Annotated in this window: 48 protein-coding genes and 1 pseudogene (2 of these 49 only partly in view); 37 read left to right on the forward strand and 12 right to left on the reverse strand. The window is 72.5% G+C overall.

From position 1 onward, the window contains the following. A protein-coding gene (locus ACN28G_RS08050; protein WP_421478804.1) for a hypothetical protein crosses the window boundary here: on the reverse strand, positions 1–749 show its 5' portion. The gene continues 502 nt to the left of window position 1, outside the view; 749 of the gene's 1,251 nt are visible here — the first part of the coding sequence; its start codon is at positions 747–749; its stop codon lies beyond the left edge, outside the window. A 309-nt stretch (positions 750–1,058) separates the two neighbouring features. Here ACN28G_RS08050 and ACN28G_RS08055 point away from each other — a divergent pair, with 309 nt between their 5' ends. Continuing rightward, positions 1,059–1,955, forward strand: a complete 897-nt coding sequence (locus ACN28G_RS08055) for a tetratricopeptide repeat protein (RefSeq protein WP_229688662.1) — start codon at positions 1,059–1,061, stop codon at positions 1,953–1,955. After that, a complete protein-coding gene (locus ACN28G_RS08060; RefSeq protein ID WP_421478805.1) occupies positions 1,952–3,025 on the forward strand; it encodes an HAD-IIA family hydrolase in 1,074 nt (357 codons plus the stop codon). The genes ACN28G_RS08055 and ACN28G_RS08060 overlap by 4 nt, the downstream gene beginning before the upstream one ends. A gap of 111 nt (positions 3,026–3,136) precedes the next feature. Here ACN28G_RS08060 and ACN28G_RS08065 read toward each other — a convergent pair whose 3' ends face one another. Beyond that, positions 3,137–3,475 (reverse strand): SCP2 sterol-binding domain-containing protein, encoded by a 339-nt coding sequence (locus ACN28G_RS08065; RefSeq protein WP_091446320.1) that lies wholly within the window; start codon positions 3,473–3,475, stop codon positions 3,137–3,139. Between the two features lie 113 nt (positions 3,476–3,588). On the opposite strand from ACN28G_RS08065, the gene ACN28G_RS08070 reads away from it, so the two are divergent. The 13 genes and pseudogenes from ACN28G_RS08070 (at position 3,589) to ACN28G_RS08130 (ending at position 19,133) form a co-directional block, all read left to right on the forward strand. Further along, positions 3,589–4,215 (forward strand): hypothetical protein, encoded by a 627-nt coding sequence (locus ACN28G_RS08070; protein ID WP_421478806.1) that lies wholly within the window; start codon positions 3,589–3,591, stop codon positions 4,213–4,215. Between the two features lie 28 nt (positions 4,216–4,243). Further along, positions 4,244–4,573, forward strand: a complete 330-nt coding sequence (locus ACN28G_RS08075; RefSeq protein WP_421478807.1) for a hypothetical protein — start codon at positions 4,244–4,246, stop codon at positions 4,571–4,573. Between the two features lie 15 nt (positions 4,574–4,588). After that, on the forward strand, positions 4,589–5,443 hold the full coding sequence (locus ACN28G_RS08080) for a TlyA family RNA methyltransferase (protein ID WP_091436722.1): 855 nt from the start codon (positions 4,589–4,591) through the stop codon (positions 5,441–5,443). Next, on the forward strand, positions 5,440–6,342 hold the full coding sequence (locus ACN28G_RS08085) for an NAD kinase (protein WP_091436725.1): 903 nt from the start codon (positions 5,440–5,442) through the stop codon (positions 6,340–6,342). The genes ACN28G_RS08080 and ACN28G_RS08085 overlap by 4 nt, the downstream gene beginning before the upstream one ends. A 183-nt stretch (positions 6,343–6,525) precedes the next feature. Then, complete coding sequence (recN, locus tag ACN28G_RS08090; RefSeq protein WP_091436728.1) at positions 6,526–8,283, forward strand: DNA repair protein RecN; 1,758 nt, start codon at positions 6,526–6,528, stop codon at positions 8,281–8,283. Positions 8,284–8,399: 116 nt separating this feature from the next. Continuing rightward, positions 8,400–9,578 (forward strand): putative cytokinetic ring protein SteA, encoded by a 1,179-nt coding sequence (gene steA, locus ACN28G_RS08095; RefSeq protein ID WP_091436731.1) that lies wholly within the window; start codon positions 8,400–8,402, stop codon positions 9,576–9,578. Positions 9,579–9,604: 26 nt separating this feature from the next. Beyond that, positions 9,605–10,543: a copper transporter gene (locus tag ACN28G_RS08100; protein WP_091436733.1), complete on the forward strand. Its 939-nt coding sequence runs from the start codon at positions 9,605–9,607 to the stop codon at positions 10,541–10,543. Between the two features lie 55 nt (positions 10,544–10,598). Beyond that, complete coding sequence (locus ACN28G_RS08105; protein WP_091436736.1) at positions 10,599–11,465, forward strand: hypothetical protein; 867 nt, start codon at positions 10,599–10,601, stop codon at positions 11,463–11,465. A gap of 1 nt (position 11,466) precedes the next feature. Further along, positions 11,467–13,180, forward strand: a pseudogene (gene murJ, locus ACN28G_RS08110) (murein biosynthesis integral membrane protein MurJ). Beyond that, a complete protein-coding gene (locus ACN28G_RS08115; RefSeq protein ID WP_091436741.1) occupies positions 13,177–14,334 on the forward strand; it encodes a glycosyltransferase family 4 protein in 1,158 nt (385 codons plus the stop codon). Before murJ ends, ACN28G_RS08115 begins: the two are co-directional and overlap by 4 nt. Further along, positions 14,334–16,604: a hypothetical protein gene (locus ACN28G_RS08120; protein WP_421478808.1), complete on the forward strand. Its 2,271-nt coding sequence runs from the start codon at positions 14,334–14,336 to the stop codon at positions 16,602–16,604. The genes ACN28G_RS08115 and ACN28G_RS08120 overlap by 1 nt, the downstream gene beginning before the upstream one ends. Positions 16,605–16,812: 208 nt before the next feature. Beyond that, positions 16,813–18,531: a CTP synthase gene (locus ACN28G_RS08125; RefSeq protein WP_091436743.1), complete on the forward strand. Its 1,719-nt coding sequence runs from the start codon at positions 16,813–16,815 to the stop codon at positions 18,529–18,531. Next, complete coding sequence (locus ACN28G_RS08130; protein WP_091436745.1) at positions 18,528–19,133, forward strand: NUDIX domain-containing protein; 606 nt, start codon at positions 18,528–18,530, stop codon at positions 19,131–19,133. The genes ACN28G_RS08125 and ACN28G_RS08130 overlap by 4 nt, the downstream gene beginning before the upstream one ends. Positions 19,134–19,408: 275 nt before the next feature. On the opposite strand, the gene ACN28G_RS08135 is transcribed toward ACN28G_RS08130, so the two are convergent. Beyond that, positions 19,409–19,729, reverse strand: a complete 321-nt coding sequence (locus ACN28G_RS08135; RefSeq protein ID WP_308472696.1) for a TM2 domain-containing protein — start codon at positions 19,727–19,729, stop codon at positions 19,409–19,411. A gap of 224 nt (positions 19,730–19,953) precedes the next feature. On the opposite strand from ACN28G_RS08135, the gene ald reads away from it, so the two are divergent. The 9 genes from ald to ACN28G_RS08180 all read left to right on the forward strand — a co-directional run bounded on the left by ald (position 19,954) and on the right by ACN28G_RS08180 (position 29,879). After that, complete coding sequence (ald, locus tag ACN28G_RS08140; RefSeq protein WP_091446322.1) at positions 19,954–21,069, forward strand: alanine dehydrogenase; 1,116 nt, start codon at positions 19,954–19,956, stop codon at positions 21,067–21,069. Positions 21,070–21,088: 19 nt separating this feature from the next. Further along, entirely contained in the window at positions 21,089–22,054 is a 966-nt protein-coding gene (locus ACN28G_RS08145; protein ID WP_091436749.1) for a site-specific tyrosine recombinase XerD, read from the forward strand. 335 nt (positions 22,055–22,389) lie between these two features. After that, positions 22,390–23,313: a ParA family protein gene (locus tag ACN28G_RS08150; RefSeq protein ID WP_091436751.1), complete on the forward strand. Its 924-nt coding sequence runs from the start codon at positions 22,390–22,392 to the stop codon at positions 23,311–23,313. A gap of 65 nt (positions 23,314–23,378) precedes the next feature. Continuing rightward, the gene (locus tag ACN28G_RS08155) at positions 23,379–24,458 is read left to right on the forward strand and encodes a segregation and condensation protein A (protein ID WP_091436753.1); all 1,080 of its coding nucleotides are present in this window, start codon (positions 23,379–23,381) and stop codon (positions 24,456–24,458) included. Positions 24,459–24,464: 6 nt separating this feature from the next. Further along, positions 24,465–25,376 carry an SMC-Scp complex subunit ScpB gene (scpB, locus tag ACN28G_RS08160; RefSeq protein ID WP_421478809.1) on the forward strand — a complete coding sequence of 304 codons (912 nt, stop codon included), beginning with the start codon at positions 24,465–24,467 and terminating at the stop codon, positions 25,374–25,376. Between the two features lie 298 nt (positions 25,377–25,674). Further along, positions 25,675–26,385 carry a pseudouridine synthase gene (locus ACN28G_RS08165; protein WP_229688663.1) on the forward strand — a complete coding sequence of 237 codons (711 nt, stop codon included), beginning with the start codon at positions 25,675–25,677 and terminating at the stop codon, positions 26,383–26,385. A 157-nt stretch (positions 26,386–26,542) separates the two neighbouring features. Next, entirely contained in the window at positions 26,543–27,223 is a 681-nt protein-coding gene (gene cmk / locus ACN28G_RS08170) for a (d)CMP kinase (RefSeq protein WP_091436757.1), read from the forward strand. Beyond that, positions 27,220–28,617: a ribosome biogenesis GTPase Der gene (gene der / locus ACN28G_RS08175; RefSeq protein WP_091436760.1), complete on the forward strand. Its 1,398-nt coding sequence runs from the start codon at positions 27,220–27,222 to the stop codon at positions 28,615–28,617. The genes cmk and der overlap by 4 nt, the downstream gene beginning before the upstream one ends. 89 nt (positions 28,618–28,706) lie before the next feature. After that, positions 28,707–29,879: a GDSL-type esterase/lipase family protein gene (locus ACN28G_RS08180; protein WP_091436762.1), complete on the forward strand. Its 1,173-nt coding sequence runs from the start codon at positions 28,707–28,709 to the stop codon at positions 29,877–29,879. 121 nt (positions 29,880–30,000) lie between these two features. Here the strand turns inward: ACN28G_RS08180 and ACN28G_RS08185 are convergent, their stop codons facing one another. From ACN28G_RS08185 to ACN28G_RS08200, 4 genes are all read right to left on the reverse strand, one after another. Further along, a complete protein-coding gene (locus tag ACN28G_RS08185; protein WP_091436764.1) occupies positions 30,001–30,381 on the reverse strand; it encodes a MerR family transcriptional regulator in 381 nt (126 codons plus the stop codon). A 44-nt stretch (positions 30,382–30,425) separates the two neighbouring features. Continuing rightward, positions 30,426–31,283: an alpha/beta fold hydrolase gene (locus tag ACN28G_RS08190; protein ID WP_421478810.1), complete on the reverse strand. Its 858-nt coding sequence runs from the start codon at positions 31,281–31,283 to the stop codon at positions 30,426–30,428. A 19-nt stretch (positions 31,284–31,302) separates the two neighbouring features. After that, positions 31,303–31,872 (reverse strand): DJ-1/PfpI family protein, encoded by a 570-nt coding sequence (locus tag ACN28G_RS08195; RefSeq protein ID WP_421478811.1) that lies wholly within the window; start codon positions 31,870–31,872, stop codon positions 31,303–31,305. 88 nt (positions 31,873–31,960) lie between these two features. Further along, complete coding sequence (locus ACN28G_RS08200) at positions 31,961–32,704, reverse strand: GntR family transcriptional regulator (RefSeq protein ID WP_229688659.1); 744 nt, start codon at positions 32,702–32,704, stop codon at positions 31,961–31,963. A gap of 170 nt (positions 32,705–32,874) precedes the next feature. Between ACN28G_RS08200 and ACN28G_RS08205 the strand changes: the two genes are divergently transcribed. The 10 genes from ACN28G_RS08205 (at position 32,875) to yicI (ending at position 45,726) form a co-directional block, all read left to right on the forward strand. Beyond that, positions 32,875–34,323 carry an NAD-dependent succinate-semialdehyde dehydrogenase gene (locus ACN28G_RS08205; RefSeq protein ID WP_421478812.1) on the forward strand — a complete coding sequence of 483 codons (1,449 nt, stop codon included), beginning with the start codon at positions 32,875–32,877 and terminating at the stop codon, positions 34,321–34,323. 36 nt (positions 34,324–34,359) lie between these two features. Further along, positions 34,360–35,613, forward strand: coding sequence for an iron-containing alcohol dehydrogenase (locus tag ACN28G_RS08210; RefSeq protein ID WP_421478813.1), 1,254 nt, complete (start codon positions 34,360–34,362; stop codon positions 35,611–35,613). Further along, positions 35,594–35,839, forward strand: a complete 246-nt coding sequence (locus tag ACN28G_RS08215; RefSeq protein ID WP_091436778.1) for a hypothetical protein — start codon at positions 35,594–35,596, stop codon at positions 35,837–35,839. Before ACN28G_RS08210 ends, ACN28G_RS08215 begins: the two co-directional genes overlap by 20 nt. Positions 35,840–35,895: 56 nt before the next feature. Continuing rightward, positions 35,896–36,369, forward strand: coding sequence for an NUDIX hydrolase (locus ACN28G_RS08220; protein WP_175440509.1), 474 nt, complete (start codon positions 35,896–35,898; stop codon positions 36,367–36,369). 455 nt (positions 36,370–36,824) lie between these two features. Beyond that, positions 36,825–37,874, forward strand: a complete 1,050-nt coding sequence (locus ACN28G_RS08225; RefSeq protein ID WP_091436784.1) for a LacI family DNA-binding transcriptional regulator — start codon at positions 36,825–36,827, stop codon at positions 37,872–37,874. Beyond that, complete coding sequence (locus ACN28G_RS08230) at positions 37,871–39,976, forward strand: beta-galactosidase (RefSeq protein WP_421478814.1); 2,106 nt, start codon at positions 37,871–37,873, stop codon at positions 39,974–39,976. The genes ACN28G_RS08225 and ACN28G_RS08230 overlap by 4 nt, the downstream gene beginning before the upstream one ends. Before the next feature lie 112 nt (positions 39,977–40,088). Further along, positions 40,089–41,396 carry an ABC transporter substrate-binding protein gene (locus ACN28G_RS08235; protein ID WP_091436882.1) on the forward strand — a complete coding sequence of 436 codons (1,308 nt, stop codon included), beginning with the start codon at positions 40,089–40,091 and terminating at the stop codon, positions 41,394–41,396. Between the two features lie 20 nt (positions 41,397–41,416). Then, positions 41,417–42,355 carry a carbohydrate ABC transporter permease gene (locus ACN28G_RS08240; protein WP_421478815.1) on the forward strand — a complete coding sequence of 313 codons (939 nt, stop codon included), beginning with the start codon at positions 41,417–41,419 and terminating at the stop codon, positions 42,353–42,355. Further along, the gene (locus ACN28G_RS08245) at positions 42,352–43,332 is read left to right on the forward strand and encodes a carbohydrate ABC transporter permease (RefSeq protein ID WP_421478816.1); all 981 of its coding nucleotides are present in this window, start codon (positions 42,352–42,354) and stop codon (positions 43,330–43,332) included. The genes ACN28G_RS08240 and ACN28G_RS08245 overlap by 4 nt, the downstream gene beginning before the upstream one ends. A 33-nt stretch (positions 43,333–43,365) precedes the next feature. Then, complete coding sequence (gene yicI / locus ACN28G_RS08250; protein WP_421478817.1) at positions 43,366–45,726, forward strand: alpha-xylosidase; 2,361 nt, start codon at positions 43,366–43,368, stop codon at positions 45,724–45,726. A gap of 194 nt (positions 45,727–45,920) precedes the next feature. Here the strand turns inward: yicI and ACN28G_RS08255 are convergent, their stop codons facing one another. Further along, positions 45,921–46,145 (reverse strand): hypothetical protein, encoded by a 225-nt coding sequence (locus ACN28G_RS08255; RefSeq protein WP_421478818.1) that lies wholly within the window; start codon positions 46,143–46,145, stop codon positions 45,921–45,923. 166 nt (positions 46,146–46,311) lie between these two features. On the opposite strand from ACN28G_RS08255, the gene ACN28G_RS08260 reads away from it, so the two are divergent. Beyond that, positions 46,312–49,014 (forward strand): AAA family ATPase, encoded by a 2,703-nt coding sequence (locus ACN28G_RS08260; protein WP_421478819.1) that lies wholly within the window; start codon positions 46,312–46,314, stop codon positions 49,012–49,014. Between the two features lie 81 nt (positions 49,015–49,095). On the opposite strand, the gene ACN28G_RS08265 is transcribed toward ACN28G_RS08260, so the two are convergent. Then, positions 49,096–49,776 (reverse strand): S1 family peptidase, encoded by a 681-nt coding sequence (locus ACN28G_RS08265; protein ID WP_421478820.1) that lies wholly within the window; start codon positions 49,774–49,776, stop codon positions 49,096–49,098. Between the two features lie 218 nt (positions 49,777–49,994). On the opposite strand from ACN28G_RS08265, the gene ACN28G_RS08270 reads away from it, so the two are divergent. Next, positions 49,995–51,089: an alkene reductase gene (locus tag ACN28G_RS08270; protein WP_091436897.1), complete on the forward strand. Its 1,095-nt coding sequence runs from the start codon at positions 49,995–49,997 to the stop codon at positions 51,087–51,089. A gap of 99 nt (positions 51,090–51,188) precedes the next feature. Here ACN28G_RS08270 and ACN28G_RS08275 read toward each other — a convergent pair whose 3' ends face one another. The 3 genes from ACN28G_RS08275 to ACN28G_RS08285 form a co-directional block, all read right to left on the reverse strand. After that, positions 51,189–55,562, reverse strand: coding sequence for a glycoside hydrolase family 9 protein (locus ACN28G_RS08275; RefSeq protein ID WP_421478821.1), 4,374 nt, complete (start codon positions 55,560–55,562; stop codon positions 51,189–51,191). Between the two features lie 162 nt (positions 55,563–55,724). Beyond that, positions 55,725–56,150, reverse strand: a complete 426-nt coding sequence (locus tag ACN28G_RS08280) for a hypothetical protein (protein WP_229688660.1) — start codon at positions 56,148–56,150, stop codon at positions 55,725–55,727. 169 nt (positions 56,151–56,319) lie between these two features. Then, the gene (locus tag ACN28G_RS08285; RefSeq protein ID WP_308472695.1) at positions 56,320–57,312 is read right to left on the reverse strand and encodes a helix-turn-helix transcriptional regulator; all 993 of its coding nucleotides are present in this window, start codon (positions 57,310–57,312) and stop codon (positions 56,320–56,322) included. Here ACN28G_RS08285 and ACN28G_RS08290 point away from each other — a divergent pair. Continuing rightward, positions 57,242–57,671, forward strand: partial view of a VOC family protein gene (locus ACN28G_RS08290; RefSeq protein ID WP_229688664.1) — the 5' portion only. It continues 20 nt past the right edge of the window; 430 of the gene's 450 nt are visible here — the first part of the coding sequence; the start codon lies at positions 57,242–57,244; its stop codon lies beyond the right edge, outside the window. The two genes, ACN28G_RS08285 and ACN28G_RS08290, sit on opposite strands and share 71 nt — an antisense overlap.

A 57,671-nucleotide genomic window follows, 5' to 3' on the forward strand; every position in this document is an offset into this window, starting at 1 on the left:
ACCGCCGTACCGGCGGCGACCGCGAGGGTGGCTACCGAGGTGGCCCACGTCGTGACGCTGGCGCCGGAGGTGACCGCCGTGAGGGTGGTTTCCGTGGCGGTGACCGCCGTGAGGGTGGTTTCCGTAGCGCGGACCGCGATGGCGGTTTCCGTGGCGGTGACCGCCGTGAGGGCGGTGACCGCCGTGAAGGTGGTTTCCGCGGTGCGGACCGCGATGCTGGTTTCCGGGGCGGTGACCGGCGTGAGGGCGGTTTCCGGGGCGGTGACCGGGACGGTGGTTTCCGTGGTCGGGACCGCGACGGTGGTTTCCGTGGTGGTGACCGGCGTGAGGGCGGTTTCCGGCGGGACGACCGGGACGGCGGTGCCCGTGGTGCCGACCGGCGCGACGAAGGCCCCCGGGGCGAGCGGCGTGAGGGCGGCTTCCGCGGCGGGGACCGCCGGGACAGCGGTTTCCGTCCCGACCAGCGTCGGGACGACCGCGACGGTGGCTCCCGGGGCGGCGACCGCCGCGAGGGCGGCTTCCGTGGGGGCGACCGCGACGGTGGTTTCCGTGGTGGGGACCGGGACGGCGGTGCCCGTGGTGGTGACCGCCGCGAGGGTGGTTTCCGTGGTGGTGACCGCCGCGAGGGCGGCTTCCGTGGGGGCGACCGGGACGGTGGTTTCCGTGGTGGGGAACGGCGTGAGGGCGGTTTCCGACGGGACGACCGGGACGGCGGTGCCCGTGGTGGTGAGCGCCGCGACGCCGGGCACTCCGGGCCGCGGCGCGATGGTGGCGAGCGGCGCGGCGGTGGTTACCGGGGTGACCAGGAGCGGCCCCGGTTCGACCGGGCGTCCGACGACCGGGGCGGCTATCGGCCGCGCCGGGACGAGCGACCGACGTCCGACGACCGGCGCCGCGAGGGCGGGGCGGCGACCTACCCGGACCGTCGGGACAACCGACGGGACGACCAGGCCGACCGGGTGCAGTCCCCGGCGCTGCCGGACGACATCGTGGCGAGCGACCTCGACACCGCGGTCCGGGCCGAGTTGCTCTCGCTGGCCAAGCCGGTGGCGGAGACCGTGGCGCGGCACCTGGTCGCGACCGGGCAGCTGATCGACGAGGATCCGGCCGAGGCGTTGGCCCACGCGGTTGCCGCACGCCGGCTGGCCGCGCGGATCTCCGCGGTCCGGGAGGCGGTCGGGTTGGCCGCGTACCACGCTGGCGAGTGGCAGACGGCGATCGCCGATCTGCGTACGTTCCACCGGATGACCGGGTCGCAGAGTCACCTCGCGGTGATCGCCGACTGCGAGCGGGCGCTGGGTCGGCCGGAACGGGCCATCGACCTGTTCCGTGGTGCCGACCGAGACGCGCTCGACCGGGCTGTCGCCGTCGAGCTGCTGATCGTGGCTGCGGGGGCGCGGGGCGACCTGGGCCAGAAGGACGCGGCGGTGGCGATGCTCCAGGTCCGGGAGCTGACCAGTGAGTCCACCGAGGCGTGGACGGCCCGCCTGCGGTACGCCTACGCCGACGCGCTGCTTGCCGTGGACCGTCGGGAAGAGGCCCGGGAGTGGTTCTCGCGGGCGGCCGACGCGGACCTCGACGGGGAGACCGACGCTGCGGAACGGCTGCTCGAACTCGACGGCGTGGTGATCGAGGGTGACGAGGAGGAGGAAGCCGCAGTCGAGCAGGACGTGGCTACCGGTCCGGGTGCCCCGGGCGGTGTGCCGGCCGTGGCCGAGGACCGTACGGTCGACGACGGCGCGGCTGACGCGGACCTCGGGCTTGAGGACGCGGCTGAGGCGGACGCGGCCGCCGTGGCGGACTCGGCGGCAGTGGCGGACTCGGCGGCCGAGGACACGGGTGTCGACGGTGCCACCGGGGCCGACCGCACCACCGGGGCCGACGCCTCGGAGCGGGACGGTGCCGAGCCGGTGCGGCGGGACGGGGCTGCTGGTTCGTCGGCGGACCAGCGGTGAACGCGGCCCCCACCGGCCCGCTGGTGGACGGGTACCAACTGGTCGCCTTCGACCTGGACGGGGTCGTCTACCTCATCGACCGGCCGATTCCCGGCGCGGTGGAGGCGATCGGTCGCCTGCACGCCGGGGGCCGGTCGGTGGCCTACGTGACGAACAACGCCTCGCGGCGTTCCTCGGACGTGGCGCAGCTGCTGACCGGGATGGGCGTACCGGCCCGGCCGGAGGAGGTGCTCACCTCCGCCGGCGCGGCCGCCGAGCTGCTTCGGGACCGGCTGCCCGCCGGTTCCGCCGTGCTGGTCGTCGGGGCCGAGGCGTTGCGCGCCGAGGTCAGCGCGGTCGGGCTCAGGCCGGTCACCACCGCCGACGAGTCGCCGGTGGCGGTGGTGCAGGGGTACGGGCCGCTGGTGGGCTGGGCCGACCTCGCCGAGGCGTCGATCGCGGTCCGTGCCGGTGCGCTCTGGATCGCCACCAACACCGACCGGACCCTGCCCAGCGGTCGTGGACCGTTGCCCGGCAACGGTTCACTGGTGGCTGTCCTGCGTACCGCGTTGGATCGGGAGCCCGACGTGGTGGTGGGCAAGCCGGAACCGGCGCTGTTCGCCACCGCCGCCCGGCGCGCCGACGGCGGTCGTACGCTGGTCGTCGGTGACCGGTTGGACACCGACATCGAGGGCGCCGTGCGAGCCGGACTGGACAGTCTGCTCGTGCTGACCGGTGTCAGTGACGTGCCGGAGCTGCTCACGGCCGGGCCGCAGCGTCGTCCCACGTACGTCTGCTTCGACCTGGCCGGGCTCTCCGACCCGGCGGCCGTGGTCCGGGTCGGCGGCGGGCCCGCCGGTGACCGGTCGGCGGACGCCCCGTCGGTGGGTAGCGGTTGGACGGTGTCGGTCGCCGACGGTGTGCTGGAACTGACCGGTTCGGGACGTCCGCTGGATGCCGTGCCGGCACTCTGCGCGGCGGCCTGGTCCCGCGGGCCGGAGGCGGCCGGGTCCACTCCGACCGCGCCCCGGGTCCGGGCCGGCTCGGCGGAGGCGGAGGCGGCACTACGGGCCCTGGGCCTGTCCGTCTGAGCGTCGGGTCGGGTCCGGTCCCGACAAGGGACGTGTCGGCGGCGGCCACCGGAAGGGCGATCCTCCCGGTGGCCGCCGCCGCTTGTTCGTCCGGCGCGGCCGGTCCCCGCTTCAGAGCAGCTTGCGGAGCTTCATCAGGTCGAACGGGTTGGCCTTGATGGAGATCCGACGCGCGGCCAGCGCCTTCGCGATGTCGAGCTGACCACGCACCAGTGCCACCAGGTCGTCGCTGGTGGCGTTCAGGGCGATCTTCGCCTTCGGGTCGTCGCCGTCGGCCAGGTCGACCAGCTGGCCGCCGGTGAGCCGGCCGTGGAAGGCGGTACCGAGATCGGTGACCCGGCACGCCAACGTCCGGTCCAGGTCGACCCGTTCCCGCACGCTGGCGGCATTGCTCGCCAACCGGGCGGACAACTCCTGCAACGCCTGCCGGCACTCGTCCACGCTGGCCACCATCGTCTCCTCACCGCACGCCACGCCGTTTCCCGGCACCGTACCGCACGGGAGGTCAACCGGTGCCCGGTAGCGTGGCACCTGCACACCCACCCCCGCGGAAGGACTCAGGCATGCAGGACGCGTGGCGCGCCTACCTCGAGTTGGCCATGGGCCTGACGGAGGCGCCGCGGAAGAGGGCCCAGGACGTCGTACGGCGGGTGGTCGGCTCGGGTGGGGCGACCGCCGGTCAGCTGCAGGTACTCGCCGAGGAACTGGTCTCCACCGGGATGGCCAACCGGGAGGCGCTGACCAAACTGGTCCGGTTCGAGGTGGACCGGGCGCTGGGCGCGGTCGGGTTGGCCACCGCCGACGAGGTCGCCGAGTTGACCCGCCGGGTGCACGAGTTGGAGCAGCAGCTTCGCCAGGCCCGGGCCGGATCGCCCCTGCCCGCAACGTCGGCATCGGCTGCCTCCGCGTCCGCTGAGCCGGCTGCCGACGGTGGTGCGGCGATCCGCGCGATGGCCGCGGCACCGGCCGGCCCGCCGATGACGAACCGCGCCGTGGCGAAGAAGACGGTGGCGAAGAAGACGGTGGCGAAGAAGACGGTGGCGAAGAAGGCCGTGGCCCGGAAGGCGACGACGAAGGCCGTGGTCAGGAAGGACCCGGCGGCGTCGACACCGGTGCCGCACCCCGACGACGTGACCGGGCCGGCCCGGCCGACGCCGGGCCGTACCCCGCCGCCCGGCGGTGCGGCATGACGACCACGGATCCCCGTCGGAGCCGGCGGTGAGCGGCCCGCGCCCCGGCCCCCCGCCGGGCCCCCGCCCCGGACCGGGCCCTGCCGGTCGCCCCGGGCCGGTCCCTGGTCCGCCCCGCGGCGGTGGCGTGGGAGAGGGCGCGTCGGGGCCACGTCCCGGCCCGCCGAGCGCTCCCGGTGGCCACCCGGCCGGTCCGGCCGAGGTGGACGGGAGCGACGAGGTCCGGCACCCGGCGGTGGACGCCGCGGTCCGGGCGATGGCGAACGCCGCCGAACTCTCCCCGGCGGACCAGATAGCCCAGTACGAGGCGGCGTACCAGACGCTGCGGGAGACCCTCGCCAGCATCGACCAGGCCTGAGGAGGCCCGACAACCGTGGCACGTCGTAACCGGCTGGACGCCGAACTTGTCCGCCGAGGTCTGGCCCGGTCCCGGGAACAGGCCACCGAACTGGTGGTGGCCGGCCGGGTCCAGGTGCGCGGGGTGGTGGCCCGCAAGGCCGCCGCCCTTGTCGATCCCGCCGACGCGGTGCTGGTCACCGGCGCGGACCCGGGTTCCGAGTACGTCTCCCGGGGCGGTCACAAGCTCGCCGGCGCGCTCGCCGCCTTCGAGGGGCTGCGGGTGTCCGGTCGGCGTTGCCTGGACGCCGGGGCGTCGACCGGCGGCTTCACCGACGTGCTGCTGCGTGCCGGTGCGGCCGAGGTGGTCGCGGTCGACGTGGGTTACGGCCAGTTGGCCTGGTCGTTGCGGACCGACGACCGGGTACGCGTACACGAGCGGACAAACGTCCGGAGCCTGGCCCCGGAGCTGATCGGTGGCCCGGTCGACCTCACCGTGGCGGACCTGTCGTTCATCTCGCTGCGGCTGGTGCTGCCGGCCCTGGCCGGGTGCAGCCGGCCCGACGGTGACCTGGCCCTGATGGTGAAACCCCAGTTCGAGGTGGGCAAGGAGCGGGTCGGCGCGGGTGGGGTGGTCCGTGATCCGCAGCTGCGCGCCGAGGCGGTGCTCGACGTGGCCGCCGCGGCGGCCGGCCTGGGCCTGGGGCTGGCCGGTGTGGCGGCGAGCCCGCTACCGGGCCCCAGCGGCAACGTCGAGTTCTTCGTATGGTTACGCCGGGACGCGCCACCGGCCGATCCGGCACGGGTACGTTCCGTGGTGGCCGCCGGTCCGGCGGGTCCGGTCCGTTCCGGCGCGTTGCCGGACCCGACTGCCGAGGAGGTGGCAGGGTGAACCCGCCGACGCCCGAGGTCCGTACCGCGCTGCTGGTGACCCACACCGGTCGTCGCCGCAGCACCGAGCACGCCCGGGCGGTGGCGGCGGACCTGATCTCGGCCGGCTTCGAGGTGCGGGTGGTGGCCGAGGAGGCCGACGACCTGGACCTGCCCGGTGTGGTGCCGGTGGCCGGGCCGGAGGCCGCCGAGGGCGCCGAGATCGTGTTCGCGCTCGGCGGGGACGGCACCTTCCTGCGCGCCGCCGAGCTGGCCCGGCCGGCAAAGGTTCCGTTGCTCGGCATCAACCTGGGCAAGGTCGGCTTCCTGGCCGAGGCGGAGATCGACGACCTGGACGTCGCGGTACGGGACGTGGTCGGGCGCAACTACACGGTGGACGAGCGGCTCACCCTCGACATCACCGCCGAGTTCGACGGCGGACCGACAATCGAGTCGTGGGCGCTCAACGAGATCAGTGTGGAGAAGGGCGAGCGGGCCCAGATGCTGGAGCTCCTCGTCGACGTCGACGGCCGCCCGTTGTCCCGGTACGGCTGCGACGGGGTGGTCTGCGCGACACCCACCGGTTCCACCGCGTACGCGTTCTCCGGCGGTGGGCCGGTGGTCTGGCCGGAGGTGGAGGCGCTGCTGCTGGTGCCGATCAGCGCGCACGCGTTGTTCAGCCGGCCGTTGGTGACCGCACCCACCTCCACCTTCGTGATCACCGTCGACCCGTTCACCACCCTGGCGGTGCTCTCCTGCGACGGCCGGCGGGTCTACGACCTGCCGCCGGGCGCGCGGGTCACGGTGCGGCGGGGGGCGCTGCCGGTGCGGGTCGTCCGGTTGCGCGACCGCCCGTTCACCGACCGGCTGGTGGCGAAGTTCGGGTTGCCCGTGCACGGGTGGCGCGGCAGCCGCCGCTGAGTCCGGCCGGCGGCGCACCGGTCCGCTGAGTCCGGCCGGCGGCGCACCGGTCCGCGCCGGTCGGGCTGACCGCCCGTCGCCGCGCTGACCAGCGGTGCGGCCCGTCGGCGACCGACGGCGCGCCGGTGGTGTGCGTCGTGCCGGCTGGTCAACTGTCGGGCACCGCGTCTACTGTCGGGTGCTGTGCTGGAAGAGCTGCGGATCACCGGACTGGGCGTCATCGAGGACACCACGCTGCCCCTGGCCGACGGGATGAACGTCATCACCGGTGAGACCGGTGCCGGCAAGACGATGGTGGTGACCGGTCTCGGGCTGCTCTTCGGCGGTCGGGCCGACGCCGGTCGGGTCCGGGCCCAGCCGGGCAAGGCGGTGGTGGAGGGGCGGCTGCGGCTGCGCGGCCGGGTGGCCGACGGGGTGCACGCCCGGATCAGTGACGCCGGTGGTGAACCGGACGACGACGGGGCGCTGCTGCTGAGCCGTACGGTCACCGTGGAGGGTCGGTCCCGGGCGTACCTGGGGGGCCGGAGCATGCCGGTGGCGATGCTCGGTGAGGTGGGCGAGCAGGTGGTGGCCGTGCACGGCCAGTCCGACCAGCTGCGCCTGCTGCGGCCGGCCGAGCAGCGGGCCGCGCTGGACCGGTTCGCCGGTCCGGAGCACGAGAAGCTGCTGGAGGCGCTGCGGGAGGCGTACACCGGGTGGCGGCGGGTGGTCGACGACCTGGCCGACCGGCGGCGTAACGCCCGGGCGCGGCACCAGGAGGCGGACCTGCTGCGGCTCGGGCTGGACGAGATCACCCGGGTCGATCCGCAGCCGGGTGAGGACGACGAGCTGAAGGCGGAGGCGCGGCGGCTGGAGCACGCCGAGGGGCTGCGGACGGCGGCGCAGCTGGCGTACCAGTGTGTCGCCGGGGCGGGGGAGCCGGCCGACGAGACCCCGGACGCCACCGCGTTGCTGGGCACCGCCCGGCGGACGCTGGAGGCGCAGGCCGGCACGGACGCGTCCCTGGGTGACCTGGCGGCGCGGCTGGAGGAGGCGGCGACCCTGGTCGGGGACGTCTCCGCCGAGTTGTCGGCCTATCTGGCGGTGCTGGACGCCGATCCGGCCCGGTTGCAGGTGATCCACGAGCGGCGGGCGGCGCTGCGGGCGTTGACCCGCAAGTACGCCGACGACGTCGACGGGGTGGTGGCGTGGGCCGAACGGGCCCGGGCCCGGCTGTCCGAGCTGGACACCTCCGACGAGCTCTTCGACGAGCTGGAGCGGGAGGCGGCCCGGTCGGCCGCCGAGGTCGCCGAGTTGGCCGGGCGGGCCTCGACGTCGCGTCGGGAGGCCGCGGGTCGGTTCGCCGAGCAGGTCACCGTGGAGCTGGCCGGGCTGGCCATGCCGCACGCCCGGATCGAGGTGGCGGTGCTGCCCCGGCCGGTGGGCCGCAGCGAGCCGACGCTGTCGGTGAACGGCGCCGAGGTGGGGGTGGGTCCGGACGGCGGCGACGAGGTGGAGCTGCGGTTGCTGGCCCACCCGGGGGCGCCGGCGTTGCCCCTGCAGCGGGGTGCCTCCGGTGGTGAGCTGTCCCGGGTGATGCTCGCCATCGAGGTGGTCTTCGCCGGTTCCGGTGGGCCGCCCACGCTGGTCTTCGACGAGGTGGACGCCGGGGTCGGCGGTCAGGCGGCGGTGGAGATCGGCCGTCGGCTGGCCCGGTTGGCCCGTAGTCACCAGGTGCTGGTGGTGACCCACCTGCCGCAGGTGGCCGCCTTCGCCGACCGGCATCTGGTGGTGGCCAAGGACACCGGTGGGGCGGTGACCACCAGCGGGGTGCGGGTGGTGGAGGACACCGCGCGGGCCCGTGAGCTGGCCCGGATGCTCGCCGGCCTGCCGGACTCGGATCTGGGTATCGCCCACGCCGAGGAGTTGCTGGCGGTGGCGACCCGGGAGCGCCGTTCCTGACCGGGTTTGTGAGCGCAAGCACACCGGCGGCGGCCCCGGTGTGCTTCCCTGGGTAGGCGGCCCTGCTAAGGCATGTCGCGTCAGATTTGCCTGCCTCACATGCCAGGATGGTCAGGATGCGTCTTCCCACGTTGCGCCGGACCCGGAATGCGGAACCGGGCCGGGTCATCGGCACCGCCCGCCTGGACCGCCGGACCAAACGACTGGCCGGGCGGTTGCGCCCCGGTGACATCGCGGTCATCGACCACGTCGACCTGGACCGGGTCGCCGCCGACTCGCTGGTGGCCGTCGGTGTCGGTGCGGTGCTCAACGCCAAGCCGTCGGTCTCCGGCCGCTATCCCAACCTCGGCCCGCAGGTGCTGGTCGCGGCCGGCATCCCGCTCCTGGACGACCTGGGTGAGGGGGTCTTCGAACGGATCCACGAGGGCGACCTGGTCCGGATCGAGGGCAACACGGTCTTCATCGGTGACGAGCCGGTCGCGCACGGCAGTCTGCAGGACGCCGAGTCGGTGGCCAAGGCGATGGCCGACGCCCGGGAGGGACTGTCGGTCCAGTTGGAGGCCTTCGCCGCCAACACCATGGACTACCTGCGGCAGGAGCGTGACCTGCTGCTCGACGGGGTCGGGGTGCCGGAGATCCAGACCCAGGTCCAGGGTCGGCACTGTCTGATCGTGGTGCGCGGGTACGACTACAAGGCCGACCTGGACGTGCTGCGCCCGTACATCCGGGAGTACAAGCCGGTGCTGATCGGCGTCGACGGTGGGGCGGACGCGCTGGTCGAGGCGGGTTACACCCCGGACATGATCATCGGGGACATGGACTCGGTCACCGACGACGTGTTGCGCTGCGGCGCCGAGGTGATCGTGCACGCGTACCCGGATGGCCGGGCGCCCGGGTTGGCCCGGGTGAACAGCCTCGGTGTGTCGGCGATCACCTTCCCGGCCGCGGCGACCAGCGAGGACCTGGCGATGCTGCTGGCCGACGAGAAGGGCGCGTCGTTGCTGGTGGCCGTCGGCACCCACGCCACCCTGGTCGAGTTCCTGGACAAGGGGCGCGGCGGAATGGCCTCGACGTTCCTGACCCGGCTGAAGGTCGGCGGCAAGCTGGTCGACGCCAAGGGGGTCAGCCGGCTCTACCGGCAGAGCATCTCCGGCTCCTCGCTGCTTCTGCTGGTCCTCGCGGCGTTGGCCGCGATGGCCTCCGCGGTGGCGGTCTCCACCGTCGGTCAGGCGTATTTGGGCGTGGCCTCCGAATGGTGGGACAATTTCGTGTTCCAGCTCGGCCAGCTCTTCTAGCTCCCGACCCGATAGAGGCTGCAAGCGTGATCAACTTTCGTTACCACGTGGTGTCCCTGACCGCGGTGTTCCTGGCGCTGGCGATCGGCCTGGTGGTGGGCACGGCCGCCCTCAACGGCCCGGTGGTCGACTCGATCAAGGAGCGGGTCAACGCGCTGAGCAAGGACAACCAGCAGCTGCGCCAGTCGGTGCAGAACATGCAGAAGGAACTGGAGCAGGAGGAGGAGTTCGCCACCGACATGGCCCAGGTCTTCCTGCCGGGGCAGCTCGCCGACCGGCGGGTGGTGGTGCTCAGCCTGCCCTCCGGGCGGGACCACACCGACGGGGTGCTGCAGAGTCTGCGGCTGGCCGGGGCCAACCTGACCGGCCGGGTCGACCTGCAGGACAAGCTCATCGAGCCGGAGAACAACAGCAACCTGATGGAGCTGGCGAACACCGCCGCCCGGCCCACCGCCCCCGCCACCGGCCTGCCCGGCAACGGGCACGGGGTGGAGACCTCCAGCGCGATGCTGGCCAGTGTCCTGCTGGACCGCCCCGAGGGCACCCCGCCGGTCACCGACGCCGACCGGCGGGCGGTGCTGGCCGCGTACGTCAACGCCGGGTACGTCGCCACCGAGCAGGACGTGACCGGGCCGGCCGAGGCGGTCGTGGTGGTCAGCGGGCAGCCGTACGTGGACAAGGACTTCGGCAAGAAGGACGAGTCGGTGGTGAAGATCGTCGAGCAGTTCGACCGGACCGGCGCCATCGTCGTCGGCGGCAACGGGTCGGCCGGCGGCAACGTGGTCTCCATCGTCCGGGGCGATCCGGTGCTGTCGCAGACCATCTCCACCGTCGACAACGCCAACACGCCGCAGGGGCAGCTGGTCACCGCCCTGGCATTGGTGCAGCAGTTGACCGAGAAGAAGGCCGGGCAGTACGGCGTGGGCGACAACGCCGCCGCCAGGATGCCTAAACTGCCCCAGTGAGCCAACGCCGCGCCGTCCGGTCCGCAGTCCGCCGCCTCGTGACGGGAGTGACCCCGTGAGCCTGCTGGGACGTCTGCTGGTCGCCGGCGCCGGTGCCGCCGCCGCCCGGTACCTGCTGCGGGAGGTCCGTACCGCACCGGTCGGGCCGGCGCTGGAGCGGACCAACTTCCGCGGCCGGACGGTGACCCTGGCCGCCGGGCCGGCGCTCGCGGTCGGTGCCGCCGGTGCCGGGGCGCTCGGCGCGCCCAGCGCCGCCGCCGGCTCGGCCGCCCTGCTGGCCGGGGTGGGCGCCGGCGCGGTCGGGCTCTACGACGACGTGGTGGGCGCCCGCCCGGAGCAGAAGTCCGCCAAGGGATTCGCCGGGCACCTGGCCGCGCTGCGGCAGGGACGGGTCACCGCCGGCCTGGTCAAGATCATCGGAGTGGGGGCGGCCGGGCTCGGCGCCGCCGCCCTGCTCGCCGCCGACCCGCAGGTGCGGGCGCACCGGCGCCGGCAGCGGCAGGGGCCGCTCGGGCACGCCGCCGACGTGCTGCTCGGCGCCGGCGTGGTCGCCGGCACCGCGAACCTGGTAAACCTGCTCGACCTGCGACCCGGCCGGGCGATCAAGTCCGGCCTGCTGATCGGTACGCCGCTGACCGGTGGCCGCCACGGCGGGATCGCCGCCGGCGCCGTCGGTGCCGCGGCCGGGCTGCTCGCCGCCGACCTCGACGAGGAGGTGATGCTCGGCGACAGCGGTGCCAACGCCCTCGGCGCGCTGCTCGGGGTCGGGTTGGCCGCCCGGACCGGACCGCTCGGCCGGGCGGTCGCGCTCACCGTGCTCGCCGGCCTCACCGCCGCCAGTGAGAAGGTCAGCTTCACCAAGGTCATCCAGGGCACGCCCGTCCTGCGCGAGCTGGACGAGCTGGGCCGCCGATCCGACTGACGTGACGACACCGGCCCCGCTGGCCGGCGCCGGCCGGCTGGCCGGGGCCGCCGCCCTCATCGCCGTGCTCACCGTGGCCGCCCGGCTGGCCGGTTTCGGCCGTACCGCCGTCTTCACCTGGGTGGTGCAGAAGAGCGACCTCGGCGGCATGTACGTGATCGCCAACACGGTGCCGAACATCATCTTCGAGATCGTCGCCGGTGGGGCGTTGGCGAGCCTGGTGGTGCCGCTGCTGGCCGGTGCGGTGGCCAACGGCGACCGGCGGGCGGTGGCGGCCACCACCGGCGCCCTGCTCACCTGGACGGTCACCCTGCTGGTGCCGCTGGCGGTGCTGGTGGCGCTTCTCGCCGACCCGATCATCGCGCTGATCGGTGCCGACCCGTCCGCCGCCGAACGTGCCGCCGGGGCCCGGATGCTGCGGGTGTTCGCCCCGCAGCTGCCGCTCTACGGCATCGGCATCGTGCTGACCGGGGTGCTCCAGGCGCACCGCCGGTTCGCCTGGCCGGTGCTGGCGCCGTTGCTGTCCAGCCTCACCGTGATCGTCGTCTACGCGGTCTTCGGCGTCACCCAGGGGCGTGGGGCGTCGGTGGCCGAGGTGGGCGTCGGCGGTGAGCTGGTCCTCTCCGTCGGCACCACCCTCGGTGTGGTGGTGCTGTCGTTGTCGCTGCTGATCCCGCTGCGCCGGCTGGCCGTACGTCCCCGGGCCGGGTACGGCTTCCCGGTCGACGCGCGGGCCCGGATCGGCGGGCTGGCGGTGGCCGGCGCGGTCACCGTCACCGCCCAGCAGCTCGCCCTGCTGGTCGTGCTGAACCGGGTCGCCGGCGGCCCCACCGGCTCACCCCAGGTGTTCAACCTGGCCCAGACCATCTACCTGCTGCCCTGGGCGGTGCTCGCGGTGCCGCTGGCGGTGGCCGCGTACCCGAGCCTGGCCGCCGCCGCGACCACCGGCGACGAGGCCGGCTACCGGCGGACCCTGGCCTCGACCACCCGGGGGGTGCTGCTGTTCAGCGGTCTCGGCGCGGCCGCGCTGGTGGGCACCGCCGGCCCGGTGGCGCGGATCTTCTACCCGGCCGACCCGACCTCCACCGCCGAGGCGATCATCGGGTACGCCCCGGGCCTGCTCGGTTACGGTGTGTTCGCGGTGCTCTCCCGCGCCCTGTACGCCCGGGGGGACACCCGGCCCGCCACGCTGGCGATCACCGCCGGTTGGCTGGTCGTCCCGGTGGCGGCGCTGCCGTTGGCCGCGCTGCTGCCCAGCGCCGACCGGGTGCTGGCCGTGACGGTGGCCAACTCGGCGGGCATGCTGCTGCTCGGCGCGCTGCTGCTCGGCGCCGTCCGGCGGACCGCCGGACGGCAGGCGCTGGCCGGGGTCGGCCGGGCCGGGGCGTCGGGTCTGCTCGCCGGCGTGCTCGCCGCCGCCGGTGGCGTCGGGGTGGCGCAGTGGCTGGCCGGGCGGGGCGACGGCACCCCGACGACATTCACCGCACTCGGTCAGGGCATGCTGTCCGGGATCGTGGTCGGTGTGGTGTTTCTGATCGTGACCCTGGCGACCGACCGGCGGGACGTGCAACCGTTGCTGGCCGGCGTGCTCCGGCGGGTCGCCGCAGTGCTCCGGCGGGTCGGTGGGCGGGACACCCGCGACCGTACTGACGCGGTGCCCGAGGACGACACACCCCCTCCAGCGGGGTGACGGGAAGGAGACGGTGTCCCGATGACCGACGCCTCGTCGGCTCCCCGGTGGCCCGGCCGAGTGGTCCTGCTGCTCGCCTCCAGCACCGGCGGGGTGGGACAGCACGTCCGGTCGGTGGCCCGGGGTCTGGTCGCCGCCGGCGCGAGCGTGCTGGTCTGCGGCCCGTCGGCCACCCAGGACCAGTTCGACTTCACCGGTGTCGGCGCGCGCTTCGAGGCGGTGGAGATCCCGGCCAGCCCCACCCCCGCCGACGCCCGCGCCGTCGCCGCGCTGCGGCGGGCGCTGGGTGCCGCACCCGTCGACGTCGTGCACGCCCACGGGCTGCGGGCCGGCCTGGTCGCCGTCCTGGCCCGACCGGCCGCGCCACTGGTGGTCACCTGGCACAACGCGGTCCTCGCCGGCGGGGTGCGCGGTGGCCTGTCCCGGCTGGCCGAGCGGCTGGTGGCCCGGTCGGCACGGGTCGCCCTGGGCGCCTCCGCCGACCTGGTCGAGCGGGCCGCGGCGCTGGGCGCGGCCGATGCCCGGCTCGCGCCGGTGGCCGCGCCGACGCTCTCCTCCGCCCGGCGGCGTCGGGCCGCCGTACGCGCCGAGTTCGGCGTCGTCGGTGACCAGCCGCTGGTGCTCTCCGTCGGCCGGCTGCACCCGCAGAAGCGGTACGACGTGCTGGTCGACGCCGCCGCCCGCTGGCGTACCCGCACCCCACCGCCGGTGGTGGTGATCGCCGGCAGCGGACCGGCCTACCTGTCGCTGGCCGCCCGGATCTCCGCCGCCCGGGCCCCGGTGACCCTGCTCGGTCACCGCACCGACGTGGCCGATCTGCTGGCCGGGGCCGACCTGGCAGTGGTCACCAGCGACTGGGAGGCCCGGCAGCTCTTCGCCCAGGAGGCGCTGCGTGCCGGCGTACCGCTGGTGGCGACCTCGGTCGGCGGCCTGCCGGAGCTGGTCGGCGACGCCGCGCTGCTGGTGGCCCCGGGTGACGTCGACGCGGTCGACGCGGCGGTGCGCAGCCTGCTCGACGACGCCGCGCTGCGGGCCGACCTGGCCGCCCGGGGCACGGCCCGGGCCACCACCTGGCCGACCGAGCGGGACACCGTGGCCGAGTTGGCCGCCCTCTACGCCGAGCTGGCCCCGCACCCGGCGGCCCCCGACGCCGGCACCGCCTCGACGGGACGCCGGTGATGCTGCGCCGACTCGCCCCGGTCCTGCTGACCCTGGTCGTGGTGGCGCTCGGGGTGACCGCGCTCACCGCCCGCCCGGAGCAGGGCAGCCCCCGGCCGCGCGCCGACTACGTGGTGCTCGTCGGCATGGCCGGGCTGCGGTGGGACGACGTCGACCCGGAGCACACCCCCACGCTGTGGCGGATGGCCCGCGACGGTTCGATCGGCTCCCTGTCGGTCCGCTCCGCGCACCGGCCGACCTGCCCGGTCGACGGCTGGTTGACCCTGGGCGCCGGCAACTTCGCGGCCTGGGCCGGTAACCGGCAGGCGCAGGTCTGCCCGCCCGGCCAGGTCACCGTGGAACAACCCGACTCCATCGGGGCGAACCTGCCCGACCAGGAGGCCCAGGTCCTGCACAACCAGGAACGGCTGCCCTGGGGCACGGTGCCGGGAGCGCTGTCGGAGTCGGTGCGCTGTTCGGTCGCGGTGGGACCGGGTGCCGCCGTGGCCGCGGCCCGGCCGTTCGGTCGGGTGGACCGGTACGCCCCGGCGTTGCCGGCCGATCCGGCCGAGCTGCTCGGCTCCTGCGTGCTCAGCATCGTGGACCTGGGCACCGTCACCGGGGAGGATCCCACCCTCCGGGCGGAGGCGGTGCGGGCCGCCGACGCGGACCTGGCCCGGGTGCTCGCCGCCCGACCGCCGCAGTCGCTGGTCGTGGTGGCCGGCATCTCCGACACCGAGCAACCCTCCCGGTTGCACGTGGCCGTGGCCGACGGGCCCGGCTGGGAGCGGGGCTGGCTGACCTCGGCCAGCACCGGCCGGGAGGGCTACCTGCAACTGGTCGACCTGGCACCGACGGCGCTGGCGGTGCTCGGCCGGCCGATGCCGGAACGGTTGTTCATCGGCCAGCCGGCGGCCCCGGTCGAGGGCCGGCCGGCGGACCTGGCCACCGCCATCACCGCGCCGGCCGACGCCGACCGGGAGGCCGGCGCGCAACGCCGGGTGGCCGACGGGTTCTTCGTCGTCGTCGCGGTGGTGCAGGTGCTGCTCGCGATCGCGGTGCTGCCCCTGCTGCGCCGCGCCCGCCGGCACGCCGGGGTGGGGCGGGCACCGGTGCCCCGACGGGTGGTGGCGGTGGTGGAGGTGCTGCTGGTCGCCGCCGCGTTGGCCCTGCCGGCGGCCCTGCTGGCCGACCTGGTGCCGTGGTGGCGGGGCGAGCACGCCGGCTGGTACTTCGCCGTGGTCACCGCCGCGGTGCTGGCCGCCGCGACCACCCTGGTACGGCTGGCTCCCGGGTACGCCGCCACACTGGGTCCGCTCGGCGTGGTCGCCGCGTTGGCCACCCTGGTCGTCGGGGCGGACGTGCTCACCGGAGCGCGGTTGCAGCTCAACGGCGTGATCGGGTACTCGGCGCTGCAGGGCGGGCGGTACGCCGGACTCGGCACGGTCGGTCTGGGGATCTTCGTCGGCGGGTCGCTGCTGACGGCGGGGTGGCTGGCCCAGCGGGTCCGGCGGGCCTGGCGGCCGATGGTCATGGTCAGCGTCGGTGGTCTCGCCGTGGTGGTCGTCGGCAGCCCGTACCTGGGATCGGACTCGATCGGGGCGATCGCGCTGACCGCCGGGGTGAGCGTCGCCGCGGCGATCAGCGCCGGCGGTTGGCTGACCGTCAGCCGGTTGGCCTGGGCGAGCATGGCCGCGCTGGCGGTGACCGTCGGCTTCGCCGTGCTGGACCTGCGCCGGCCGGCCACCGAACGGGGCAGCCTTGGCCGGTTCCTCGCCGCGCTCGGCGACGGCACCGGAGGGCTCACCGTGCACCGGTCCAGCACCGCCAACGTCGAGACGCTCACCAACAGTCCGCTGACCGTGCTGGCCCTGGCCGGTGCCCTGCTCGTGTGGTTCGCCCTGCTGCAGCCCTGGGGCGGGCTGAAGCGACTGTTCGGGATCTACCCGGCGATGCGGGGGGCGATGGCCGGTACGGCGGTGGCCGCGCTCGTCGGCGGGCTACTGAGCGGGGCCGCGCTGGACGTGGCCGGGGCGGCCGGGGCGCTGGTGGTGCCGATGGCGGCGCTGGCCGCGCTGCGGGTGCTCGACCACTCGGCCGACCGTACCCAGCCGGTGGGGGACCGCCCGCAGGACGCCGTACCGGCCGCTGGCCGGGCCGACGGTGGTGCGGTTGCCTCGACCGCGGGTGGCCGCGGTGCGGGTGCCTCGACCGCGGGTGCCGGTGGTGCCGGTGCTTCTACCGCGGGTGGCCGCGGTGCCGGTGCCTCCGCCGGGGTCAGCCCGCCATAGCCGGCCGGCCACGGGCGGGTGGCCACGGCCGGCGGGCCACGGGCGGGTGGGACGTCGGGTGCGGCCTGCGAGTGGTCCGGGTCATGGTGTTAGCGTGGAATCCCGTGGATCGCGTGATCGTTTCCGACCGCAGCCGGCCCGGCTGGTTGGTCGGCACTGATCGGCACGGCGGTCTGCACGACCGCAACGGACGACACGGGAGCAGGCGTTGGCCCCTTCAGCACGGACGACCAGGCACATCTTCGTCACCGGGGGCGTCGCCTCCTCGCTGGGCAAGGGCCTCACCGCCTCCAGCCTCGGCAATCTGCTCAGCGCCCGCGGGCTGCGGGTGGTGATGCAGAAACTCGACCCGTACCTCAACGTCGACCCGGGGACAATGAACCCGTTCCAGCACGGTGAGGTCTTCATCACCGAGGACGGCGCCGAGACCGACCTCGACGTGGGGCACTACGAGCGGTTCCTCGACCGGGACCTCTCCGGCAAGGCGAACGTCACCACCGGCCAGATCTACTCCGACGTGATCGCCAAGGAGCGGCGCGGCGAGTACCTCGGCGACACCGTCCAGGTGATCCCGCACATCACCAACGAGATCAAGGCACGGATCCTGGGCATGGCCGACCCGGACGGCGACGGGCAGGTCCCGGACGTGGTGATCACCGAGGTCGGCGGCACGGTCGGCGACATCGAGTCGCTGCCGTTCCTGGAGGCGATCCGGCAGGTCCGTCACGACCTGGGTCGGGACAACTGCTTCTACCTGCACGTCTCGCTGGTGCCGTATCTGGCCCCGTCGGGGGAGCTGAAGACCAAGCCCACCCAGCACTCGGTGGCCCAGCTGCGCAACATCGGTATCCAGCCCGACGCCATCGTGTGCCGCTCCGACCGGGAGATCCCGGACAAGCTCAAGCACAAGCTGTCGCTCTACTGCGACGTCGACCGGGAGGCCGTGGTGGCCGCCCCGGACGCCCCCAGCATCTACGACATCCCGAAGGTGCTGCACCGGGAGGGTCTGGACGCCTACGTGGTGCGCCGGCTCGGGCTCTCCTTCCGGGACGTGGACTGGACCCGCTGGGACGACCTGCTGGAGCGGGTGCACCAGCCCCGGCACACCGTCGAGGTGGCGGTGGTCGGCAAGTACGTCGACCTGCCCGACGCGTACCTGTCGGTGAGCGAAGCGATCCGGGCCGCCGGCTTCGGCCACCGGGCCCGGGTGAAGCTTCGCTGGGTGCCCAGCGACGACTGCGTCACCCCGGCCGGGGCGGCGTCGGCGCTGGCCGGCGTGGACGGCATCGTCATCCCCGGCGGGTTCGGCGTCCGCGGTATCGAGGGCAAGATCGGCACCGCCCGGTACGCCCGGGAGAACCGGATCCCGCTGCTCGGGCTCTGCCTCGGGTTGCAGTGCATGGCGATCGAGGTGGCCCGGCACCGGGCCGAGCTGGACGGGGCGAACTCGTTGGAGTTCGACGAGCAGGCCCACCACCCGGTCATCGCCACCATGGCCGACCAGGAGGACATCGTCGCCGGCAAGGGCGACCTGGGCGGCACGATGCGGCTCGGGGCGTACCCGGCGGCCCTGGCGAAGGGGTCGATCGTGGCCGAGGCGTACGGCAGCACCGAGGTCAGCGAACGGCACCGGCACCGGTACGAGGTGAACAACGCCTACCGGGAGGCGCTGACCCGCGCCGGGCTGCGGATCTCCGGCACCTCGCCGGACGGCCGGCTTGTCGAGTTCGTCGAGCTGGACCGGGAGCTGCACCCGTTCTTCGTGGCCACCCAGGCGCATCCGGAGCTGAAGAGCCGCCCGACCCGGCCGCACCCGCTGTTCGCCGCCTTCGTCCGGGCCGCCATCGACTACTCCGAGGCCGACCAGTTGCCGGTGGACCTCGACGCCGTCGACAGCGCCCCGGCGCGGGCCGGGTCCGCGTCGTGAGCGCCGTCGAGCACCGCTACGAGCTGCGTTCCCGGCAGGAGCGGTACGCCGGCCGGATCTTCACCGTGCTCAGCGACGAGGTCACCATGCCCGGCGGGGGCACGGCGGGCCGGGACTGGGTCCGGCACGTCGGCGCGGTCGCCGTGGTGGCGCTCGACGACGCCGGCCAGGTGGTGCTGGTCCGGCAGTACCGGCACCCGCTCGGTCGGCACCTGTGGGAGTTGCCGGCCGGGCTGACCGACGTCGAGGGGGAGGACCTGCCGGCGGCGGCGCTGCGCGAGCTGGCCGAGGAGGTCGACCTGACCGCCGCGACGGTCGACGTGCTGGCCGACCTGAACACCTCGCCGGGCTTCTCCAACGAGCTGGTGCGGATCTTCCTCGCCCGCGACCTCGCCGAGGTGCCCGCCGAGCGGCGTCACCAGCGCTACGACGAGGAGGCCGACATGCAGGTGGTCCGGCTCGACCTGGACGAGGCGGTGTCGATGGTGCTGGCCGGTGAGATCACCAACGCGGCCTGCGTGGCCGGCCTGCTGGCCGCCGCGCGGGCCCGGGACACCGGCTGGTCCGCCCTACGCCGCCCCGACGCCCCCCTCCCGGGGTAAGGAAGGGCCCCCGCTTAACGCATCCGGTCGAGCGGGGTACCCCGCTCACACCGGGCGCGGGGAGTGTGTGACGCATCGGGCCCGAGGTGCATGACGTACCGGGCTGGGAGATCGTGACGTACGGGGACCGTGACGTACGGGCACGAGGGAAGTGTGTGACGTACCGGGCCGGGGCCGTGCGGGTGACCGCTCGGCCCCGGGTTTTCCCGTCGATGTGCGGGCCCGTCGGTGTGCGGGCCCGCCGTAGCGGGCCCGCACACCGACGGGCCGGCAGGTCAGTCCCGCAGCGGGCGGCCCTGCCCGTCGACGCCACCGTTGACCAGGATCAGAATGCCGTCGATGAAGCCCCAGAGGCCGCCGATGCCGCAGGTGACGAGGCTCACCACCAGCTGCAGGACACCGGTCTTGGTGTCGCCCATGTAGAACCGGCCTGCGCCGAAGGTGCCCAGCAGGATGCCGAGGACGCCCGCGACGACCTTGCTCTTGTCCGAGACCTGCCCGGGGTACTGCTGATACGGAGGTGTGGTCATGAGGCGACACATTAGTGATCGACGGGCCGGGCTCCCGCAGCGCGGGGTGGGTGATCGGACGATAATGGCCGGACACTGTCCTGACGGCTGAGGTCGCCTCGACCGCCGGCCGGTCCGGGCCTGACACAGTGTCAGGGCAGCCGGCCAGTGGCTGTCACTCTGCTGGCTGCCCTGAAGTGGCGGCGGGCCTAGACTGCCGCCTGCGGGACCGGTGGACCGCGCCGGCAACGTGGCCGGCGCGCACCGGCGCAGTCGGGTGATCCCCGGCCGGCGAGAAAGGTGTGCACATCGTGAAGGTCGGAATCCCCCGCGAGGTCAAGAACCACGAGTACCGGGTGGCGATCACGCCGGCAGGCGTCAACGAGCTCACCCGCGCGGGCCACCAGGTCTTCGTCGAGTCCGGCGCGGGAGCGGGGTCCAGCATCGGCGACGAGGAGTTCACCGCCGCCGGTGCCAAGATCCTGCCGCACGCCGACGAGGTCTGGGACGTGGCGGAGCTGGTGCTCAAGGTCAAGGAGCCGGTCGCCGAGGAGTACCACCGGATGCGGCCCGGGCAGGTGCTCTTCACCTACCTGCACCTGGCCGCCTCCCGGGAGTGCACCGACGCGCTGGTGCGCCGGCAGGTCACCGGCATCGCGTACGAGACCGTCGAGCTGCCCGACCGGTCGTTGCCGCTGCTGGCCCCGATGTCCGAGGTGGCCGGTCGGCTCGCCCCGCAGGTAGGCGCGTACCACCTGCAACGTCAGGGCGGCGGCCGGGGCGTGCTGATGGGCGGCGTCTCCGGGGTGTACGCGGCCAAGACCGTGGTCATCGGCGCCGGCGTGTCCGGGATGAACGCCGCGGCCATCGCGCTCGGCCTGCAGGCCGAGGTGCTGCTGCTGGACAAGAACGTGGCCCGGCTCCGGCAGGCCGACGCCATCTACCGGGGGCACCTGCAGACGGTCGCCTCCAACGCCTACGAGGTCGAGCGGGCCGTGCTCGACGCCGACCTGGTCATCGGCGCGGTCCTGGTCCCCGGGGCGAAGGCCCCCACGCTGATCAGCAACGAGCTGGTCTCCCGGATGAAGCCGGGCAGCGTGCTTGTCGACATCTCCATCGACCAGGGGGGCTGCTTCGAGGACTCCCGCCCCACCACCCACGACGAGCCGACGTACCAGGTGCACCAGTCGCTGTTCTACTGCGTGGCGAACATGCCCGGGGCGGTGCCGCACACCAGCACGTACGCGCTCACCAACGTCACCCTGCCGTACGTGCTCGAACTGGCCAACCACGGGTGGCGCCAGGCGCTGCGCCGGGACCCGGCGCTGGCCGCGGGCCTGAACACCCACGACGGACAGGTCACCTACGGTCCGGTCGCCGAGGCGCACGGTCTGCCCACGCTCGCCCTGGCCGACGTGCTCGCCTGACCGCAGGGGGAGCAGACCGGTGACCCGCCCGGAGCCCACGCCGGCGTTGCGCCGGGCCGTGCGCGGCTACCTGGACCACCTGACCGTCGAGCGGGGACTGTCGGCCAACACCCTCTCGTCGTACCGGCGGGACCTGGCGCGTTACCTGGGCACCCTGGCCGACGCGGGCGTCGGTGACCTGGCCGACGTCGGCGCCGGCCAGGTCGAGACGCACCTGGCCCGGCTGCGCGCCGGTGGGGACGGGCATCCGCCGCTGGCCGCGTCGTCGGCGGCCCGGGCCGCCAGCGCGGTACGCGGCCTGCACCGGTTCGCGCTGCGCGAGGGCCTGGCCGGCGTCGACCCGAGCCGCGACGTGCGGCCACCGACCCCGCCGCGCCGGCTGCCCCGGGCGCTGCCGGTCGACGCGGTGGTGCGGCTGTTGGAGACCGCCGGCTCACCGACCGCGGTGGGTGACGGCGCACCCCTGGCGCTGCGGGACCGGGCACTGCTGGAGTTCCTGTACGGCACCGGGGCGCGGATCTCCGAGGCCGTCGGCGCCGCCGTGGACGACCTGGACGTCGCCGCCGGCACGGTGCTGCTGCGCGGCAAGGGAGGCCGGACCAGGCTGGTACCGATCGGCGGGTACGCGGTCGAGGCGCTGCGCGCCTGGCTGGTGCGGGCCCGCCCGGTGCTGGCCGCCGCCGGCCGGGGCACCCCGGCGGTCTTCGTCAACGCCCGCGGCGGCGCGCTGACCCGCCAGGGTGCCTGGACCATCCTGCGGCGGGCCGCCGACCGGGCCGGGCTGCCGGTCGACGGCCCGGGGGCGGTCTCGCCGCACACCCTGCGCCACTCCTACGCCACCCACCTGCTCGACGGCGGCGCCGACGTCCGGGTGGTGCAGGAACTGCTCGGGCACGCCTCGGTGACCACCACGCAGGTCTACACGCTGGTCACCGTGGAACGGCTGCGCGAGGTGTACGCCACCGCCCACCCCCGGGCCCGCTGAGCCGCCCCGCCGGCCGTACCGCGCCGGTCCGCACGGCTGCCGGGTCGACGTCCACCCTGCCCGGCCGGGTTGCCTGGTCGGCGGGGGAGCCGACACGCCGCACCGGTGCCGACCGGGTCGCCGGCCGGTGGCGTACAGTCGGCATCGGCGCGGACCTCCTGGGGCGGACAGCCGGGGTGCGTAGACCGGGCTGACCCGGTTCTGGTGCGTAGACCGGGATGAACCCGGTTCTGGTGCGTAGGCCGGGGTGACCCGGCCCTGGTGTCGTAGCGGCGCCGCGAGGGACGTCGGTCGGTTCCGGCACCGGGTGGTCGTCGGGAGGGGGCAACAAGGACATGGCTGGCAACGGTGATCGTGCCGAGACCTGGACGACGGAGCTCCGAGAGCAGCAGGCGACGCTCGGCGCGGACCTCGGTCCGGCCGACCCTGCGGCGTACACCATGCGTAAGCCCATTCCCGAACCGATGCCCACGGACCGGCACGGGCCGGCCCGGATCATCGCGATGGCCAACCAGAAGGGTGGCGTCGGCAAGACCACGACGACCATCAACCTCGGTGCGGCCCTGGCGGAGTACGGGCGCAAGGTACTGCTTGTCGACTTCGACCCGCAGGGTGCCCTCTCGGTAGGCCTGGGGGTCAACCCGCACAATCTGGACCTGTCGGTCTACAACCTGCTCATGCAGGACGACGTCACCGCCGAGGACGTCCTGATCAAGACCGACGTGGCCGGTCTGCACCTGTTGCCGGCCAACATCGACCTCTCGGCGGCCGAGATCCAGCTGGTCAACGAGGTCGCCCGGGAGATGGCCCTGGCCCGGGTGCTGCGCAGCATCCGCAAGGAGTACGACTACGTCCTGATCGACTGCCAGCCCTCGCTCGGCCTGCTGGCGATCAACGCGCTGACCGTCGCCCACGGCGTGCTGATCCCCCTGGAGTGCGAGTTCTTCAGCCTGCGGGGCGTGGCGCTGCTGCTGGACACCATCGACAAGGTGCGGGAGCGGCTCAACTTCGACCTGGAGTTGGAAGGCATCCTCGCCACCATGTACGACAGCCGGACCACGCACTGCCGGCAGGTGCTGCAGCGGGTGGTGGAGGCCTTCGGCGACAAGGTGTACCAGACGGTCATCACCAAGACGGTCAAGTTCCCCGAGTCGACCGTGGCCGGTGCCCCGATCACCACGCTCGATCCGGCCTCGTCCGGCGCGCGTAACTACCGGCAACTGGCCCGTGAGGTGATCGCCGCGCAGGCGGAGCGGTAGGTGCACCGGCGCGGTGACCCGTACCGGCGCTGTGACCTGCCCGGACGGTCGACTACGGTCGTCGGGTGACCGTCCCGCTCCGCACCCCGGAACCGTCCCCGCCCGACGCCTCGGCGGTCGCGGTCGACGTCGTCTCTGGCGACGACAGTGCTTCCGGCGGTGACACCGCTTCCGGTGGTGGCTTCACTGTCCGGCTGGTCAACTTCACCGGCCCGTTCGACCTGCTGCTGCAGCTGATCAGCAAGCACAAGCTCGACGTCACCGAGGTGGCGCTGCACCAGGTCACCGATGAGTTCATCGCCTACATCCGGGCGATGGACGACCAGTGGGACCTCGACGAGGCCAGCGAGTTCCTGCTCGTCGCCGCCACCCTGCTCGACCTGAAGGCCGCCCGGTTGTTGCCCTCGGCGCAGGTGGAGGACGAGGAGGACCTCGCCCTGCTGGAGGCGCGGGACCTGCTCTTCGCCCGGCTGCTGCAGTACAAGGCGTACAAGGAGGCCGCGGCGCACATCGCCGACCTGGAGGCGGTGGGCGGCCGACGGTACCCGCGGGCGGTCACCCTGGAGCCCCGGTACGCCGAGGCACTGCCCGACCTGGTCCTGGGCATCGGCGTGGAGCGGCTGCGTGCCCTGGCGGTCCGGGCGATGACACCGAAGCCGGTGCCGGAGGTCTCCATCGACCACGTGCACCTGGTCCGGGTAAGCGTCCGGGAGCACGCCGAGGTGCTGACCGAGCGGCTGCGGCGGGCCGGGGAGGCGACCTTCAGCCTGCTCTGCGCCGACTGTACGGCCACCCTGGAGGTGGTGGCACGGTTCCTGGCCCTGCTGGAGCTGTACCGGGAGGGCCTGGTCGCGTTCACGCAGGACCAGGCACTGGAGGAGCTGACCGTACGGTGGACCGGCCCGGCCGACGGCGGTCCCGCGTTGGCCATCGACGAGTACGCCGGCAGCGACCAGCCGCCGCCCGAGGCGGATCCGTCGCCCGGGACTGGTCCGTCGGCCGGGGCTGGTCTGGCGCCCGGGGCGGATCCGTCCGTCGGGGCTGGTCCGTCGCCCGGGGCTGGTCCGTCGACCGGCGGCCGGGACGGGGCCGGCGGGGACGTGGGTGCGCCCGAAGCGGGTGTGGCCGGCAGAGGCGAGGAGTGATCGGGGATGGGTAACGAGGACCGCCGGGATTCACTGGCCGATCAGGCCGCCGCCTGGGTGCCGCCGTGGGCCCCCGAACGTCGTCCCGCCCCCGCAGACGCCCCCGCCCCGGCCCCGCTGTCAGAGCCGGGCACCGAAGAACCCGCGCCGGGTGCCGTGGTACCCGCGCCGGATCTCGCGTCGGACGCCGGGGGACCTGCCCCGGACGCCGCGACCGGGCCCGCGACCGCGACCGGGCCCGCGACCGCGACTGAGACCGCAACTCAGACCGGGCCCGGGGCCGGAGCCGGGCCCGGGGCCGGGCTGGGTGCGGGCGGGCGTAGGGGGCGGGGCAGGCGGGTCGCCGTACCGGAGCCGACGGTCGTGGAGCTGGACGACGCCGAGTTGCGGGGGGCCCTGGAGGCGATCCTGCTGGTGGTCGACGAACCGGTAAGCGAACTGCTGCTGGCCCAGGTGGTGGAGCAGGCGCCGGAGCGGGTCGGCCGGATGCTGGACGAGATAGCCGCCGGGTACACCGCCGCCGGGCACGGCTTCGAGCTGCGCCGGGCGGCCGGCGGTTGGCGGCTCTACACCCGGGGCGAGTACGCCAGCTACGTGGAGCGGTTCGTGCTCGACGGGCAGTCGGTACGGTTGACCCAGGCCGCACTGGAGACCCTGGCCGTGGTCGCCTACAAGCAGCCGGTGACCCGGGGCCGCATTTCGGCCATCCGGGGTGTCAACTGTGACGGGGTGATCCGTACCCTGGTCTCGCGCGGTCTGGTCGAGGACTGCGGCACCGAGCCGGACAGCGGGGCGTTCCTGTACCGGACCACCACGATGTTCCTGGAGAAGCTCGGCTTGAACTCGGTCCACGAACTGCCGCCGCTCGCCCCGTTCCTCCCCGATGACGTAGAAGAGCTTGCCGATGCCACGCGATGACCGCCCCGTCCGTTCCTCCGCGCGCGCCGACCGGTCCGGCCCCCGGCCCGGGGTACGCGCCGACCGGTACACCCGGTCGGGACCGCGTGCCGACCCGCCGCGCTCCCAGCCGACCCCGCGTGGTGAGCAGCCGCCGCCCGGCCGGTCGGCCCCGCATCCGGAGCCGCAGCCGCGACGCTCGCCGACCGAGCCGACCTCGCGGGGCCGGTCGAAGCCGGAGCCGTCCGCGCGGGACCGGTCGGCCGGAGCGGCGCGGCGTCCGGTCGAGTCCGCCGAGCCGGTCGAGGGGGCGCAGCGGTTGCAGAAGGTGCTCGCCGCCGCCGGTGTCGGCTCCCGGCGGGCCTGCGAGGATCTGATCTTCCGGCGGCGGGTCACCGTCGACGGCCGCGTCGCGCAGCTCGGTGACAAGGTCGACCCGGCCACCGCGGTCATCCACGTCGACGGCGAACGGCTGGTCGTCGACACCCGCCTGGTGTACCTGGCGATGAACAAGCCCCGTGGGGTGGTCTCCACGATGGCCGACGAGAAGGGGCGTACCGCGCTCGCCGACTTCCTCGACGGTCGGGTCGAGCAGCGGGTCTACCACGTGGGGCGGCTCGACGCCGACAGCGAGGGGCTGCTGCTGCTCACCAACGACGGCACCCTGGCGCACCGGTTGATGCACCCCTCCTACGGGGTGGCCAAGACCTACCTGTGCGAGGTGGCCGGCCCGATCCCGCGTAACCTCGGCAAGCGGCTGGCCGCCGGGGTGGAGCTGGAGGACGGCCCGGTGCAGGTCGACGCGTTCCGGGTGGTGGACACCCTGGGGCGGACCGCCCAGGTGGAGCTGACCCTGCACGAGGGGCGCAAACACATCGTCCGGCGGTTGTTGGACGAGGTCGGGCACCCGGTGTCGCGTCTGGTGCGTACCACGATCGGTCCGATCCGGCTCGGTGACCTGCGTGCCGGGCGGACCCGCAGGCTTACCAACGCGGAGGTCGCCGCCCTGTTCAAGGCGGTGGGTGACTGACCCGTCATCGGTGGGTACGGCTGCCGGTAGGCTTCCGTGCGGTCCGGGGCGGGGCGCCGCCCGGACGCGGCGTTTCTCGCGCCGGCGGGCATCATTGACCACGCAACACCGCTCGCGGGGACTCGACCCCGTGGGGAACGGGCTGAGGAGGAACACGGTGGAGGAGAACGTACCGACCGGGCGCTGTGTGGTCGCTGTGGATGGGCCGTCCGGTTCGGGTAAGTCCACCGTCTCCCGGCGGCTGGCCGCCGGGCTCGGCGCCCGCTACCTGGACACCGGGGCGATGTACCGGGCGATCACCTGGGCGGTGCTGCGCTCCGGGGTCGACCCGGCCGACGCCGAGTCGGTGGCCAAGGTCGCCGGTGAGGTCGACCTGCGCATCGGCACCGACCCGGCGGGGTACGGCGTGACCGTCGACGGTCACGGTGTCGACGCCGACATCCGGGGGCCGGAGGTGACCGGTGCGGTCTCCGCCGTGGCCGCCGTGCCGGCGGTCCGGGCGCTGCTCGTGGGCCGGCAACGCGACATGATCACCACCGCGGGCCGGATCGTGGTCGAGGGCCGCGACATCGGCTCGGTGGTCGCCCCGGACGCGGACCTGAAGGTGTACCTGACCGCCTCGGAGGCGGCGCGGGCCGCCCGGCGTAGCGCCGAGGACGCCGTCGACGTGGCCGCCACCGCGGCCGACCTGGCCCGCCGGGACCGGCTGGACTCCACCCGCAAGGCCGACCCGTTGCAGCAGTCCACCGACGCGGTGGTGCTGGACACCACCGCGCTCGGCATCGACGAGGTCGTGACCCGGCTGCGCGAGCTGCTCACCGAGCGGGGCGTGGCATGAACGACGACGGTGGTTGGGTCGAGCTGCGCGAGCCCGAGGTCGAGCAGCCGGCCGGCCCGGTGCCCGTGGTGGCGGTCGTCGGCCGGCCCAACGTCGGCAAGTCGACGCTTGTCAACCGGATCATCGGCCGTCGTCAGGCGGTCGTCGAGGACGTGCCCGGGGTGACCCGCGACCGGGTCCCCTACGACGCCCAGTGGGCCGGGCGGGCGTTCACCGTGGTGGACACCGGCGGTTGGGAGCCCGACGCGAAGGACCGGGCCGCGGCGATCGCGGCGCAGGCCGAGACGGCGGTCGTCACCGCCGACGTGGTGCTCTTCGTGGTCGACGCGGTGGTCGGTTCGACCGATGTGGACGAGGCCGCGGTGAAGATGCTGCGGCGCAGCGCCAAGCCGGTGATCCTGGTGGCGAACAAGGCCGACAACGCCGCGATCGAGGTGGAGGCGACCACGTTGTGGTCGCTCGGGCTCGGCGAGCCGTACCCGGTCTCGGCGCTGCACGGCCGGGGCTCGGGCGAGTTGCTCGACGCGATCCTGCAGGCGTTGCCGGAGGCCCCGCCGATCGACGAGAACCGCCCCCGGGGCCCCCGCCGGGTGGCCCTGGTGGGCCGGCCCAACGTGGGCAAGTCCAGCCTGCTCAACCGCTTCTCCGGTGAGGAACGCGCGGTGGTCGACGCGGTCGCCGGCACCACCGTCGACCCGGTGGACAGCCTGGTCACCATCGGCGGGGAGACCTGGCAGCTGGTGGACACCGCCGGGCTGCGCAAGCGGGTCGGCAAGGCCAGCGGCACGGAGTACTACGCCAGCCTGCGTACCGCCTCGGCGATCGAGGCCGCCGAGGTGGCGGTGGTGCTGCTCGACGCCAGCGAGGTGATCAGCGAGCAGGACCAGCGGATCCTGTCCATGGTGACCGAGTCCGGCCGGGCTCTGGTGATCGCCTTCAACAAGTGGGACCTGGTCGACGGCGACCGTCGGTACTACCTGGACAAGGAGATCGAGCGGGAGCTGCGCCGGATCCCGTGGGCGCTGCGGCTGAACCTGTCGGCGATGACCGGCCGGGCGGTGGACAAGCTCGCCCCGGCGCTGCGCAAGGCCCTGGCCAGCTGGGAGACGCGGGTGCCGACCGCGCAGCTCAACTCGTGGCTGACCGCCCTGGTGCAGGCCACCCCGCACCCGGTACGCGGTGGCCGGGCGCCGAAGATCCTCTTCGCCACCCAGGCCGGGGTGGCCCCGCCCCGGTTCGTGCTCTTCACCACCGGCCCGCTGGACGCCGGCTACCAGCGTTTCGTCGAGCGCAAGCTGCGTGAGGAGTTCGGCTTCGAGGGCAGCCCCATCGAGATCTCGGTACGCCCGCGCAAGAAGCTCGGCCCCGGTGGGCGCGGCAAGGCCCACGGCTGACCACCCGCGGCCCCCTTCCACCCCACCCTCCTAGGACGGCCTAGGGGGTGTGGGGTGACCCGACAACGTCGATGTGATGGATCGAGAACATGCACCCCATCTGGATCACCACGCCGATCACTGCGGACCTGGTACGCGGCGCGCTCGACCTGCGGCACACCGAACGTGGAGTGGTGCCGCACCGACTGCCCGCCTGGGCCCGTGCCCAGAACACCGACGGGCAACTCGCCATGGTGGAGGCCCAACCCGCCGGCGTACGGCTGGCCCTGCGCACCCGGGCCACCACGGTCGAGCTGGACACGCTGCCCACCAGGTACGTCTACCCCGGACTGCCGGCCCGTCCGGTCGGCGTCTACGACCTGCTCGTCGACGGTCAGTTGACCGACCAGGCCAGCGTGACCGGCGGCGACACGGTGACCGTCGACCTGACCACCGGCAGCAGCGCGCACCAGCCGGGGCCGCCCGGCACCATCCGGTTCAGCGGCCTGCCCGACCGGATGAAGGACCTCCAGATCTGGCTGCCGCACCAGGAGACCACCGAACTCGTGGCCCTGCGTACCGACGCCCCGGTCGCACCGGTGCCCGGCGAGGGGCGCCGGGTGTGGTTGCACCACGGCAGTTCCATCAGTCAGGGCTCCAACGCCACCAGCCCCACCGCCACCTGGCCGGTGCTCGCGGCGTCCCTCGGCGACGTCGAACTGGTCAACCTCGGGTACGGCGGCAGCGCGCTGCTCGACCCGTTCACCGCCCGCACCATGCGGGACACCCCGGCCGACCTGATCAGCGTGAAGATCGGCATCAACCTGGTGAACACCGACGTGATGCGGCTACGCGCCTTCGCCCCGGCCGTGCACGGCTTCCTCGACACCATCCGCGACGGTCATCCCACCACGCCGATACTGGTCGTCTCCCCGATCCATTGCCCCATCCACGAGGACACCCCCGGTCCCGGCGCGTTCGACCTCGCCGCGCTCGGTGCCGGCCAGGTGCGCTTCCGGGCCACCGGCGACCCGGCGGAACGGGCGAGTGGCAAACTGACCCTCGGTGTCATCCGCGACGAACTGGCGCGGATCACCGCCCAGCGTGCGGCCGACGACCCCCACCTGCACCACCTCGACGGCCTCGACCTCTACGGCGAGGCCGACTTCGCCGAGCTGCCGCTGCCCGACGAACTCCACCCGGACACCGCCGCCCACCGGCGCATCGCCGAACGCTTCGCCGAGCGGGCCTTCGCCCCGGACGGGCCGTTCGCCCGACGCTGACTCCGACCGGCCCGCTGGCCGGCAGGGCGCTGCCACTTCGCCGCCTGGCAACAGCCGGAACTCTTCGCCGACGGAGGTGCGTGCCAGCTTCCGCTCCGCGCGCTGACGCCCGCGGTGGGGCTCACGCGCTGACGAGTTCCGTGCGGTGCGCGCGGTTGGCGGCGATCAGCTCGTCGAGCACCGACCGGGTCCGGATCAGGTCCTCGATGTGCCGGTCGAGCCGGTCCCGTTCCTGGTGCATCCGCTCCAGGGCCGCCTCGGAGGTGTCCGTGTTCGGCGACTCGACGCAGGGCAGCAGGTCGACGATCGTCCGACTGCTCAGACCGGCGGAGAACAACCGTTGGATGAAGAAGATCCGCTCGACCTGAGTCTCGAGGTAGCGGCGGTGGCCGCTCGGGGTGCGCAGACTGGTCAGCAGCCCCTGCTCCTCGTAGTAGCGCAGGGAACGCACGCTGACCCCGGTACGCGCGGCCAGTTCACCTATCCGGACGGTTGCCGTCATCGCTGCCTCCCCGCGCCTGACCTCACGTCCATGTGAGTATCACTCTACCGACCTGTCGGGTCGGGAAACCGCCCCAGCGATCGGTGACCCCGGTCCCGGGCGAGGAATCCCGACAGCAGTTGCCTGAACTCGTCCGGATGCTCGATCGCCGGCACGTGCCCGCATCGGCCGAACACGTGCAGACGGACATCGGCCAGCTGTTCGAGCAGGGGCTGGGCTGCCGTCCGGAGCGGGGTGACCCGGTCCTCGGCGCCGTGTACGAGCAGCACGGGCGCGCGGACCGCTGCCAACGTCTGCGCCGGGAGGGTGAGCCCGTCGACCCATCGTGCCCTGGGTGGCGGGAACAACGACGCGAACGCGGCCGCCCCCGCCCGCATCGCAGCCGCCCGGGCAGCGACGGCCGCATCGGTCACGAGCGCCTGGTCTAGGACGAGGCGACTCAGCATGTCCCGGGCCCCGAGCGGGCCGGCGGGGGCGGCCCAGACCGCGTCGAGATCGGCGGACAGCGGCGCCCCGGGTGCGCCCATCGTCGAGACCGCCACGACCCGGGTGACCTGCTGGGGACGGGCGGCCGCCAGGGCCAGCGCCACGGCACCACCCATGGAGTGACCCACCACGGCGTAGTGCTCCACACCGAGCGCGTCCATCAGGCCCGCGGCCTGCTCCGTCCACAACCGCAGCCCACCCCGGGAGCCCGCCGGGACCGGTGTACGGCCGAAACCCGCCTGGTCAGGAGCCACCAGGTGCCAGGACGTACCCAGCGCCCGCGCCGTCGTCGCCCAGGCGCCGGACCCGGTCGTACCGGGTCCGGAGCCGTGCAGCATCAGCACCGCGGGCCCGGTGCCGCTCGCCAGGACGTGGACGGGGGAGCCGTCGACCGTGACGGTCCGACGTGTCGTCACCGGGGCACGCCCCGGCCGCTCATGCCGGTGCGGAACTGACGGACTTCGAGAAGAGCTCCATCATCGCCTTGCCGAACTGCGGCATGTCGGGCCAGCCCCGGCAGGAGACGAGGTTGCCGTCCACCACGTCGGGAGCGTCGATGACCGTCGCGCCGGCGTTCTCCATGTCACCGGTGATGGGGGGAAAGCACGCCGTCTTCCGACCCTTCAGCAGCCCGTACACCGCTGGCACCTGCGCGCCGTGGCACACCAGCGCCACCGGGAGGTCGCGGGCGAAGAAGTGCTCGGTGATCCGCCTGACGTCGGCGTCGACCCGGATCCACTCGGGGGCGCGTCCCCCGGGGATGATGAGGGCGTCGTAGCGCTCGACGTCGACCTCGGACCAGGGCACGTCGACCGGCAGCTTCCGGCCGTTCTTCTCCACGTAGGCATCGGAGTTGGGGTCGAACTCGTGGATGACCAGTTGCACGTCACGCGTCGTCCGGGACGCGACGTCGACGTCCCAGCCGCCCTCCTGCACACGGTAGTAGGGATACATGGTGTCGAGTTCCTCGGCGGCGTCGCCGGTCAGGAGCAGCGCTCTGGGCACCTGCTTCTCCTCGCGTTCGGGGACGGGCGAGATAGATCCAATCTGATCTGATCCGGTGGGGTCAGCATTCCTCGGCCCGGCCCACCCGTCAAGCCTCCACCGCCGTTGCGTCGGCCTCCTCGGCCTCGTCGAACACGCGCCGGAACCGCTCGCCGGAGCGCAGGATGTGCCGGCGCATCGCGTAGGCGGCGGCGTCGGGGTCCCGCGCGGCGATCGCGGCCACCACCGCCTCGTGTTCGGCCATCGCCAGCCGCGTGACCTGGGCGTCGTGGTGCAGCCGGAAGAGGTGTACGTGGCTGTGCAGGCGGGCGAGCGACTCCCGGATGACCTGGTTCTGCCCGCTCCGGGCGACGAGATCGTGGAAGGCGGCGTCGCGTAGCCCGAAGGCGCCGTAGGCGGTGGGCCCGGTGCTCCCCTCCAGCTCCGCCATCTCCGCCAGCATCCGTCGCAGCCCGGCCACCTGCTCCGGGGTGGCGCGTTCGGCGGATCGGCGCGCCGCCGCCGGCTCCAGGAGCAGGCGGACCTCGAGCATGTCCGCGAACCGGTGCCGGGTGATCTGGGGAGGAATGCGGTAGCCGGCATGGGGCACCCGCACGACCAGGCCCTCGGCCTCCATGCGGTTCAGCGCGTCCCGGATCGGCGTTTGCGAGACCCCAAGCTCTCGCGCCAGGGCGTCGATCGTGACCCGGGAGCCAGGCTCGATCCGTAGCGACATCAGCTGTCCGAGCAGCGTGTCGTACACCTCGTCGGCAAGCCGGCCGCCAGTTCTTCCCGGCGGCGTTCCGACCGCCGCGGTCCGGTGGACCCGGGCGGCCTTCGTGTCGTCGGCCATCGTGACCTGCGGTCCCTTCTTGCGTCTTCGGGCGGCTGTTGACATCGGTCACTACACCGCGACATGCTGACGCCTCCGCTCGATCGTATAGGAAATGTGCCGGCTGCCCGTCATTCGGCATCATCGCGGAACCGCCCGCCATCGCCCTACCTCGATCACCTGGAGCTTCGATGAACGTCCTGGCGCCCGCGCACCGGCGGCTGCGGATCGGCGACGCCTGGCGCGACGCCGCAGGCGGAGCCACCTTCGCCGTCGAGGACCCGGCCACCGGCAAGACCATCGCGCAGGTGGCGGACGCCGACGTCGTGGACGGGCTCGCCGCGCTGGACGCGGCGAGCAGGGCCATGGCGCAGTGGGCGGCGACCCCGCCGCGGAAACGGTCGGAGTTGTTGACCGCGACGTACCGGGCGCTGACCGGGCGATCCGAGGAGGTCGCCCGGCTGATCACGCTCGAGATGGGCAAGCCGCTCGCCGAGGCCCGGGCAGAGGTGGCCTACGGTGCCGAGTTCTTCCGGTGGTTCGCCGAGGAGGCGGTACGCGTCGAGGGGGGCTACCGCACCGCTCCTGCCGGTGGATACCGCATCCTCACCGTGCCGAAGCCGGTCGGACCGTGCGTCTTCGTGACGCCCTGGAACTTTCCGTTGGCCATGGGCGCCCGCAAGATCGCTCCCGCGCTGGCCGCGGGCTGCACCACGATCACCAAGCCGGCCGCCCAGACGCCACTGACCATGCTGTTGCTGGCCCGCGTCATGGAGGAGGTAGGCGTTCCCCCGGGCGTGGTCAACGTGGTGACCACCACGCGTGCCGGCGAGGTGGTCGCCGCGCTGCTGGCCGACCGTCGGACCCGCAAGCTGTCGTTCACCGGGTCGACCGAGGTCGGCCGGGTGCTGCTCCGGCAGGCGGCGGACAACGTACTGCGTACCTCCATGGAACTGGGCGGCAACGCGGCCCTGATCGTGTGCGCCGACGCCGACCTGGACGTCGCGCTCGACGGTGCCCTGGTGGCCAAGATGCGCAACATCGGGCAGTCCTGCGTCGCCGCCAACCGGATCTACGTCGAGGAACCGGTGCGCGAGGAGTTCGCGGCGCGTGCCGCCGAGCGGATGGGCGCGCTGTCGGTGGGCCACGGCCTCGACGACGGCGTGGACGTCGGGGCGTTGATCGACGAGGCCTCGGTCACCAGGCTCGACGAGCTCGTCGCCGACGCGGTCGACCGCGGCGCCCGGGTCCTGGTGGGCGGCGCGCGTGCGGACGGGCCGGGCCACTTCTATCCCCCCACGGTCCTCGTCGACGTGCCCGAGGATGCGCGGCTGCTGAAGACGGAGATCTTCGGCCCGGTGGCGCCGATCATCTCGTTCACCTCCGACGACGAGGTGCTCGCGAAGGCCAACGACACCGAACACGGCCTGGCCGCCTACGTCTTCACCCGTGACCTGCGGCGGGCGCTCCGCTTCGCCGAGGGGCTGGATACCGGGATGCTCGGCATCAACCGTGGTCTGATCTCGGACCCGTCGGCGCCGTTCGGGGGCGTGAAGCAGTCCGGGATCGGCAAGGAGGGGGCGCACGAGGGCATCCTCGAGTACCTCGACCTCACCTACGCCGCGATCGACCTGCCGTGAGACGGCCCGCCGCCGACGTGCCAAGGAGGCACCGACATGCTTGAGACCGTCCGCGGGCCACGCCAGCTGATAGTGGGCGAAGGGGTCGCGCAGAACATCCCCCGCGTGGTGGCCGAGAGCGGCTCGCGGGTCCTCGTCGTGACCGACCGGGTGCTGCTGCGGCAGCCGGGCGTGGCCGAGATCGTGGCCGCCGTACGGGAGAAGGCCGAGGCCGTCGAGGTCTTCGCCGACGCGACCCCAGACGTGCCACTGACCGATGTCGCCCTGGCCGTCTCGGCCGCCGCCGAGGTGGACGCCGACGTGATCCTCGCCGTCGGCGGTGGCACGGTGATCGACCTCGCCAAGATCGTCGGCGTCATCCGGCGCCATGGTGGGACGCCGCGCGACTTCTACGGCGAGTCGAAGGTGCCGGGGCCGACGATGCCGCTCGTCGCGGTGCCGACGACGGCCGGCACCGGCTCCGAACTCACCCCCGTCTCGGTGCTGACCGACCCGGACCGCGAGCTGAAGGTGGGGGTCTCCAGCGTCCACATCGTGCCCGACTTCGCCATCGTCGACCCCGAACTCACCTACACCTGCCCGGCGACCGTCACCGCCCACTCCGGCATCGACGCGTTCTGCCACGCGGTGGAGAGCTACACGGCACGACCCCGGGCCCACGGCCCACGCGACCCGGTGGAACAGGTCTTCCTCGGCCGCAATTCGATCACCGACCACTACGCGCTGCGGGCCGCGCAGCGGATCGCCGGTAGCCTGCGGCGTGCGGTCAGCGACGGCGGCGACCAGGACGCCCGCGCGGACATGTCCTACGGGTCCATGTTGGCCGGGATCGCGTTCTCCCACGCGGGCAACGCGGCCCCGCACGCTCTCCAGTACCCCATCGGCGCGGCCACCCACACGCCGCACGGCCTGGGCGTCGGGCTGCTCCTGCCCTATGCGCTGGACGCGGCCAGGGATGCCGTCGGCGACCGGCTGGCCATCCTCGCCGGAGTGTGCGGGCTCGACGTGACCGACGCCTCGGAGGCCGAGGCCGCGGAGGCGTTCCTCACCTGGCTCGACGGGCTCCTCGCCGACATCGGCATCCCCGCCAGCCTGGCGGAGATCGGTGTGGCCCGCGCCGACCTCCCGCGTTTCGCGGAGCTGGCCGGTGGCGTCACCCGCCTGATCCAGAACCATCCGGGCCCGACCGACACCGCCAGCCTGACCGCGATCCTCGAAGCGGCCTGGGCGGGGGAACGGGCCCGACCCGTCCCGACGCCGCCCAGCGACAGTGACCGGCCTTCGCGATGATCTCCGCCAGCGGCCGGGCTGGCAACGGACCGACACCACCATCGTCGAGGCGGCGGCCCGTGGGCTCGATCGGTCGTCTCCTGGGCTGCCGGCGGAGGACGTCGCCGTGGTCGGCGCCCACCTCGAGAAGGTGGCCGCCCGGTTCGCCGCCGCGCTCGGCCGCGACGCCTCGGCCGGTGTCGTCCACGGTGACTTCATCGGGCAAAACCTGGTCCCTCTACCGTAGGTCAGGGCCGGCTCGGTCGGTCGCCCCGGCGACTGAGGTGTGCGAAAGGGAGTGACGTGGACGAGAACGACATCGCCTGGACGGGTGCGCCGGGATCGTTCAAGTATCGGGCGGCAGCGGCGGTACGGGACGGTGATCGACTGCTCGTGTGCGCGGTGGACCAGGTCGACGGCTGGTTCCTGCCGGGCGGCAAGGTTCATTTCGGGGAGGGCTCGGCGGCTGCGTTGGCGCGTGAGCTGCGCGAGGAGCTCACCGTGGAGTGTGCCGTTCCCGCGGTGCCGATGCTGATCGCCGAGGGCATCCGCGACGGCGACGGATCACCCTGTCAGGAGGTCTGCTTCTATTACTCGGTTGCCTGGCCGCAGGACGTCCCGCCCGAGCTGGTCGATGGTCTGGAAGGCCACCGCTTCCGATGGGTCCGCCTGGCCGAGCTGGCCGGGGTGGACTTCGTACCGCCGGAGATCGTCAAGATCCTGATGGCCGAGACCCCTGGGGTCCGTCACCTCGTCTTCGATCGCCGTCGGCCTTGACGAGCGGACACCGCGCGCACGAGGGCCCGGCCTCGGCTGCTGGGTAGGCGACGTCTCGTAGGCGGATGGTGGGGTGTTCGCGTCCGCTGGGCGTCGTCGCGGACCTCAAGTGCTGCCGCGCATGCGGCGCGACGCCCGGGGTGGGCGGAGTGCGGCGGAGCAGCTGAGCGCGGACGTTGCGGTCCGGAACGTCCGCGTTCATCAATCTATTGGACGAGGCGGTGCCAGGACGACCGACCCCGGCGGTTCCATGGTGGGATCAGGTTCTCCGGTCGGGCTGGCTGATTACTCTCTGTATGCATATCTCTGGTATCCGGTTGTCGTCGCAACCTTCTGGAAGTCCTTTCGCAACACCCTTGACATCTCAGTCCAGGCAGCTCTAGCGTTTGCGAAACGTTTCGACCCGAGCGTCGCGGAACCCCGCGGCGCCGTCGAGGACAACTCGCCGGAGCGGCATGTCATCGTTACGCGAAGTAGCTAAGCAGGCGAACGTGGCCGTCAGCACGGTCTCCGCGGCCCTGAACGGAACCCGCCCGGTCGCGGCTGCGACCCGGGCCCGGATCGAGCTGGCCGCCGCCGACCTGGGCTACCGTCCCAACCTGCTGGCCCGGGGCCTGGTGAGCAAGCGGACCGGGATCCTGGCCCTGCTCTACCCGGCGCCGAACCGGGGCTTCGGCCTGACCGAGATGCAGTTCGCCACCAGCGCCGCCGAGGCCGCCAGCGAGGCCGGCTACCACCTGCTCCTCTCCCCGGAGAAGTCCGACCCGGTCGCCGAACTGCGACACCTCACCGGCCTCGGGCTGATCGAGGGGGTGCTGCTGATGGAGGTCCGCCTCGACGACGAACGGGTCGACCACCTGGTCGCCGCCGGAACGCCGTTCAGCATGATCGGCCGGACCCGGCAGCCGGCGGGGATCAACTACGCCGACATCGACTTCGCGGCGACCGCCCGGGACGCCGTCGACCACATCGTCGGCCTCGGCCACCGTACGCTCGCCTTCCTCAACCACTCGCCGGACGCCTACGCCGCGCTCTACGGCCCGACCGTGCGCTGCGCCGAGGAGTTCGCCGTCGCCGCCCGCGACCGGGGCGTGGAGTACGTGGGCGACCTGCACGCCGACTCGGTCGAGCAGGGACGGGCCGCCTTCGAACGGCTGGTCACCACCCGCCCCGACGTGACCGCCGTCGCGGTGATGAACGACCACGCGGCGGTCGGGGTCCTCGGTGCCGTGGCCGACCGGGGCTGGCGGGTCCCCGACGACCTGACTCTGCTGCTGGTCCTCTCCTCGGTGGAGGTGGCCCGGATGTTCCACCCGCAGCTGACCACCCTGGAGCCGCCCAGCACCGAACTGGGCCGGCTCGGCGCGCGGATGCTGATTGACCAGCTCCAGCCGGACGCCGGGAGGACGGAGACGCCACGGCAGCGGTTGGTGCCCTGCCGACTGGTGGTGGGGGAGAGCTCGGGGCCGCCGCGTCGCGGTGCGGAAACGGGGGTGCCGGCATGACCGGCGACAGCCCGCACCCCGACGCGGCGCCCGGGCGCCGACCCGGCCTGCACACCCTCACCGCCGGGCGGGGCATGCTCTTCGGCGGGGACTACAACCCGGAGCAGTGGCCGGAGGAGGTCTGGGTCGAGGATGTCGCGCTGATGCGCGCCGCCCACGTCAACCTGGTCACCGTGGGGGTCTTCAGCTGGGCCCGGATCGAACCGGAACCGGGCATGCGGGACTTCGGCTGGCTGGACCGGGTCCTGGACCTGCTGCACGACGGCGGGATCGCCGTCGACCTGGCCACCCCGACCGCCTCACCGCCGCCCTGGCTCGGCCACCGCTGGCCACAGACCCTGCCGGTGGACGAGTCCGGCCACCGGCTCTACTACGGTGCCCGCAACCAGTGGTGCCCCTCCGCACCGGTCTACCGGGAACGGGCCCTGGCGCTGGTGACCGATCTGGCCGACCGGTACGCCGACCACCCGGCACTGGCGATGTGGCACGTCGGCAACGAGTACGGCCAGATCTGCCACTGCGACGACACCGCCGCCGCCTTCCGTGACTGGCTGCGGGAGCGCTACGGCGACCTCGTGACGCTCAACGAGGCGTGGGGGACCACCTTCTGGAGTCAGCGCTACGGTCAGTGGGACGAGATCCTCACCCCCCGTCGGGCGCCCTACCTGCGCAACCCCACCCAGCTGCTGGACTTCCAGCGGTTCTGCTCCGACGCCCTGCTCGCGCACTACCGTGCGGAGCGGGACATCCTGCGCCGACGGACCCCGTCGGTCCCGGTCACCACGAACTTCATGGGCTTCTTCAAACCCGTGGACTACTGGGCCTGGGCGCCGCACGAGGACGTCGTGAGCAACGACTGGTACCCCTTCCCGGGCGACCCCCGGTCCCCGGTGCGGGCCGCGCTCACCCACGACCTGATGCGCGGGCTGGCCGGTGGCGGGCCGTGGATGCTGCTGGAACAGGCCACCGACGGGGTGAACTGGCAGAAACACAACCTGCCGAAGCCGGCCGGCCAGTTCCGGTTGGAGTCGCTGCAGGCGGTGGCCCGCGGCGCGGACGGGCTCTGCTACTTCCAGTGGCGAGCCTCCCGGTTCGGCGCCGAGCGGTACCACGCCGCCATGGTGCCGCACGCCGGGGCGCAGACCCGACTGCACACCCGGGTCCGGGAACACGGCGCGGAACTGCGGCAACTGGCCCCGTTGGTGGGGCAGCCGGTGCCGGCCCGGGTGGCGCTGGTGCACGACTGGCAGAGCTGGTGGGCCTGCGAGTCCGACGGCCGCCCCAGCGACCGGCTGCTCGTCACCGACCAGCTGCTGCGCTTCTACGAACCACTGTGGCGGCGCGGGGTGACGGTGGACCTGGTGCCGCCGGCAGCGGAGCTGGGCGGCTACCGGCTCGTCGTGGTGCCGAACCTCTTCCTGCTCTCCGAGGCCACCGCCGAGTCGCTCACCTCGTACGTCCGTGACGGCGGGGTGCTGCTGGTGGGGCCCTTCTCCGGGGTGGCCGACCCGCTCGGGCACATCCACGCCGGGCGGTTCCCGGCGCCGCTGCGCGAGGTCCTGGGCGCCTCCGGGGAGGCGTGGCTGCCGGTGGCCGACGATCCACCACTGCGGTGCCGCTGGATCGCCGACGCCGAACAGCGCGGTGGAGCCCACGATCCGGCCGGTGCCGTGCCCGCCGACCCGGGCCCGACCGGTGCCGAGTTCACCGCCACGATCTGGTCGGAGCTGATGCGCGCCGAGTCGGCGCGTCCGGTCGCCACCTTCCTCGACGGTGACCTCGCCGGCGCCCCGGCGGTGCTGCGCAACGAGTTCGGGACCGGTCGGGCCTGGTACCTGGCGACCGTCCCGCAGGAGGCGGCGATGGCCGCGCTGACCGACCGGGTGCTCGCCGACGCGGCGGTCACCGGGATGCTGCCCGACCTGCCGGACGGGGTCGAGGCGGTCCGCCGGGGAGACACGTTGTTCCTGCTCAACCACGGCGCCGGGCCGGCCCGGGTCACCCTGACCGAGCCGGCCGGTGACCTGCTCACCGGAAACCAGGTCGAGGGGGCACTGACCCTGGCGGCGCGCGATGTCGTCGTACTGAAGCCGTTGGCCTGAATCCCCGACGCCACCCGTCCCGGTGGGTCCGCGCGGCACCCCCACCCCGTACCCGCCGGGAAGACACACACCGCACATCCAACTGAGACAGACGTAGCTGGAGGAGACCCCCATGCGCAGGAGGACCCTGCTCGCCACATCCGCCACCGCCCTTCTTCTCACCGCATGCAGCAACGACGACGCCGACAACGGCGCCGACACGGCGATCGAGGGCGACGAGAACGCCCCGGCCAACCTGGTCTTCTGGGCCTGGGCCGAGAACATCCAGCGGGTCGTCGACCTCTGGAACGAAAAGAACCCCGAGCAGACCGTCACCCTCAGCGGCCAGGCCGCCGGCGACGAACTGGTCTCCAAGTTCCTCGCCGCGGTCAAGGCCGGCAACGCCCCGGACCTGGTCCAGGCCGAGTACCAGGCACTGCCGACCATGATCACGAACAACGCGTTGCAGGACCTCAGCGGCTCCCTCGGCGACGCCCAGGGTGCCTTCCCCGAGGGGACCTGGAACCTCACCTCGTTCAGCGGCGCCACCTACGCCATCCCGCAGGACGTCGGGCCGATGATGCTCTTCTACCGGGCCGACATCTTCGACCAGATGGGACTCAAGGTCCCGCAGACCTGGGAGGAGTTCGGCGCCCTGGCCCGCACCGTGCGCGACCGTGACGCCCGGCGCTACCTCACCACCTTCCACCCCGGCGACGCCGGCTGGCTCGCCGGCTTCGCCCAGCAGGCCGGCGCCAACTGGTGGACCAACGACGACGGCACCTGGTCGGTCGACATCGACGACGAGGCGACCCGCAAGGTCCTCGGCTTCTGGGGTGACCTGGTCAACTCCAAGGCCGTCCTCGGCGACCCGATGTACACCCCGCAGTGGAACAGCCAGATCAGCGACGGCACCATCATCGCCTGGCCCAGTGCGGTCTGGGGCGTCGGCGTCCTGCAGGGCATCGCCGCCAACGGCTCCGGCAACTGGCAGATGGTGCCACTACCGCAGTGGTCGGCCGGAGAGAACTCCACCGGCTTCTGGGGCGGCTCCTCCACCGCCGTCTCCGCCTCCTCGTCGAACAAGGCGCAGGCGGTCAAGTTCGCCCGCTGGATGAACACCGACCCCGAGGCGCTGAAGATCCTCGTCGAGATCGGTCTCTACCCCTCGGCCAGCGCCGGACAGGGCGGCGACGTGCTCAAGACGCCGCCGTACATGAGCAACCAGCCCAACTACTACGAGTCCGCCGCCGAGATCGCCAAGGGCGCCCGGGGCTTCAGAAGCTGGGGTCCGAACACCAACGTCACCTACGGCGCCTTCGAGGACCGGCTGCCCACCGCGGTCCGCTCCGGTGCCGACTTCGCCGCCGTCGCCGCCCAGGTCCAGCAGGTCAGCGTTGACGACCTCAAGCGACAGGGCTACCAGGTCGCCGGCGACTGAGCCGGTCGAAAAGGACGATGATGAGCACTGTCAACCCGGTGCTCGCGCGCCGCCGCCAGAAGCGGCGGCGCGCGGGCACCGCCGCGCCGTACCTCTTCACGCTGCCCGCCGCCGCGCTCTTCCTCGTTTTCATCCTCGTGCCGATCGGGTACGCCGTCTGGCTGAGCGTGCACGCGATGCGGGTGCGCGGCGCCGGCTTCGGTATCCGCAGCGAGGTCTTCGTCGGGCTGGAGAACTACGCCCAGACCCTCGGCGACGGCGCCCTCTACGGTTCCCTGCTGCGGATGCTCGGCTACGGCCTGATCACCGTGCCGACCACCATGGGGCTGGCGCTGCTCTTCGCGCTCCTGCTCGACGCCCCCCGCGTCGGTGGCCGGCGCTACGCCCGGCTCGCGATCTTCCTGCCGTACGCGGTGCCCGGAGTGATCGCCAGCCTGCTCTGGGGCTTCATGTACCTTCCCGTGGTCAGCCCGATCACCAACGGGCTGGAGGCGATCGGGCTGCCCGCGCCGAACTTCTTCGGCGACATGTCGATCTTCTTCTCGGTGGCCAACATCGCCATCTGGGGTGCGATCGGCTTCAACATGGTGGTGCTCTTCACCGCCCTGCGGGCGATGCCGGTCGAGCTCTACGACGCCGCCCGCATCGACGGCTGCACCGAATGGCAGATCGCCTGGAAGATCAAGATCCCGCTGTTGCGTCCCGCGCTCGTGATGACCTCGACCTTCTCCCTGATCGGCATGCTCCAGGTCTTCAGTGAGCCGACCACCCTGCGGCCGATCACCAACGCGATCACCGCCGACTGGGTGCCACTGATGAAGGTCTACCAGCAGGCGTTCGTGGAGAACGACATGTACCTCGGCGCCGCCACCTCGGTGCTCCTGGCCGGCGCGACGGTCCTGTTCTCCCTCGCCGTACTGGCCATCTTCCGGATCCGCGCCGCGAGGAGCGAACGATGAGCCCCACCCCGCAACCCGCGCCGGCTCCTTCCCCCCGGCCGGGGCCCACCCCGCCCCCGGGCCGGGGTACCGCTCAGACGCGACGTCAGGTCTCGGCCCGACCCGCCGACCCGCCCCGGTCGGGCCGCTCCCGGAACTCCCGGGACCGGGCCAAGATCCTGCCCACCCTCGTCCTCGCCCTCGGCGCGATCTACTGCATCCTGCCGGTGGTCTGGGTGCTGATCGCCGCCACCAAGAGCACCGACGAACTCTTCGGCACCTACTCCGGCTGGCCCAGCTTCAACGGCGGTTTCACCGAGAACATCAGCACCCTGAGCACCTACGCCGACGGCCGGTTCTGGTGGTGGACCCTGAACAGCCTGATCTATGCCGGCGGCGGGGCGCTGCTGACCGTCATCGTCTCCTCGATGGCCGGCTACGCGATGGCGAAGTTCCGGTTCCACGGGCAGAAACTGCTCTTCGGCGCGCTTCTCGCCGGGGTGCTCATCCCGCAGATCACCCTCGCCATCCCGCAGTACCTGCTGCTGTCCGAGATCGGCCTGGCCGGCAGCTACTGGTCGGTGATCCTGCCGAGCATCATCAGCCCGTACAGCATCTACCTCTGCCGGGTCTACGCCGCCGCGGCGATCCCCGACGAGATGCTGGAAGCCGGGCGGATGGACGGCGCCAGCGAGTTCCGGCTCTTCCGGTCGGTGGCGCTGCCGGTGATGGTGCCCGGACTGGTCACCGTCTTCCTGCTCCAGTTCATCTCGATCTGGAACAACTTCCTGCTGCCGTACATCATGCTCGCCAACGACGACCGGTTCCCGCTCACCGTGGGGCTCTACTCGCTGCTCAACCGGGGTGCCTCGCAGCCGGCGCTCTACACCCTGGTGATCACCGGCGCACTCCTGTCGATCATCCCGATCTTCGCGCTCTTCCTCTTCCTCCAGCGCTTCTGGCGGCTCGACCTGGTCGCCGGGGGACTGAAGGGCTGACACCACCCACTCCGGACACCGAACGGGGAGACAATGAAGTTCAAGGACGGCTACTGGCAGATGCGTCCCGGGGTGCGGGGCAGCTACGCCACCGCCGCCCACGACGTCACCGTCGGCGCGCAGGCCATCCGGGTGCTCGCCCCGGCCAAGCCGATCGGCCGTCGCGGCGACACGCTGGACGGGCCGGTGCTGCGGGTGGACCTTGCCGCACCGATGCCCGGCGTTGTCCGGGTCCGGGCCACCCACTTCGCCGGCTCCGTACCGGCCGGTCCGTCCTTCGTACTCACCACCGACGGCACGCCGATCGGCACCGACCCGGCCGGTGCCGGACCGCTCGCCCAGGTCGACGACGCACACGTCAGCCTCACCAGCGGTGAACTCACCGTCCAGGTCGGCCGCAGCGCGCCCTGGGGGCTCACCTTCCGCGTCGACGGCCGGGAACTCACCCGCAGCGACCACAACTCCCTCGGCGCGATGACCGACGCCGACGGCGGGCACCACATGGTCGAACAGCTCCACCTCGGCGTCGGTGAACTCGTCTACGGCCTCGGCGAACGCTTCGGGCCACTGGTCCGCAACGGACAGGCCGTGGAGATCTGGAACGCCGACGGCGGCACCAACAGCGAACAGGCGTACAAGAACGTCCCGTTCTACCTCAGCAACCGCGGATACGGCGTCTTCGTCAACCACCCCGGCCGGGTCTCCTTCGAAGTGGCCTCCGAAACCGTCACCCGGGTGCAGTTCAGCGTCTCCGGCCACGAGCTGGAGTACCTGGTCATCCACGGCCCCACCCCGGCCGACATCCTGCGCCGCTACACCGCCCTCACCGGCCGTCCCGCGCTGCCGCCCGCCTGGTCCTTCGGGCTCTGGCTGAGCACCTCCTTCACCACCGAGTACGACGAGGCCACCGTCACCTCGTTCGTCGACGGCATGGCCGAGCGCGACATCCCGCTGAGCGTCTTCCACTTCGACTGCTTCTGGATGCGGCAGTTCCGCTGGTGCGACTTCGAATGGGACCCGGAAACGTTCCCCGACCCGCCCGGCATGCTCGCCCGGCTGCACGAGCGCGACCTCAAGGTCTGCGTCTGGATCAACCCGTACATCGGCCAGGCCTCCGCCCTCTTCGACGAGGGCGCCGCGCGCGGCTACCTGCTACGCCGTCCCGACGGTCGGATCTGGCAGGACGACCACTGGCAGGCCGGCCGCGCCCTGGTCGACCTCACCGATCCCGGGGCCCGCGACTGGTACGCCGGCAAGCTGCGCGACCTGCTCCGGATGGGCGTCGACTCCTTCAAGACCGACTTCGGCGAGCGGATCCCCACCGACGTGGTCTGGGCCGACGGCTCCGACCCCGAACGGATGCACAACTACTACAGTCTGATCTACAACGAACTCGTCTTCGACCTGCTGGAGGAGGAACGGGGCACCGGCGACGCGGTCCTGTTCGCCCGCGCCGCCACCGTCGGCGGCCAGCGCCTGCCGGTGCACTGGGGTGGCGACTGCGAATCCTCGTACGAGGCGATGGCGGAGAGCCTGCGCGGCGGTCTCTCCCTCGGCATGGGCGGCTTCGGCTTCTGGAGCCACGACATCGGTGGCTTCGAGGGCCGCCCCGACCCCGCCGTCTTCAAACGGTGGGTCGCCTTCGGGCTGCTCTCCTCGCACAGTCGGCTGCACGGCAGCCGCTCCTACCGGGTGCCGTGGCTCTTCGACGAGGAATCCGTCGACGTGCTGCGCGACTTCACCCGCCTGAAGGCCCGGCTGATGCCGTACCTCTACGCCGCCGCCGTGACCGCCCACACCGAGGGCATGCCGGTGATGCGGGCCATGGCCCTGGAGTTTCCCGACGACCCGGCCTGCGCCTACCTCGACGCCCAGTACCTGCTCGGCCCGGATCTGCTGGTCGCCCCGGTGCTCAGCACCGGAGGCGAGGTGACCTACTACGTCCCCGCCGGACGCTGGACCCGCTGGCAGGACGGCCGGACCGTCGAGGGACCGGGCTGGCGCACCGAGACCCACGGCTTCGACAGCCTCCCGCTGCTCGTCCGCCCCGGCGCCGTCGTCCCCGTCGGCGCCCGCGCCGACCGACCCGACTACCCGTACGCCGACGGGGTCACGCTGCGGGCGTACCAGCTCGCCGACGGCGTCCACCGGGTGGTCACCGTGCCCGCCACCGACGGCACCCCGGCCGCGGTGTTCGAGATCAGCCGGGACGGTGACCGGATCCGGGTGACCCGCGACGGTCCGGTGCGGGCACCCTGGCACCTGGTCCTCGTCGCGGTCACCAGCCACGGGTCGGTCACCGGTGGCACCGCCGAGACCGTCACCGACGGCACCCGGATCAGCGCCGAAGCGGAGACCGACCGGCTTGAGATCGTCCTGCCCACCCAGAGGTGACCAGGCCCGGAGCCTCCCGACATCCTCCGCTGGGGCACGGCCACCGCCGCCGGTACGCGGGTGGGACCGCTCGACGCCGCAGGGCACCGTCGACGGTTACGGCGACGGGGAGCGGCGACTGGTCGTAGTACTCGCCCCGGCGCATCCGCTGCCCGGCTGAGGAGACACCGGTCTCCATGACGGCATTCCTCCGGTCAGCGGTTGTCGTTGGGTCCCAGCGCCCAGCGGTGCCAGGTGTGCCAGCCACGGCACAGCAGGTAGCCGGCGATGGTGGTCGTCGAGACGAGCCCGTCGGCGATCAGGGTCAGGAGTGCGTTCGGGACGTCGAGGATGAAGGCGGCCTGGATGGTGACCGCGATCTTGTGGAAGAGCAGGAGTTCCCACATGCCGCGTTGCTTTCGGGGTGCGAGGGCCAGCATGGCCCACATTCCGGCGAAGACGATGTAGGCGCAGGTGTGCCAGTACTCGGGAGGGTCTACAGCCGGTCGGCCTGGCCGCCGGCGGGAACGGGCCGGGTCCGTCGGTCGTGGACGGTGTGACTTCCGGACGACCGTGGTGGGTGGGGGCAGGGGTAGCCTGTCCGGCGTGCGATCCGCAGCCGTCTCCCGGGGCTCACTGGTTGGCAGGTCAGTCGAGCTCAAGGTTCTCGACGAGCTGATCGAGGGCGCGCGGTCGGGCCGGGGCGAGTCGCTGGTGGTGCGCGGCGAGGCCGGCATCGGCAAGAGCACGCTGCTGGCACACGCCCGCGACGCGGCGTCCGGCGCGCGGGTGATCCAGGTGTCCGGGGCGGAGTTCGAGCGGGAGTTGCCCTACAGCGCGCTGCATCAACTGTGTGTGCCGGTGCTGGGCCACCTCGCGGACCTGCCCACCCGGCACGCCGACGCGCTCCGGGTCGCGTTCGGGCTGGCGGCGGGCACGCCCGACCTCTTCCACATCGGCGCGGCGACCCTGGGCTTGCTGGCTGCTGCGGCCGGCGTGCGCCCGTTGCTGTGCGTGGTCGACGACGCCCACTGGTTGGACGCGGCGTCGGCGAAGGCGTTGGCCTTCGTCGGTCGGCGGGTGGCCAGCGAACCGATCGCCATGCTGTTCGCGCTGCGGTTGCCCGCCTCGGACGACCTGCACGAGCTGCCCAGCCTCGACCTCACCGGCTTGGCGGACGCCGAGGCACGGATGCTGCTCGCGGCCCACCGTCACCTCCTCCTCGACGAGCAGGTGCTCAGCCGGCTGCTCGCCGAGGCCCGGGGAAACCCGTTGGCGTTGCTCGAACTGCCCGAGGCGGGCGGCTTCGGGCAGCCGGACACCGCTGCGGTACCGACCCGGATCGAGCGCAGCTTCCGACACCGGCTGTCGGATCTGCCGGACGACGCCCGTCTCCTGCTGACCGTGGCGAGCGCCGACCCGACGGGTGATCCCACCCTGGTGTGGCCGGCCACGCGACTGTTGGGCATCGACGTGTCGACCGCCAGCGCCAGCGCGGCAGCGACAGGGCTGGTCGAGTTCGCCGCGGACATCCGCTTCTGCCACCCGCTGGCTCGGTCCGCGGTCTACCACGCGGCGTCGGTGGGGGAACGGCACCGGGCGCATCGGGCGCTGGCCGAGGCAACCAGCGCCGTCACCGACCCGGACCGGCGGGCCTGGCACCGCGCCCAGGCCAGCGTCGGCCCCGACGACGACGTCGCCGCGGAACTCGTACGATCGGCCACCCGCGCCCAGACGCGCGGGGGCGTGGTGGCCGCGGCTGCCTTCCTGGAACGGGCGGCCGAGCTTTCCCTGAACCCCGCCGGCCGAATCGAACGAACGCTCGCGGCGGCGCAGGCCGCCCTCGTCGCGGGCCGTCCCGATCGGGCCGCCGCGTTGATCAGGGCCGTCGAGCACACCGCACTCGACGAGTTCCAGCTCGCCCACGCCGACCTGTTACGGGGCCAGGTGGCGTTCCAGAGCCACCGGGACGACAGCGGCCCCGAGTTCATGATCCGAGCGGGCAGACGCCTGGCCGGGCTGGATCCGGAACGCGCCCGCAGGTGCTTCCTGGACGCGATCGAGACGAGTCTCCTCGTCGGTCGGCCCAGCGGAGTGCAGGACCTGGTGCTGGCCGCCGTGCGATCGGTACCGGTGACCGCGTCACGTCAACCGGACGTTCTGGACGCGCTGGGCCTGCTGAACTCAGCGGGCCATCGCAGCGCGATCCCGCTGATCCAGCAGGTTCTGGAAGACGGGAACGGTTCCTGCAGGCCTGGATGGACCGGATACCCCGCGCTCGCCCTCATGCTCGCGGCAGAGATCTGGGACCCGCACCGGTACTGGACGATCGTCGAGTGGCTGCTGCGGACCGGCCGGGAGTCCGGTTCGCCCCTGCTGCTGCGTCTCGGGCTAGCGCAGGTCGGCTCGTACGGTGCGCTCACCGCCGACCCCGAACTGGCGACGGCTGCAATCGCCGAGGAGGAAGCGATCGCCGACGCGACCGGCGGGCCCCCGGTGCCCTACCCCCGGCTCCACCTCGCGGCCATGCGTGGTCGCCGCGCCGAGGCGCTCGCGTTGTTCGAGAGCGCCACGGCCGCGGCGACCATCAGCGGTAGTGGTCTCCTGACCAGCAACATCGACTGGGCATCGGCCGTACTGCACAACGGCCTCGCCGACTATCCGGCCGCACTGACCGCCGCTCGGCGGGCCGTCGCGGACGGCACCCTCTTCCTCGCCAGTTTCTCCCTGCCCGAACTGGTCGAAGCGGCGGTCCGCTGCGGTGAAACCGACGCCGCCGGGGCGGCGCTGGAGTCACTTGTGGAACGCGCCGATGCCAGCGGGACCGCCACCGGCCTGGGCATCGCGGCGTACGCCCGAGGGCTGGTCACCGGTTCCGAGGAGCACTATCGGACCGCCATCGCGTACCTCGAGCGGAGTCCGCTGTCGGCCTACCGAGCCAGAGCCCATCTCGTGTACGGGGAGTGGCTGCGGCGCGAGGGACGCCGGCTCGACTGCCGAACGCACCTGCGTACCGCGCACCGCCTGCTGTCCGAGGCGGGGTTCGACGGGTTCGCCCGGCGGGCCGCCACCGAACTACGCGCCACCGGGGAACGGCCACGCCGACGGTCACCACACACCTACGACCAGCTCACGATCCAGGAGCTGCACATCGCCCGGCTGGTCGCCGCCGGCGCGACGTCCAGCGAGGTGGCCGCCCAGCTGTTCATCAGCCCACGTACGGTCGACGCCCACCTGCGCAACATCTTCCGCAAGCTCGGCATCAACTCACGGCGGCAACTCCGGCACCGGCCCGATCTCGGCGCGTGAAAGTGCCGGGCGGCTCGACGCTGCGCCCTCTACCACGAACGCCGCCCCCATCAGGGCGCCACCAACACCAGCGGCCCGGGATCAGACACCGCTGATCTCGGTGATCCAGCTGCGGCTCGCGATCACCGATGAGTAGTTCTGTGAGGTCGATCCGTTGCCGTTGAAGGAGACACCGACCTGCCGCCCGTTGTGGAGCTGGGGTCCGCCGGAGTCGCCCTGCCAGGACACTCCGTTGCCCCGGGTGCTGCGGATCACCGGGCCGCCGTCGGCGTCCTCGCCGCTGATCGCGGTCACTCGGACGGTGGCGGTCTTCAGCTGTTCGGACGGCTCACAGGTCAGGCAGGTCCGGCCCCAGCCGTAGATGTCGTTGCTGGCGCCGACCGGCGGGTTGGTGTCGGCCAGCGTGACATACGTGGTGGAGATCGACGTACCCAGGTGTAGCAGGGCGAGGTCGTGCCGGGTGTGGATGGCGCTCACCGTGGCGGTGGTGCCCCCGGAGGAGCGGTACACGCTGCCGACCCGTACCGAGATGGATCCGCGCAGGCAGTGGGCGGCGGTCAGCACCCAGCGCGGAGCGATGATCGAGCCGGAGCAGGCGAACGAGCCGTTCTGGAACACGGCGGCCGTCCACGGTGCCGACGCGACGAGGCTGCCGCCGATGATCGGCTGCGGTCCGGTCGGTGCGGCGGTCGCCGTGGCCGGGGCGACGAACACACCGGTGAGGACGGTCGCGACGAGCGCCATGGTGAGACGGATGCGCACGGAATGACTCCTTACCGAGGCGACTACTGACACCGACGATTATCGATCGCGCGGCCGTCGATGTGAATGGCATCGGTGTCGCGATGCTGTTCTGCGGACGACCCCGACCAGATGGCCAGCGGCCAGGCAGGCCCACGGGTGACGTGGACGGTGAGCCGCACCACGTCGGCCACCCAGGACTTGCATCTGACAGTGGCGTCAGATCCTACGGTGCAGTCATGACATCACTGTTCGACAATGTTTCTCTCGGCGGGCTCCGGCTTCCCAACCGGGTCGTGATGGCGCCGATGAGCCGGGTGCGATCCGACCGCGAGGGGCTCGCGACCGCGTCGATGGCGACGTACTACGCCCAGCGGGCGACCGCGGGTCTGATCATCACCGAGGGCACCTACCCCAACCCCGTCGGACAGTCCAACCCGCTCACGCCGGGGCTGTACACCCCGGCGCAGACCGACTCCTGGCGGCAGGTCACCTCCGCCGTGCACACCAACGGGGGCCGGGTCTTCGCGCAGCTCATGCACGGTGGACGGATCAGCCACCCGGACACCACCGGGCACCAGCCGGTCGCGCCCTCCGCGGTCGCGCCCCGCGAGGTGTACGTGTTCACCCCCACCGGACCACAACTGGCGCCCACGCCACGGGCGCTCTCCACCGCCGAGGTGGAAGGCGAGGTGGAGTCGTTCGCGGCAGCCGCCCGACGGGCGATCGTGGCCGGCTTCGACGGCGTGGAGCTGCACGGCGCGAACGGGTACCTGATGAACCAGTTCCTCTCCGGCAACACCAACCTCCGCACGGACCGCTACGGCGGCTCCGTCTCCGGGCACATCCGCTTCGCCGTGGAGGCGGTCGCCGCCACGATCGACGCGGTCGGCGCCGACCGCGTCGGCCTGCGGTTGTCGCCCGGCGCGGGCGTCGGGGACACCGTCGACACCGACATCCCCGCGGTGTACGGCGCGTTGCTCGCCGAACTCGTCCCGCTCGGACCGGCCTACGTACACCTGGCCGGCACCGACGACGAGATCCTGCTCGGGCTGCGCCGGGCCTGGCCCGGCACGCTCATCGTCAACCCGTCGATACCCGGCACCCCGGTCCCGTCGAACCGCGCCGACGCCGAGCGTTGGTTGGCCCAGGGGGCGGACCTGGTCGCGTTCGGCCGCGCCTACCTCGCCAACCCCGACCTGGTCGAGCGGTTCCGGGCGGACCTGCCGCTGGCGGTCGCCGACCTGGACACCTACTACACCGGCGGCGACGACGGCTACCTCACCTATCCGGCGTACGCCCACCCGCCGCTGACCGCGACGGCATCGGTGTGACCTGGGTGTAGTACCGCTGCAGGGCCGCGTCGGACGCGCTCGCATCCGGATCGGGCTCCGCACCGGGCGTACCCGCCACGACCGAAGGGCGGCCTGCGCTCACCGACGACCAGCCACGTCGGCCGCGAACGCAGCCACCCAGGTCAACGCGGAGTTCCAATTGATGGTGATTTCGTTGACCGACCAGGCTTCCAGGTTGTCGACGTAGCAGAGCTGGGGAGCGCATCCCTGCAACCAGCTCGCCGAGAGCGGGTCCTGGAGGCTGGAGTTGGGGCCACCGGCAACCGATCCCACCGGCGGATTCGGCAACCGGGCGTCGAAGGACTTCGCATACCACCGGCTGTGCTGGTTCTTCGCGTCGTTGACGCCGTAGCCGGTGATGTACGACTGCCCGAGGGCGTTACGGCCCAGCAGGTAGTCGAGGCCCTCGAAGACGGCGTCGGCGTACCTGTCGGCGCCGGTGAGGTCGTAGGCGGTGGCCAGGACGACCTGGTTGTTCAGCATGGACGCGTTAGAGCCCCAGTCGTACCGTCCCGTGGTGGGGGTGTACGTCTGGCCGAAACGCTCCGCCTTCTGGAACGAGATCAGGCGGTCCGCGGCGGCGACCACCCACCCCTTGATCTGGTCGCGGTCGCTCAACTCGGTGCCGAACCGCGCCAGGTCGAGTTGGGCCAGCGCGGCCACGGAGCCCCAGTAGAAGCCGTTCTGGCTGAACGCCGTGCCGGCGGTGTGGAACCGACTGATCCGGACGGTGGCGAGATAGGAGGCGTTCTTGGTGGTCAGGTACAGCTCGGCCGCGGCCCAGTAGAACTCGTCGGACACGTCACCATCGTTGTAGGGCCCCCCGCCGCTGCGGTCCTCGTACGGCGCGAAGAGCGCCGGGTTCGCCCGGGCCGCGGCGTACGCGCGTTCGGCCGCCGTGCGCAGTCGGGCGGCGAAGCCAGCGTCGTACGGCTGGTAGATCCGCGATGCCTGGGCCGCCACGGCGGCGAGGTTCAGGGTGGCCGCGGTCGACGGGCGGTGCAGCTCCCGGGGCTTCTTGTCCTGGTGCGGCAGCATCGGTGGTCCGGTCCAGGTCTCGTCGTGGACCTTGTGGTGGACCATGCCGGCCAACGGGAGACCGTCGGGCACCTGCATCTTCAGCATGAAGTCGAGATTCCAGCGGGCCTCGTCGAGGATGTCCGGTATGCCGTTGCCGCGTTCCGGCACCGCCAGGGTGCCGTCGCCGAGAGCCGCCGGCCGGTTGCGTTCCCACGCCGACAGGAGTTGGTATGTGGCGATGCCCCCGTTGACGACGTACTTGCCGTGGTCGCCGGCGTCGTACCAGCCGCCGGTGACGTCCAGCCGATAGGAGCAGGTCCAGTTGTTCAGGAACGACTTCGGCTGCTGGCACGGCACCTGGGTGTCGCCACCGTTGGGCGAATCCGCCACGTGCCCGGCCGGGCGGGCGTACGCCGCCCCGGCGATGCCCCCGTCGATCGCGATGCCACTGCGGTTGGTGTAGAAGAAGCGGGTCGCGTCGGTACGCAGCCGGTCGTAGAGATCCGCGCGGATGTCGAACGGGTGACTGGGACGGTCGACCCAGCCGTCGTACACCAGCTCGAACCGGCCGGTCGTCGTGACGTGGCTGAAGTCGATCACATGGGTGATGGCGCCGGCCGACGCGTCGAACCCGGTCGGGGTGGTCCGGCCCGTTGCCACCGTCGCACCGCCGCCGGCCCGGCGCAGCGTCCACGGCACCGATGAGGACGCGCCGTACAGCAACGTCGCGCGTTTGGGCCCCTTGGGCAGGTAGCCGTGCTGGTTCACCTTCAGGTCCGGGCCGGCATCGGCCCGGTACGCGTACTCGGCGCCGGTGAGCGTCACGTCGTCCATGCAGAACTCGTACGGTGCGCTGGATTTGCCGAGCCGGAACTGGAGCTGCGCCAACCGGTACGGCTCGGGGTAGGCCGTGCTGATGCTGTACTCGTACTCCTTCCAGGCGGTGCCGGTGGTGAAGCCCTTGTTCAGGTAGGTGACGTTTGTCGGGTTGTCGAAGGGGGCGAGGTAGACGACCGGATTCGCGGCGGTGTTCGTCCGGGCCCGGAACCGCAGCGTGTACGTCGCTCCGCCGGGCAGGTAGATGCTGTTGTGCCCGACCAGGACGTCCCACGGGTTGGTCGACGCGGGCGCGGTCACACAGAAGGTGCCGCCGTCCAGCTTCGGGGTCATCCCGGCGTTCGTCCACCATGGTTTGTCCGTGCCGGTGAACGTGCTGTTCTGCAACAGCCGGCCGTCGAGCTGCGGCCGTGGTGTGCCACCGCCGTACGCCGGCAGTGTCCCCGCCGGCAGCTCCTGTCCGCCGCCCTGGCCGGGCTGTCCGGGGCCGGGCTCCGCAGTGCCGTACCGGGGCAGCAGCCAACCGTCGAGGCCACCGGAGACGGAGTTGAACAGGACGAAGTCGCCGACCCGGTCGGCGTCGAGGTCGGCGAACAGGTTGGTGGTGCCGGTGAACGGGCCCTCGTCGCGGATCGCGCCGAGCGGTCGCCAGCCGGTGGTGCGGCTCCAGGGTGCGCCGATGTTCTCCCAGGCCCGGACCTCGCCGCCGGGATGGACGACCCGCACCACGTCGACCCGGAGGTCACCGGTGATGTCCGTGAACGACACGTCGTTGAAGCCGTCGGCCGGCGTCGCGAAGCCCGTGACGCTGTGCCAGTCTCCCGGACCGGGTAGCCGGCCGGGTGACCGGTTCTCCCACAGGCTGGCGTTGTTGATCCGGTCCAGGTTGATCAGGTCGTCGTCCCCGTCGCCGTCGATGTCGACGAACCGCGAGTTCTCGTAGAGCAGGTTGTTGGCCACGATGGTGGGCGCTCCCCACCTCGTCTGCCCGTCACCGGACTCGTTGCGCGACACCCGCATGGCCCGGATCCCGGTCGGTGACTCGTCGGCGGCCAACAACCTGAGGTAGTCGTCCCGGCCGTCGCCGTCGAGGTCGCCGAAGTGCACCGTCTTGGGCTGCCCCCGGTCCGCGGGGGTGATGTCGCCGAGCGCGGTCCAGGTGGACCGGGCGCCGTCGTTGCGCCACGCCAACACCTGACCGTCGGGCCGAACGATGACATGATCGGCGTCACCGTCGCCGTCGAGGTCGGGCAAGTGGGTCTCCGAGCCGATCGGGGCGGCGTCCCGGAACTCGCCGATCGGCTCCCAGCGCGGGCCGATGCCGTTGCGGGGCTCCGCTCGCCACTGGTAGAAGTCCTGCGCGACCACCAACCGACCCCCGAGCGCGTTGGGGGAGGGCTGTAGGGAGCCGCTGAGCCCGGGCGTGAAGATCTGCCCGTCCTTGAACTGCCATCGGGAGACCTCCGCCTGCTCGGAGCAGGGCGTCGTGCCGGTGTTCCGGGAGTCCGGGTCCCAGGACAGGCATCGCTCGTCCGCCGGGTCGGTCTGCGGCCAGGCGAGCTGATACTGGCCCGGGGCCATGCTGAAGCGCACCTGCAGGGCCTCGTCGAGGCTGCCGCGCGGCGTCCTGACGTGCGGCCCGATGTCGTCACCGTCGTTCGTCTTCAGCGCGATCACCGCGTCCACCGGAATGTGGCGGGCGTAGAAGCGGTAGGTCTCGCCGGGGACCGGGGCGTAACAGTCCCGCTGCGCGGTGGTCCGGGGGCCAATGCCGCCGCCGGCGCCGCAGCCGGCGTTGACGACGTAGCGGACGTAGGAGTGGTCGGAGTTGCTGGGGCCGACCTGGGCGTCGATGGTGTTGTTGTTCTGGTTGCCGACGTAGGCCCAGTCGAGCCGACCGCCACCCTGATGGGTGGGCTGGTCCGGCGCGACGATGTTGCGCTGCAACCGGGCGGGCATCTGAGCCGGATCCTGGTTGAAGTCGGCGAGCAGCATCCACTCGTCGCTCGGTCGGCCTGCCATGAACTGCCGGGCCGTGTCGACGATGTCGGCGGCGTCGTTGGTACGGGTCGGGCCCATCGACAACGCGTGGGCGTCGAAGTACCAGTCGCTGCCGAGTTGGACGCCCGCCAGCGGCCGCGAGTTGAACTGGCTGTTCACCTGTAACGCCACGGCGTCCTGCGCCCTTTCCCGGGTCACGATCGCCAGGCCGTTACGTTGCTGACCGGGGTTGGTCCAGTAGATGAACACCCGATCCGGGCGGCTGCTCGTGCCGAGGTTGTACTCGTGTTCGGTGATCTGCAGCTGCGCGAAAGTCCGTGCCGTCTGGGTCGCCGATACCGGGGGTGCGTTGCCTGCCTCCTGGAGCGCCAGGACCTGCACCCCGTGTTCGTTGAGGAGTTGCCGGACGGTGGTGGTCCAGCGTGACTCCGGCGGCCCTCCGGTCCCGTCGCTCTGGCCCTGCATGTTCCAGGACGCGGTGATCCTGTCCTGCGGGGCCGCCACCGCCGGTGTCGACGGTTTCATGACGGACAGCACGGTCGCCGCCGTCGTCACCGCGATGGTCGCGGCCAACCACTTACGTGCAACGCCCACGTCGGATCCTCCAGACCTCGGACACAGACCATCCGGTAGCGGCTCTCGACATCGCGTCGGTAGGAATTACGTAGCCGTCTGGTCCGACGTCGGGCAACCGGGTGTGCGGCGTGCCCGCCACCGGATCGCCCATTGTGTACAGCGACGGCTGGATACAGCCGGTCATGTACTGTTGCCCTGCTGCACGCTGTCCGCCACCGATGCGGCGCCCAGGCGGTCGGTCGCCTCGGCGACCACGCTGGCCGGTTCGACCCGCGTGGACAGGGCGACCAACAGCTCGACGACGTCGCGGGCCCGCTGCGCGACCGAGGCGTCGTCGGTGCCGAATCCCAGGTCCACCAGGTGGGCGTGGTGCCGGCCGACGAGCACGTTCGCGGCGTCGCCGTGGATCGGCGCCAACCGTGCCACCTCGATCCCGCGCCTCCGCAGCGCCGCCCGCAGGGCGGGCACCGACCGTTGCGGCCCGACGTCGCCGACCACGAGCCGAGTCAGACACACCGCGAGCCAACCGACGAGGACGCCGCCGACCACGTCGATCGGCAGGTGCGCCCCGACGTGGATCCGGGCGACGGCGACCAGCCCGATCACCGTCCAGGCCGCGCGGCGCCACCGCGGGCCGCCGGCCCGTGCCGCGACGAGCGCCAGGGCGGTACGACGGCGACGTGTCCCGAGGGGTACCCGAGCCGTCCGGTGATCGTCTCGCGCAGGACCAGCCAACCCGTTGGTGGCGACGCTCGTCGGGCTGCCGCCGGCGTCGTCAGCTCAGTCGATCCAGCTTCTCGCGAGCGGTGGTGTCCGGTCGGGGGGTGAGGACCACGACGCGCAGGTCCGTGTTCTGCGTGGTCAGGACGCAGGTGTCCAGCGGGATGGCACCCACGTCCGGATGGACGGCGGTCTTGTGCGCGCTTTCGTGACTGGCCACCGCGCGGAGGTCCCAGAGGCGGCGGAACCGGTCGTTGCCGGCCATCCGCGCGACCAGCGCCGCCACGTCGGGGTCGTTCGGATAGCGGGCGCTGGTGGCGCGCAGGTCGGCCACCAGGGACTGCTCGAAGTAGGCACGCTCGGCATCGGTCTGACGGACGCGGGGGTTCCGCGATTCGAACTGGACGATCAGGGCGTTGCGCTCGTCGGCGGTCGCGCCCGCGGGATCGCCGAAGACGGCCGCGAACAGCCGGTTCCAGTGCAGAAGCCGCCACCCGGCGTCGTAGACGGCCGCCGGGGTGTCGCCGAGGTGGCCGACGAGGCGGTGCAGGCTGTCGGGGATCAGGCGGGGTATCCGGTCCGGAGCCGCGGCGAAGCCGGCGAGGCGCATCAGGTGCGCCTCCTCGTCGTCGGAGAGTCGCAACGCGCGGGCCAGAGAGGCGCACACCTGCGCCGATGGCGTGGCGGCCCGGCCCTGTTCGAGACGGGCCACGTATTCGGTGGAGATCCCGGCCAGCGCCGCCAGCTCGCCGCGCCGTAGCCCGGCGACCCGGCGAGGGGACGCGTTCGTGAGCCCGACCGCGGCCGGGTCCGTGCGATCCCGCCAGGCCCGCAGCACAGCTCCGAGATCATTCATCATCACATGGTCCGCCATTCGTCGAGCGGGCTGGGTGGTACCAGCGGTACGCGGAAGATCTGTGTCTTCCACCACGGCGACCCCGCCCTTCAGGATGGGGATCATGAGCAGAGTGACCAGAATGAACCATATTGGTGTGCCAGTCAGCGATCTGGCCCGGTCGGTGAGGTGGTACGAGGACGTCCTCGGCATCGCGCCGAACGGCGTGACGATCTCGGCCTCGAACCCGGCGATCGGTGCTGTCGTCGAGGTCGAGAACGCGTCGATGCGGGCATCGTTCGCGCTGGCCGGTGACAACGTCCTCCTGGAACTCATCCAGTACGACAGCCCGCAGCCGAAGCCTTTCACCGGACGCAACAGCGACGTCGGGGTGATGCACCTGTGCTTCGAGGTCGACGACCTCGAGGCGGCGCACCGCGATCTGGTGGAGCGAGGCGTGCACGTCAACGCCGATCCGGTGGTGCTCCAGGACGGCGACGGCGTCGAAGCGGGGGCGCTGGCCGGCACGAAGATCCTCTATCTGCGCGACCCCGACGGCATCCAGCTGGAGT

Source organism: Micromonospora sp. WMMA1923 (assembly GCF_049179195.1).
GTDB classification, from domain to species: Bacteria; Actinomycetota; Actinomycetes; order Mycobacteriales; family Micromonosporaceae; genus Micromonospora; species Micromonospora yangpuensis.

What these genes read in the sequence shown, in the direction of transcription:
- ACN28G_RS08225 (WP_091436784.1), top strand. Translation starts at nt 36,825, where the DNA reads ATGTCATCGTTACGCGAAGTAGCTAAGCAGGCGAACGTGGCCGTCAGC.
- yicI (WP_421478817.1), top strand. Translation starts at nt 43,366, where the DNA reads ATGAAGTTCAAGGACGGCTACTGGCAGATGCGTCCCGGGGTGCGGGGC.
- ACN28G_RS08200 (WP_229688659.1), bottom strand. Translation starts at nt 32,704, where the DNA reads ATGGCCGACGACACGAAGGCCGCCCGGGTCCACCGGACCGCGGCGGTC.
- ACN28G_RS08210 (WP_421478813.1), top strand. Translation starts at nt 34,360, where the DNA reads ATGCTTGAGACCGTCCGCGGGCCACGCCAGCTGATAGTGGGCGAAGGG.
- scpB (WP_421478809.1), top strand. Translation starts at nt 24,465, where the DNA reads ATGGGTAACGAGGACCGCCGGGATTCACTGGCCGATCAGGCCGCCGCC.
- ACN28G_RS08115 (WP_091436741.1), top strand. Translation starts at nt 13,177, where the DNA reads ATGACCGACGCCTCGTCGGCTCCCCGGTGGCCCGGCCGAGTGGTCCTG.
- ACN28G_RS08285 (WP_308472695.1), bottom strand. Translation starts at nt 57,312, where the DNA reads ATGCCGAGGACGTCCTCGTACCACCTCACCGACCGGGCCAGATCGCTG.
- ACN28G_RS08205 (WP_421478812.1), top strand. Translation starts at nt 32,875, where the DNA reads ATGAACGTCCTGGCGCCCGCGCACCGGCGGCTGCGGATCGGCGACGCC.
- ACN28G_RS08185 (WP_091436764.1), bottom strand. Translation starts at nt 30,381, where the DNA reads ATGACGGCAACCGTCCGGATAGGTGAACTGGCCGCGCGTACCGGGGTC.
- ACN28G_RS08255 (WP_421478818.1), bottom strand. Translation starts at nt 46,145, where the DNA reads ATGCTGGCCCTCGCACCCCGAAAGCAACGCGGCATGTGGGAACTCCTG.
- ACN28G_RS08120 (WP_421478808.1), top strand. Translation starts at nt 14,334, where the DNA reads ATGCTGCGCCGACTCGCCCCGGTCCTGCTGACCCTGGTCGTGGTGGCG.
- ACN28G_RS08235 (WP_091436882.1), top strand. Translation starts at nt 40,089, where the DNA reads ATGCGCAGGAGGACCCTGCTCGCCACATCCGCCACCGCCCTTCTTCTC.
- ACN28G_RS08180 (WP_091436762.1), top strand. Translation starts at nt 28,707, where the DNA reads ATGCACCCCATCTGGATCACCACGCCGATCACTGCGGACCTGGTACGC.
- der (WP_091436760.1), top strand. Translation starts at nt 27,220, where the DNA reads ATGAACGACGACGGTGGTTGGGTCGAGCTGCGCGAGCCCGAGGTCGAG.
- ACN28G_RS08150 (WP_091436751.1), top strand. Translation starts at nt 22,390, where the DNA reads ATGGCTGGCAACGGTGATCGTGCCGAGACCTGGACGACGGAGCTCCGA.
- ACN28G_RS08270 (WP_091436897.1), top strand. Translation starts at nt 49,995, where the DNA reads ATGACATCACTGTTCGACAATGTTTCTCTCGGCGGGCTCCGGCTTCCC.
- ACN28G_RS08240 (WP_421478815.1), top strand. Translation starts at nt 41,417, where the DNA reads ATGAGCACTGTCAACCCGGTGCTCGCGCGCCGCCGCCAGAAGCGGCGG.
- ACN28G_RS08230 (WP_421478814.1), top strand. Translation starts at nt 37,871, where the DNA reads ATGACCGGCGACAGCCCGCACCCCGACGCGGCGCCCGGGCGCCGACCC.
- steA (WP_091436731.1), top strand. Translation starts at nt 8,400, where the DNA reads ATGCGTCTTCCCACGTTGCGCCGGACCCGGAATGCGGAACCGGGCCGG.
- ACN28G_RS08245 (WP_421478816.1), top strand. Translation starts at nt 42,352, where the DNA reads ATGAGCCCCACCCCGCAACCCGCGCCGGCTCCTTCCCCCCGGCCGGGG.
- ACN28G_RS08070 (WP_421478806.1), top strand. Translation starts at nt 3,589, where the DNA reads ATGCAGGACGCGTGGCGCGCCTACCTCGAGTTGGCCATGGGCCTGACG.